This is a genomic window from Sphingopyxis sp. TUF1, assembly GCF_036687315.1.
GTDB classification, from domain to species: domain Bacteria; phylum Pseudomonadota; class Alphaproteobacteria; order Sphingomonadales; family Sphingomonadaceae; genus Sphingopyxis; species Sphingopyxis kveilinensis.
Map to the genome: position 1 here is coordinate 796,855 of NZ_CP144683.1, position 55,553 is coordinate 852,407.

A 55,553-nucleotide genomic window follows, 5' to 3' on the forward strand; every position below is an offset into this window, starting at 1 on the left:
CTCGCCTGCGCATCGACGTCGCCCGATCCCGCGATCGAAACGTCGAGCGTTTTGGCCGCGAGCCCGCCCGCGTCAATGCTGCCCGATCCTGTGACGTCATAATCGCCCGCGCCGATCGTGCCGCCGCCGATCTCCAGGTCGCCCGATCCCGTGATCCTGAGCTTCGCGCGGGTGCCGTTCAGCGCCGCGACCTTCAGGTCACCCGACCCGGTCACCACGGCCTCGACCGCATCGCCCTCGACCGCATCGGCATCGATTGCGCCCGATCCCGTCAGGCGCACGGCGCGGAGCGTCGGCATGACAACCGTCACTTTGACCGCCTGGTCGCCGTTAAAACGGAAGTTCGAATCTTTCCGCCCGATCGACAGCATGTTGCCGTCGAGCTCGATCTCCAGCTCGTCGATCACCGCTTGCGGCCCGCGCGCGACGACCGAGAAATTTTTCCCGCGCTGGATCGTCACATCGTCGGGGCCCGTGACCTCGACGCCGGTAAATCCGGTCAGGTCGAACTCCTGCGACGCCGTCGGGCCCGCGTCGACCGTGCGCTCGGCATCCTTGCGGTCGTTCGTCACCTCGGCGCTGCACCCCGTCACCGTCATCGCGAGAGCCAGCGGCAGCGCCGCTATTGTCCAGTTTCGCATCGTGAATCTCCTTTGTGTGTTATACAAATAACACACACCTGTACCGCTGTCCAGTGCTGCCGCCATCTTGTCGCCACCTTCGTGCGCCACAGCCGCGCATCCTTCAGGAAAGTGACGATGAGCGTAGCCTTTCGCCGCGAGAGCGACGACGAACATAAAGAACCCGAATATGAGCTGCCGATCCCGGTCGGCGCGAACCTCGTGACCCCGCGCGGGCTGCGCCTGCTCGGCGAGGAGACCGCCCGAATCGAAGCGGCGATTTCCGGCGAAACCGACGCGGATGCACGCAAGAAATTGCAGCGGCGCCTGCGTTATGTTCACACCCGCCACGCCACCGCCGAGGTTCAGGCACCACCCGCCGATGGCGTCGTCGGCATCGGCAGCCGCGTGCGCTATAGGTTGAACGGCGACGAACGCACGGTAACGATCGTCGGGCACGATGAGGCCGATCCCGCCGCGGGTCACATCGCCTTCACCGCGCCGGTTGGCCGCGCGCTGATGGGCGCCGAGGCGGGCGAGAGCGTCGCGTTTCAGGGCCGCGAGGACGCGATCACCATCCTGTCCGCCGATCCTGATCCGGAGGTGATGGCATGAAGGACCGGTTCGAACGACACAAGCAGCCGTGGACGGCGGCCGAGATCGACAAGCTGCACACGCTCGCGAAAAAGGGCATGGCGCTGAAAGCGATCGCCAAGGCGCTGACGCGTAGCGAGGAATCGGTCAAGCAACGCGCCAAGGCCGACGGCCTGTCGATCGCGAAGCTGCACTGATACCCTCATGACCGCATCCGATTATGATGCCATCGTGCTGGGTGCCGGCGCGGCCGGGCTGATGTGCGCGGCGGTTGCGGGGCAGCGCGGGCGGCGCGTTCTGTTGCTCGACCATGCCGATCAGGTAGGCAAGAAAATCCTGATTTCGGGTGGCGGGCGCTGTAATTTCACCAACATCCATACCGCCCCCGACCGCTATATTTCCGCGAACCCGCATTTCGCGAAGTCGGCGCTCGCGCGCTATACCCCCGCCGATTTCATCGCGATGATCGATCGCTACGGCATCGCGCATCATGAAAAGACGCTGGGCCAGCTTTTCTGCGACGGATCGGCGAAGCAGGTCGTCGCAATGCTGCTCGACGAATGCGCAAAGGGCGGCGTCGACGTCCGCTGCGGCCAGCCGGTGCGCGAGGTAGCGCACGCCGATGGCCGGTTCACAGTCCGGTTCGGCGATCAAGATTTCGCGGCCCCCGCGTTGGTCATCGCGACCGGCGGCCCGTCGATCCCGAAGATGGGCGCGACCGGCTTTGCTTACGATCTCGCCCGCCAGTTCGGTCTCAAGGTCGTCGAGCCGCGGCCCGCGCTCGTCCCGTTGACGCTTGGCGGCGACGATGTGCTCTTCCGCGAGTTGTCGGGCGTTGCGACGCCGGTCGAGGCGCGCGCGGACAAAGCGGCGTTTCGCGAAGCCGCGCTTTTTACGCACAAGGGGCTTTCCGGCCCCGCGATCCTTCAGGTCAGTAGTTACTGGCGCCACGGCGAGCCGGTGACGATCGATTTCTTGCCCGATGCGCCGCGAGGCTGGCTGCTTGAAGCCAAGCGCGCGCGCCCGCGCGTCACTCTCCGCGCCGCGCTTGGCGCGCTGCTCCCCGACCGTCTTGCCGAAACGCTAGCCGACCGCCTCGCGCTGCTTGGCGAACTCGGCGCGCAGACCGATCGCAAGCTCGCCGAGGCCGAGTCGCGTCTTGCGAAGTGGATTTTTCGCCCGAATGGCACCGAAGGCTTTGCCAAAGCCGAGGTCACCGTGGGCGGAATTTCGACTGCGAACCTGTCTTCGCAAACAATGGTGGCCAAAACCGTTCCAAACCTCTATGCGGTCGGCGAGGCCGTAGATGTCACAGGGTGGTTAGGCGGCTATAATTTTCAATGGGCCTGGGCAAGCGGACACGCTGCCGGACAGGTGATTTAAGCCCATTGAGCCCCTTTCTGTCGGCCTGCCACCGCACCGGTGGCCGCCTATGCTATTGAGATAATAATGACTTTCGAAAATCTTTCCCCCGTCCTTTCGGACGCTCTCGTCGCGCGCGGCTATGAAGCGCTCACCCCCGTCCAGACGCAGGTCACCGAGGACGAGGCCAAGGGCCGCGACCTGCTGGTTTCGGCGCAGACCGGATCGGGCAAGACCGTCGCCTTCGGTCTTGCGATGGCCGACGAACTGCTTGAAGACGGTCGCCTTCCCTTCGCGACATCGCCGCTGGCCTTGATCATCGCCCCGACGCGCGAACTCGCGCTGCAGGTCAGCCGCGAACTTGCGTGGCTCTATGGCAAGGCCGGGGTGCGGATTGCAACCTGCGTGGGCGGCATGGACGCGAGCAAGGAACGCCGTGCGCTGAACCAGGGGGTACAGATCGTCGTGGGCACCCCCGGACGCCTGCGCGACCACCTCGAACGCGGCGCGCTCGATCTGACCGCATTGCGTGTCGCGGTGCTCGACGAGGCCGACGAAATGCTCGACATGGGCTTTCGCGACGATCTGGAGGAAATCCTCGATGGCACCCCCGAAACGCGCCGTACGCTGTTGTTTTCTGCCACGCTTCCCAAACCGATCGTCCAGCTCGCCAAGCGTTATCAGCGCGACGCGCTGCGCATCTCGACCGTCGGCGAAGACCGCGGGCATGGCGACATCGCATATCAGGTCGTGACCGTCGCCCCGGCCGATATCGAGGGCGCGGTGATCAACCTGCTGCGGCTGCACGAAGCCGAAACAGCGATGCTGTTCTGCGCGACGCGCGACAATGTCCGCCGCCTGCACGCCAGCCTTGTCGAGCGCGGGTTTGCCGCCGTCGCGCTGTCGGGCGAGCATAGCCAGAACGAGCGCAACCATGCGTTGCAGGCACTTCGCGACCGGCGCGCCCGTGTCTGCGTCGCCACCGACGTCGCCGCGCGCGGCATCGACCTGCCGACGCTCAGCCTTGTCATCCACGTCGAAATCCCCCGCGATGCCGAGGCGCTCCAGCACCGGTCGGGGCGCACCGGCCGCGCGGGCAAAAAGGGCACCGCGGTCATCATCGTCCCCTATCCGCGCCGCCGCCGCGTCGACGGGATGCTGCGCGGGGCGCGGATCAACGCCGAATGGATGGACGCGCCGACCGCCGCCGACGTCCGGCAAAAGGATCAGGAGCGGCTGATCGAAAAGCTGCTCGCCCCGGTCGAGCATGAACCCGAGGATATGGAACTCGCGCAGCGCCTGATGGCCGAACGCAGCGCCGAAGACATTGCCGCGAGCCTCGTCCGCGCGCACCGCGCGCTGATGCCGCCGCCCGAGGATCTGATCGACAACGGCCCACGCGGCCGCGACACCGCAGGCCGTCCCGAGCGCGGCGAGCGCTTCGAACGACCGGAGCGCGGCAGTGCCGATCGCCGCGAGGGGTTCGAGGACAGCGTCTGGTTCCGCCTTAACATCGGTCGCCACCAGAATGCCGATCCGCGCTGGATCCTGCCTTTGCTCTGTCGCCGCGGCCATGTGAGCAAGAATGAGATCGGCGCGATCCGCATCGGGCCGAAGGAAACGATGTTCAACATCCCGCGCGCCATCGCCGATCGTTTTGCCGAGGCGGTGGTGCGCACCGCGAATCAGGATGGCGAAGACGACAGCGGCGTGTCGATCACGCCGGCACCCGACGGCCCGACCTATCCCCCGCGCCGCGACAAGGGCTCGGGCGACCGGGCCCCGCGCAGCACGCTGGGCCGCGCGCCGGGCGGCGAGCGCTCCGGTCCGCGCGGGCCGCGTGGCCCGGCAAGACCGGGCGGCAATACCGAACGCTATAAACCCAAACCCTACGGCCAGCGCAGCCCACGCCGTCCGTCGAAGTAAGCGACGGACAACTTTCAAAACATCGTCATTGCGACCCCGCCGAAAGCCGGGGGAGCAATCCAGTGCGGTTTAAGCCTGCTCTGGATTGCCGCGTCGCCTTCGGCTCCTCGCAATGACGCATGAAGGGACCGCACCGCCCTTGCGCTCCTCCGTCCGGCCCACCAGATGGACCGGAAAGCAGGAGCAAGCCGATGCAAGCAATCCAGGCCTTTATCGAAAGCCAGGGCGGGCCCGAGGTCATCGACTGGCGCGAGGTGACGCTGGGCAAGCCCGGTCCCGGTCAGGTTTTGCTCCGCCAGACCGCGGTCGGGCTCAACTATATAGACATCTACCACCGCGATGGCACCTATCCGGTGCAACTGCCCGGCGGACTCGGCCTTGAATCGGCGGGCGAGGTGGTCGCCGTCGGCGAAGGCGTCCACGGGTTCAAGCCCGGCGACCGCGCCGCGACGTTCGGCCCCGAACGCGCCGCCTATGCCAGCGCGCGGTTGGTCAGCGCGGCCTCCCTCTTCAAGCTTCCCGCCACCATCGACGATGAAACCGCCGCGGCCGCGCTGCTCAAGGCCTGCACCGTCGAGGCGCTCGTCGAGCGCTGCGCCAAGGTCGAGGCCGGATGGCCGGTGCTCGTCCACGCCGCCGCGGGCGGGGTCGGGCTGATCCTCGTCCAATGGCTGAAAGCGATCGGCGCGACGGTCATCGGCACGGTCAGCACCGAGGCCAAGGCACATGTCGCGCGCGAAGCCGGCGCCGACCATGTCATCCGGTACAAGACCGACGATGTCGCGGCGCACGTCCGCGAGGTCACCGACGGTCAGGGCGTGCCCGTTACCTTCGACGGCATCGGCATGGCGACATGGGACGTGTCGCTGAAGGCCACCGCGCGCCGAGGACTGATCGTCAGCTATGGCAATGCGGGCGGCCCGGTCACCGGCGTCAACCTGGGCGTCCTGGCGCAGCACGGATCGCAGTTCGTCACGCGGCCGACCTTGTTCGATTATTACCACATCCCCGGCGAGCGCGCTGCAGGCGCCGCGCGCGTGTTCGAGATGATCGAAAGCGGCGCGGTGGCGGTCACGGTGGGGCAGCGATATTCGTTGCAGGACGCGGCGCGGGCGCACGCCGATTTGGAGGCTGGGAGAACGACGGGATCGAGTTTGCTGATTCCCTGAAAGCCCCCCTCCCGCAGGCGGGAGGGGCAGCGAGACTAACGAGCTTTGCTCGTTAGTCGCAGCGGGGTGGGCACCTGCATCGGCGCTTGCCCACCCCCAACCCCTCCCGCAAGCGGGAGGGGAGCAATCACACCTTCAACCGCTCGGCATGCCACGCGACATGCTCGGCCAGGAAGGTCGAGATGAAATAATAGCTGTGGTCATATCCCGGCTGCATCCGGATTTCGGCCTTCTGTCCGTTGCGCTGGCACGCCTTGACCAGCAATTCGGTCTTGAGCTGTTCGATCAGGAAATTGTCGGCTTCGCCTTGATCGACGAGCAGGTCGGGAACGCGAAGCCCGTCGTCGAGCAGCGCGCACGCATCATAAGCGCGCCATTCTTCGCGGTCGTCGCCGAGATAATGGCCGAGCGCCTTTTCACCCCACGGACAGCGAATCGGCGACACGATCGGCGAAAAGGCCGAGACCGAGCGGAAACGATCCTGATTGCGCAGGCCAATGGTGAGCGCGCCATGCCCGCCCATCGAATGTCCCGTGATCGCCTGCCGCGTCAGGTCGGCGCCCGCGAAATTGCGCAGGATCAGCGAGGGCAGCTCATCCTCGATGTACGACCGCATCCGGTAATGTTTCGCCCACGGATCCGCAGTCGCATCGACGTAGAAGCCCGCGCCCAGCCCGAAATCCCACGCGCCTTCGGGATCGTCGGGCACATCGTCGCCGCGCGGCGACGTGTCGGGCGCGATGAAAATGACGCCATGCTCGGCGCAGGCAGCGCGATATTCGCCCTTTTCCATCACATTGGCGTGGGTGCACGTCAGCCCCGACAGATACCAGAGGACGGGCAGCTTGGTGCCAGGGGCATGATCGGGCACGAAGGCGGCGAAGGTCATGTCGGTGCCGGTGGTCGTGCTGGCGTGTTTATACACGCCCTGCGTGCCGCCGTGGCTGCGGGTGGTGGAGAGGGTTTCGAGGGTCATGTGATGTCCTGAACCGGAATGGGAGCGATCACCGCATCATGCCCCCAATGACGCAGCAGGTCGAGGATCGATCCGCCCGAAAGTCCCAGCGTCGCGGTGTTGCGGAGCGGATGGACGTTGACGATCGCCGCTGCCGCAAGCCCTTCGTCGAGCACCACGGTGACGCTTGTCGGCGCGGCGTTGATCGCCGCCAGCGGCGTTACCGACCCCGGCGCGATGCCGAGCAAGCGCTGCATGTCGTCGGCCTTGCCGAAGCTCACGCGCTTGCTGCCGATCGCCGCGGGCAAGGCTTTCAGGTCGACGCGCGCCTCCGCCGGCACGGTGACGAGCCAGAAGGCGCCGTCCTTGTCTTTCAGGAATAGGTTCTTCGTATGCGCGCCGGGAATAGCGGCGTTGACCGCGTCGCTTTCGGCAACGGTGAACACCGCGACATGTTCATGCGCGGCGAAGGGGATGGAAAGCCTGTCGAGGTCCGCCAGCAATCCCGCTTCGCCGCGCACGAACGATCCTTAAACGACGCGGTGAAGCGCGCAGAGCTTGTTGCCCGACGGATCGCGCAGATAGGCAAGATAGAGCTGACCGAACGCGCCTTCGCGGACGCCCGGCGGATCTTCGATCGCGGTGCCGCCATTTTCAAGCCCCGCCTTGTGCCAGGCATCGGCCTGTTCGGGACCGTCCATCGCAAAGCCGATCGTGCAGCCGTTGCCGACCGTTGCCGGCTCGCCGTCGATCGGTGCGCCGACGAGGAACAGACCGTCCTTGTGGACATAGATCAGGCGTCCCTTGTCATCGACGATCGCAGGCTTTCCGCCGATCGCCTGAAATGTCGCGTCGTAGAATTTCTTCGATGCCTCAAGGTCGTTCGATCCGACCATATTATGACTGTACATCGCGGTGCATCCTCCTGATTCGTTGCAATTGGGGACTTATCCTGTCGGTGCGACCGGGGTCCATATGCAATTACCGCGGCGGTAATGAAAAGCTGGGCCTAGCGAAACACCACCGTCTTGCACCCGTCGATCAGTACGCGCTGTTCGGCGACCCAACGCACCGCGCGGGCCAGCACCTGCGCCTCGACATCGCGGCCGATACGGATCAGGTCATCGACGCTGTCGCGGTGATCGACGCGCTCGACCGCTTGCTCGATGATCGGCCCCTCATCAAGGTCGCTGGTGACGAAATGCGCGGTCGCGCCGATCAGCTTGACCCCGCGCTCGTGCGCGCGGTGATAGGGCCGCGCACCCTTGAAGCCCGGCAGAAAGCTGTGGTGGATGTTGATGCAGCGCCCCGCGAGCTTTGTCGACAAATCCTGCGACAATATCTGCATGTAGCGCGCGAGCACGAGATATTCGGCGCCGCCGCGCGCCATGACGTCGAGGATCGCGGCCTCCTGTTCGGCACGGTTGGCGTCGCCGACCGGCAGGTAGTGGAAGGGCACGCCGTGCCATTCCGACAGCCGCCGCTGCGCCTCATGGTTCGACACCACGCCAACGATGTCGATCGCGAGATTGCCCGTCGACCAGCGGTGGAGCAGGTCGTTGAGACAGTGACTGCCCTGCGACACGGCGATGACGAAGCGCGGCTTGGCGGCGCTGTCGCTGATCCGCGCGTCCATTGCAAAGCGGGCCACGATCGGTGCGAACGCCTCCTGCACTCCCGCCAATCCTTCGGGAAAGCGCGGCCCCGCGCCGCGGAACTCGACGCGCATGAAGAAGCGCCCCGAATCGAGGTCGGCATATTGCTGGCTGTCGAGGATGAAGCCGTCGCGGTCCGCGAGCAGCCCCGTAACCGCCGCGACGATGCCGACCGCATCGACGCAGCTGAAGGTCAATACATAGGCGGGCCCATTCCCCCCGGCCATGCGTCAGCCCGAAATCTTGTGCGTGGCGCAGAGCTTGTTGCCGTCGGGATCGCGCAGATAGGCAAGATAAAGGACGCGCCCTCCTGTCGCATGGCGAATACCCGGCGGGTCTTCCGCCGTCGTCCCGCCATTCGCCAGGCCCGCGGCATGCCACGCGTCGACCACATCGGGCGACCCCGCGAGCAGCCCCAGCGTATGGCCGTTGCCAGAGGCCGCCGCTTCGCCGTTGACCGGCTTCGTGATGAGCAGCCGCCCGCCATCGTGCGCGTAGATGAGCCGCCCGCGCTCATCGACCCACCCCTCGGGAGCGCCGAGCGTTCCGAGCACCGCGTCGTAGAACCTCTTGGTCGCGGCGATGTCGTTCGCCCCCAGTGTCACATGGCTGAACATTTTGCTGCCTCCGCTCAGTAAACCACGACGCTGCGGATGCTCTCGCCCGCGTGCATCAGATCGAACCCCTTGTTGATGTCTTCCAGCCCCATGACGTGGGTGATCATCGGGTCGATCTCGATCTTGCCGGTCATATACATGTCGACGATCTTCGGCACGTCGGTGCGCCCCTTGGCGCCGCCGAATGCGGTGCCGCGCCAGTTGCGCCCGGTGACGAGCTGGAAGGGTCGCGTCGCGATTTCCTTGCCCGCCTCGGCAACGCCGATGATGATCGAGGTGCCCCAGCCGCGGTGGCAGGCTTCGAGCGCGATGCGCATCACCTCCGTATTGCCCGTCGCGTCGAACGTATAGTCGGCGCCGCCGTCGGTCATCGCGACAATCGCGGCGACGACATCCTCGCGGCTCATGCCCTTCGAGTTGAGGAAGTCGGTCATGCCGAACTTGCGGCCCCACTCCTCGCGGTCGGGATTGATGTCGACGCCGATGATCTGGTTCGCGCCCGCAAGCCGCGCGCCCTGGATCACGTTGAGCCCGATGCCGCCGAGCCCGAAGACGACGACATTGTCACCGACCTGCACCTTCGCGGTGTTGATGACCGCGCCAACCCCGGTGGTGACGCCGCAGCCGATGTAGCAGCTCGACTGGAAGGGCGCATCCTCGCGGATTTTCGCGACCGCGATCTCGGGCAGCACGGTGAAGTTGGAGAAGGTCGAGCAGCCCATATAGTGAAAGATCGGCTGGCCCTTGTACGAAAAGCGCGTCGTGCCGTCGGGCATCAGCCCCTTGCCCTGCGTCGCGCGGATCGCGGTGCAAAGGTTGGTCTTGCCGCTCAGGCAGCTTTTGCACTGGCGGCATTCGGGGGTGTAGAGCGGGATCACATGGTCGCCGGGAACGACGCTGGTGACGCCCGCGCCGACCTCGCGCACGATCCCTGCGCCCTCATGCCCCAGCACGCTCGGGAAGATGCCCTCGCTGTCGAAGCCGTCGAGCGTATAGGCGTCGGTGTGGCAGATGCCCGTCGCCATGATCTCGACCAGCACCTCGCCCGCCTTCGGGCCTTCGAGATCGAGTTCGACGATTTCGAGCGGCTTCTTCGCTTCGAACGCAACGGCGGCGCGGGTCTTCATGGGCGGTCTCCTTCTCGGCCGCTCCAATCAGGCAAAGCGCGCGGCAATGCAAGATGCTCCCGATCCTCCCTGTGGCGAAGCCATGGGGAGGGGGACCGTTCGCGAAGCGAATGGTGGAGGGGCCGCGACGGTCGTGCCATTGCCCCTCCGTCAAGGGCTACGCCGCTGCCACCTCCCCATGGCTTCGCCACAGGAAGGAATGGGTCGGCGTTTTCGGTCTTAAAGCGACAAAATATACGCATGTGCGACGCAAAACTGTCTCCTTTGTCGCTTTAAGAACGGGCGCAAACTTCGTTGAGATCAATGAGCCGGATAACAGGCTGGCACAGCGAAACGATGTAGGAAAGCGTCATCTTCGTGCCTCTCCCTCGTTATCCCGGACTTGATCGGGGCTCATGACTTCGGCGCTGCCGTGGATCCCGGATCAAGTCCGGGATGACGACGGGAGAAACGTAGCTCTCAACACTCCACCACGCTAACCGCCAGCCCGCCCTTCGACGTTTCCTTATATTTGTCGCGCATGTCGCGGCCCGTTTGCAGCATCGTCGCGATCACCGTGTCGAGGCTGACGACATGCGTGCCGTCGCCAATCATCGCGATGCGGCTCGCGTCGATCGCCTTGATCGCGCCCATCGCGTTGCGCTCGATGCAGGGGATCTGCACCAGCCCACCAATGGGATCACAAGTGAGGCCGAGGTTATGCTCCATGCCGATCTCGGCGGCGTTCTCCACCTGCGCGTTGGTGCCGCCGAGCGCCGCGGTCAGCCCCGCCGCCGCCATCGAACAGGCGACGCCGACCTCGCCCTGGCAGCCGACCTCGGCGCCCGAGATGCTGGCGTTACGCTTGTAGAGCGCGCCGACCGCACCCGCGGCGAGCAGGAAGGTGCGCACGCCCTTTGCATCGCCGCGATAGCTGCGCTTGTAATAGCGGATCACCGCAGGGATGATCCCCGCCGCACCGTTGGTCGGCGCGGTGACGACCTTGCCGCCCGCGGCATTTTCTTCGTTCACCGCCATCGCCCACAGGTTGATCCAGTCCATCATCGCCATCGGATCGGACAGGTTCGCCTCGTGCCGTTCGCGAATGTCGGCGGCGATCTGCGGCGCGCGGCGCTTGACCTTGAGCCCGCCGGGGAGCGTACCGGTGCTGCAGCATCCGGCGTCGATCGAGGCGTCCATCGCGGCGGCAATTTCGTCGAGCCCCGCCTCGACCTGCTCAACGCTGCGGTGAACAAGTTCGTTTTCGAGCATCATTTCGGCAAAACTCTTGCCCGACGCAGCGCCCATGGCGAGCAGGTCGGCGCCTGAGGTGAAGGCGAAAGGAAGCTCGGCCTCATCCTCCGCGCCGCGGCTGTTGCGCCCCGCCTCATCCTCATCGACGACAAAGCCGCCGCCGATCGAAAAATACATACGTTTCGCGAGGATTTCGCCATCGGCGTCGCGCGCGGTGAAACTGACGGCGTTGCTGTGGAACGGCTGGCGCTGCTTCATCTGGAAATGCAGGTCGCGTTGCGGTTGAAAGCGGACGCGCTGGCGGCCGAGCAGGTAGAGGAAACCTTCGCTCTCCGCCCGGTCCCAATGCGCCCTGATCGCGGCCAGACTGGTGCTCGCGGGAATCTCGCCCGAGAGCCCCGCAACGATCGCAGTGTCGGCGGCATGGCCCTTGCCCGTCAGTGCGAGCGAGCCGTAGAGATCGGCCTCGACATGCGCGGTGCTGGTGAGCAGCGCCTGCTCATCGAGCCAGACGGCGAAGCGCCGCGCCGCGACCATCGGCCCGACGGTGTGCGAGCTGGAAGGACCGACACCGATTTTGAAGAGTTCGAACAGGCTGATCGTCATGGCGGCGCGTATAGGCGGATCGCGATCGTCGGGATAGGGGCGCCTATATATGACCCGACAGCGCCATTCCTCGTCATTGCGAGGAGCGAAGCGACGCGGCAATCGCCAGCTTTCGGCCTTACAGAAGGTTTCGAGCGGGAGATTGCTTCGCGTCGCTCGCAATGACTATAGTTACGCCGGATAGGTCCAGCTGCCCTCGCGCGCGAAATTCTCGGCCGCGAAATCCCAGTTCAGCAGCTCGTCGACCACCGCGTCGACATAGGCCGGGCGCAGGTTCTTGCGGTCGATGTAGTAAGCATGTTCCCACACGTCGATCACGAGCAGCGGCTTGATGCCCGCGACAAGTTCGGTGCCGGCGTCGTGCGTGTCGGTGACCGACAGCGTGCCGTCGCGCGAAACGAGCCAGGCCCAGCCCGACGCGAAATGGTTGACCGCGGTTTCCTTGAGCTTCTTCTTCAGCTCGTCGAGCGAGCCGAAATCGCGGTCGATCGCGGCGGCGAGGTCACCCGCGGGCGCGGTCTTCGCGGGGCTCAGGCTGTTCCAGTAAAAAGCGTGGTTCCACGACTGCGCGGCATTGTTGAACAGGCCCTTGTTGCCCGATCCTTCGGCGTGGTGGATGATTTCCTCAAGGCTCTTGTCGGCCAGTTCGGTGCCTTCGATTGCGGCGTTGGTCTTGTCGACATAGGCCTTGTGATGCTTGCCATGGTGGGTCGCCAGCGTGTCGGCCGAAATATGCGGCGCGAGCGCGTCCTGAGCATAAGGCAGGGGAGGATGGGCGATCGTCATGGCAGTCTCCATTTTGTTTTTGAGGGGTTTGCGAGCCTTAACTCGGTATCGCGGCGGCGGGTTGCAACCCTGTGACAGGGAAAATTTCCGCAAGTCCCGTCATTGCGAGGAGCGAAGCGACGAACGCGGCTAGGTCACCATCGCCCGCAAGGTCGCGATCCGGTCCGCCTCCTCCGCCGGCTTGTCGCGGCGGATGCGCGAAATGCGGGGGAAGCGCATCGCGAGGCCCGACTTGTGGCGCTTGCTGTCATGGATCGAATCGAACGCGACTTCGAGCACGAGCGACTTTTCGACCTCGCGCACCGGGCCGAAGCGGTTCAGCGTGTTGTCGCGCACGAACTTGTCGAGCCACTTCAGCTCCTCGTCGGTGAAGCCCGAATAGGCCTTGCCCACCGGCAACAGCTCACCGTCGTCGCTCCAGCAGCCGAAAGTATAATCCGAATAGAAGCTCGCCCGCCGCCCGTTGCCGCGCTGCGCATACATCATCACGCAATCGGCGGTGAGCGGATCGCGTTTCCATTTGTACCAGAGCCCGGCGCGGCGACCCGCGACATAAAGCGCATCGCGGCGCTTGAGCATCACCCCCTCGATCGCGGCATCGCGCGCGCCGGCGCGGCGCTCGGCGAGGTCGTCGAAGTCGCGCGCTTCGATGACTTGCGACAGGTCGAAATGACTGTCGGCGAGCCGCGGCACAAAACTTTCGAGCTGGCGCCGCCGTTCGATCCACGGCAGAGCGCGCAGATCGTTGCCGTCGACCGCGAGAAGGTCGTAAACGCGGACGAACGCCGGGTAATCGGCGAGCATCTTCTTCGAGACGACCTTGCGCCCGAGTCTTTGCTGGAGCGCATTGAAGCTCGCGGCTTCGCCGCCCTGCGCATCGCCGCGCACAAGCAGTTCGCCGTCGATCACTGCGTCCTGATCGAACGCCGCGACCAGTTCGGGGAAGGCGGCGCTGATCTCCTCGCCGCCGCGGCTGTAAATGCGCGTCTCGCTCCCTCCGCGCACAATCTGGACGCGGATGCCGTCCCATTTCCATTCGGCGGCATAGTCGGCGAGATCGACGCTCTCCTCCTCCAGCGGATGCGCGAGCATGAAGGGGCGGAAAAAGGCGACGTCGGCGAGGTCGGGCCGCTCGGCCCTGCCCTCGCCCCATGCAAAGAGCGGCGCATAGGGCGGCGGGATCGCGTGCCACAGCTCCTCGACATCGTCGACCGGCACATCGAACGCCTGCGCAAACGCCTGTTTCGCGAGCCGCGCCGACACCCCGACACGCATCCCGCCGAGCGCGAGCTTGAGCAGCGCGTAGCGGCCGTCGGCGTCGAGCCGGTCGAGCAAGGACGCGAGGATCGCGGGGGCGTCGCTGCGGGTGGCAGCGGAAAGCGCATCGACGGCCTGGGACACGCTCAAGCCCCTCCCCTTCAGGGGAGGGGTATGGGGTGGGGGCTCGATACCTTGTGCAAGGCCGATGGCCCCCACCCCCGGCCCCTCCCCTGAAGGGGAGGGGTGAAAAGGCTCCGGCCAGAGCAGCGCCGCCGTCTCCGCTGTATCGCCAACGAAATGCCGCGACAGCCGGAACAATTCTTCGTCGACGCGGGTCGCGAGCAAGGCGCGTACCATCCCTGCCTTCACCGCGGGAAAGTCGAGGCTTTCGGTCAGCGCCGCGATTGCCCAGCCGCGATCGGGGTCGGGGGTGTGGCGGAGGTAATCGACGATCAGCGCGAGCTTGGAATTACGTGAGCGCGTGTAGATCAGACGGTCGATCAGGGCGGCAAAGCGCTTCACGCCTCCTCTTCCTCCAGATCGCGGCCGACGAGGTGGAGCGCGCGCGCCTTGCGCTGGGTGAGTTCGCACCAGCGGAGCAAGCCGTCCTCGCTCCCGTGGGTAATCCATGTTTCGCTGGGGTTCACCTCGGCAATCGTGGCGGTCAGCTCGTCCCAGTCGGCATGGTCCGAAATCACCAGCGGCAGTTCGACCATCCGCTGCCGCGCGCGCTGGCGAACGCGCATCCAGCCCGACGCCATCGCGGTCACCGGATCGGGCAGGCGCCGCGACCAGCGATCATTGAGCGCCGACGGCGGTGCAAGGACAATCTGCCCGGCGATCTCGGCCTTGTCGGCTTCGCTCACGAGCCTGAGTTCGCCCAGATCGACGCCGTGGATTGCATATAGCTTGCACATACGTTCGAGCGCGCCGTGGATATATATGGGCGCATCCCACCCCGCCCCACGCAGTTCGGCAATGACACGCTGCGCCTTGCCGAGCGCATAAGCGCCGACGAGAACCGAACGCTCGGGCTCGGCGCGCACCGCACCGATGAGCTTGGCGATCTCCTGCCCCGTCGGCGGATGGCGGAACACCGGCAGGCCGAAGGTCGCCTCGGTGACGAAGATGTCGCACGGCACCACCTCGAAGCCCGCACAGGTCGGGTCGGCGCGGCGTTTATAGTCGCCGGTGACGACGATCCGCTCGCCTGCATACTCCATCAATATCTGCGCGCTGCCGAGCACGTGCCCCGCAGGGTGAAAGGAAAAGCGCACCCCGCCGCGCTCGAACCCATCGCCATATTCAAACGCCCGATTATGGCTCGCCTCGACATCGACGCCATAGCGCAGCGCCATGATCGCGAGCGTTTCGGGCGTCGCGAACACCGCGCCATGGCCGCTGCGCGCATGGTCGGCATGGCCATGCGTCACCGCAGCGCGTTCGACCGGGCGCGAGGGGTCGATCCACAGGTCGGCGGGTTTCACATAGATGCCGCCGGGATGCGGCTCGATCCAGGTCTTGGTTTTCGCCATCAGGCGGCGAGCTTCCGCGCGCGCGCAAGATCGGCGACGAACATCGCCCGCTCCTCGGCGGCGCGTTCGCGGTCGGGAAGGCGCAGAAGAAAGGATGGATGGATCGTCGCGATCAGTTTCGTGCCCCCCGCAAGTTCGTGGACCGCGCCGCGCATCGATTTGATGCTCGCACTCTTGCCCGTCACCCCGCGCAGCGCACTCGCGCCCAATGTGACGATCAGTTCGGGCTGAACAAATGCGCGTTCCTTGTCGAGCCACCATCGGCAGATGTCGATTTCGGCGCTGGTCGGATTCTGGTGCAATCGCCGCTTACCGCGCGGCTCGAACTTGAAATGCTTGACCGCGTTGGTGAGGAACAGGCGCCGCCGATCCAGTCCCGCCTCGGCAAGCGCGGCGTCCAGCACCTGCCCCGCCGGGCCGACGAAGGGCCGCCCCTGAAGATCCTCCTGATCGCCCGGTTGTTCGCCCACAAGCATGATACGCGCCGCGTCCGGCCCCTCGCCCGCGACTCCCTGCGTCGCGTCGCAATAAAGCGGACAGCGCGTGCAGCGATCGACCGTCCGTGCAACATCGGCCAGCGTTTTCACATCGTCATCAAGGGCCAAGTCATCGGGCACGCGCGTCCGCCATTTTTCGGTACGAGAGTTCGCAGCCGAAACGGCCATTTCGCGCATCCGTTCCACCCGGGCCGCAGCACCGGCGAGCAGCGGCGCGATGTCCTGCGCTTCGGGCAGGTTCTTCCAGTATTTCTTCGGCATCTCGGCGCGCATCGCATCGATCTTTACCCGCGCGGGGTTGAAGATCGCGCCATAATAGGTGCGCCACTGATCCTCGACGACGTCGCTGTCCGGCACCTCGTTCTTCGTTCCGCCGGGGCCGAAGGTCAGCGTTTCGTCCCGCCAGATCGCCCGCGCGTCGGGGGTCACAATTGCCCAATCCATGCCGTAAAAGCGGCGCTGGAAAAAGGGCGCAGTCAGCCGCAATATCCGGTGTGACGGTTCGAACCACGCGGCGAAGCTTTCGCGCCCATTCGCCTCGCCCAAGCGCCGAAAGCGCACGAAGGCGTGCATCTTGTGAACATCGCGGCGGATCGCCTTGTCCGCCCCCCGCAGCCAGTCGACATCGGCATCGGTCGTGCGCGCGAGCAACTGCCGGTCGCGGAGCGCGCGCCAGGCGATCCGGTAAAGCCGCGCGGGCACCTCTGCACTGCGATGACAAATGACGCGGTCGGCGATTTCGACGAATTCGCGCGGCAAGCTGAGCCGTGCCGTCGGCGCCGCAGCAACCGCGTCGCCGAACAGCGATGCACCCTCGTCACTGCCGCGCCAGCTTACCGCCTCGGGCGCAACACCGCCCGCAAGCAGACCGCGCGCTGCGCTTCGCCATTCGGCAAAATCGCCCGGCACTGTCAGCACGACCTCCTTCACAGCGCGAGCGCCAGTTGCTCCGCCGGCGGCGCGAAGCGCGCGCGCAGATCGGCGCTGTCGGTGAGCGCGCCCGGCCGCCAGTCGGGCGTGACGATGAAGGGCAAAAGTTTCTTCACCGAGGCCGTCAGCTTTGCGAGATCGCTTAGCCGCAGCCTGCCCAGCCGCCGCGCCGCGACGATGCGGTCGACCGCGCGTGTGCCCAGTCCCGGAACACGAAGCAGAAGCTCGCGCGGTGCGCGGTTGATGTCGACGGGAAAGGCTTCGCGCCGCATCAGCGCCCAGGCGAGCTTGGGATCGATCGCGAGGTCGAGCATCCCCTCCTTCGCCCCGGCCATGATCTCGGCGCGCTCGAAGCCGTAGAAACGCAGCAGCCAGTCGGCCTGATACAGCCGATGCTCGCGCATCAGCGGCGGCCGCACCGGCGGCAGGTCGCGGCTGGCGTCGGGGATCGGGCTGTAGGCTGAATAATAGACGCGGCGTAGCCGGTATCCCGAATATAGATTCGTCGCGGCTTTCAATATGTCGTCGTCGCGCGCCGCATCGGCGCCGACGATCATCTGCGTCGACTGGCCCGCGGGCGCAAAGCGCGGCGGCATCGCCTTGCCGATCAGCCGGCTTTTTGCCGCCTCGATCGCGTCGTCGGCGCCGACGCGCACGGACGCCATCGTCTTGCGGATCGTCTCGGGCTTTTTTTCGGGCGCAAAGCTCGCCAGCCCCGCCTCGGTCGGCAGTTCGACGTTGGTCGAGAGCCGGTCGGCATAAAGCCCGGCCAGCGCGACCAGCCCCGGATCGGCACCCGCAATCGTCTTCAGATGGATATAGCCCTGGAAATGATGCTCTTCGCGCAGGATGCGCGCCACCTCGACAAGCTGCTCCATGGTATAATCCTCGGACCGGATAATGCCCGACGACAGGAACAGGCCTTCGATATAATTGCGCTTGTAAAAATCGAGCGTCAGCGTGACGACGTCTTGCGGACTGAATCGTGCGCGTTCAACATTGCTCGAGGCGCGGTTGATGCAGAAGCGGCAGTCGTAGATGCAAAAATTGGTCAGCAGGATTTTCAGCAGTGAAATACAGCGGCCGTCGGGGGCGTAGCTGTGGCAGATGCCCATGCCTTCGGTCGATCCGATGCCCTTGGTGGCCGTCGAATCGCGCTTTACCGTGCCTGAAGAAGCACAGGACGCGTCATATTTCGCCGCATCGGCGAGCACGGCCAGCTTTTCCAGAATCGCTTTTGCGGACATGCCCCATGATTAGCATGAGAACATAGTTAGAACAAATAACGCAGGTTAAGTTGACTCAGGCCTCGCGCCATCGCGCGGGCAGCGTGATGTCGACGATCAGCCCGCCGGGCTCCCACCGCCGCGCGATCGTGCCGCCAAGGTTGTTTTTGACGCTGCGTTCCATCAGCAAGGTTCCGAAGCTCGTCCGTTCGGGAGCGGCGATTTCGCGCTCGGCGCCGCTTTCGGCCCAGGTGAGGCGAAAGCGGCGGTCCTCGGCACCCTCGTCGTCCTGCGTCCAGCTGACATTGACCTCGCCCCGTTCACCCGACAGGGCGCCGTGCTTGGCGGCATTGGTTGCCAGCTCGTTGAACAGCAGCGCCATGGCCACCAGCGCATTTTCGGGGAGCAGCAGGTCGGGCCCCGACCAACGGATGCGCGGAAAACTCGCCTCCACCTCGCGCAGCAGCGCGTGCATCGACCCGGTCATGAAATTGGCGCCGAGCAGCACATTTTGCGCGCGGTTCAGCGCTTCGAGGCGGCTGCTGATCCGCTCGACATAATCGTCGACATCGCGCGCCGCGTGCCGGGTGAGCGAGATGATCGCGCCGACGGTCGCGAATAGGTTACGCATCCGGTGATGCAGCTCGCGCATCAACAAATTGGCGTTTTCCTGACGGCTTTTCTGTTCGGTGATGTCCATGCTCACGCCGGTCAGGATCGCATCGTCGGTCTTGACATCCCAGTCGGCGCGGACCGCGATCCACCGCACGCCGCGTTCGGGATGCTGGATGCGATATTCGGTTGAATAATGCACGCCATTCGCGACCGAATCGCCAAGCACGCCGCGAACGACCTCACGATCTTCGGGGTGCAGGCGGTCGTAGAAGCCGTCGATATGCGCCAGCGCCGTCGCATAATCGGCGCCCCACAGCTCGGCGACGGCGCCGCTCCAGCTGATTGCGCCGGTGCGCGCGTCGAAGCGCCAGGTTGCGATCCCCGAAAAATCGAGCGCGCGTTCCAGCATCCGCCGCGCTTCGTCGCGTTCGGCGACGATCCGGCGCAGGTCGGCCTCCGCCATCACCAGAGCAGCGAAATCCTGAAGCCGCTCGAGCTCGCGAAAGCTGAGCGCCGGGCGCGGCTTCCGGTCGATGAAGCACAGCGTTCCAAGGACGTCGCCATTATAGGCGGCCAGCGGAACGCCAGCGTAAAAGCGAATATGCGGTTCGCCCGTGACGAGCGGATTTTCGCGGAACCGCGGATCGGCAAGCGTGTCGTGAATGATGAGCGGCTGTTCATCCTCGACGACATATTTGCAGAAACTGACGTCGCGCGGCGTTTCCGCAACGTCGAGGCCGTGCGCGGATTTGAACCATTGGCGGCAGTCATCGACCAGCGAGATCAGCGCGATCGGCGCGTCGAAAAGATCGGCGACCAGCTTGGTCACACGGTCGAACGCGGGCTCTGCACCGGTGTCGAGGAGGCGATATTCGCGCAGCGTTTCGAGCCGTCGGCGTTCGCGCGCGCTCCGTTCGTCGGTCGCTTGGCCCAAATCCCGTTCCCCACCAGCTTGCGATGCGGTCGGCGCCGCATTGCTCATGTCCCGTGGGGGCCGCTCTGCCATGAACTTGGTCCCTGTAAAATAGTTTTGCTTAACGGAGGCTCAAATCGGTGCGATTTCACCGACTTGCTCCCGGCGGCAGCGCGTCCCGGCCGACTCTACGCTTCAGCGACCGACGGGTTGCACGCGTGCCGACGGAACCCGACGCGTGGAGAAGGCGTATGACGTGTCTCAACTGGGAGGCCATAAATGACATTCGGTGACGAAATCCGCGGGCACCTGCCCTATCTGCGCCGCTATGCGCGCGCGCTGACGGGCAGCCAGCAGCATGGCGACAATTATGTCCATGTCCTGCTGGAGGTGATCGTCACGGCGCCGGAAGAATTCCGCAGCGGCGCCGGGACGCGCATCGACCTTTATCGCGGGTTTCACCGCATCTGGGAAAGCGCCTATATCGACGACGGCGAAGGGAGCGACGATGGCGAAGACCCGCTGGTCCGCGCCGCACACCAGCGCCTGACTCAAATCACCCCGCTGGGCCGCCAGATCCTGCTCCTAACCGCGCTCGAAGGGTTTTCGGTTGAGGAAGCCGGCGCGATCACCGGCACCGACGCGCCGACCGTCGAAACGCTGCTGGCCGATGCCGTTGCCGACCTCGACCGCGAATCGCGCACCTCGGTCCTGATTATCGAGGATGAGCCGCTGATCGCGATGGAGCTCGAACAGATTGTCCGCGGTCTGGGGCATGAGGTCGCCGGGATCGCGACGACGCACGAGGATGCCGTCGCCGCATTCGAGAATACCGATGCCGGGCTTGTCCTGGCCGACATCCAGCTTGCCGACGGATCGTCGGGGATCGACGCGGTGCAGGACATATTGGCACGCGCGCCGGTGCCTGCCATCTTCATTACCGCCTTTCCCGAACGGCTGCTGACCGGCGGGCGGGTCGAACCCACCTTCCTGATCTCCAAGCCGTTTCGCGAAAATACCGTGCGCGCGGCGATCAGCCAGAGCCTGCTTTTCACCCCGCAACTCGCGGCGTAGATCCATATGGTTTACGGCGAAAGCCGGATAAAAAGCTCAATCGGGCGTCGGCACGCCGCGTGTCAGGTCGTCGACATCGTCCATGATCGCGCGGAACGCGTCGCTCGCGGGCAGCATGTCCTCGCTCCGCAGTGGCATGTCGCCGCTATCGAGTATCGCCTGGAGCGCCGCGCGCGCGCGCGACACGCGGCTTTTCATGGTACCGACCGCGCATCCACAGATCGCGGCGCCTTCCTCATAGGATAATTGCCCCGCGCCGATCAGGACCAGCGCCTCGCGCTGGTCCACGGGCAGCATCAACAACGCGCGCTGAACGTCGGCGAGATGCAGGCTGTCGCCCTGATCATCGGGTGCGACGAGCAACCGCTCGGCGGCCTGCTCGTCATATTCGGCGGTGAATTTCTTGCGCCGCATCTGCGACAGGAAGCAGTTGCGCAGGATGACGAAGGCCCAGCTTTTCATGCTCGCCGGGCCCGGCACATATTGCTCGCGCGCCTTCCACGCCTTCAGCATCGTTTCCTGAACCAGATCGTCGGCCAGATCTGCATTGCCGCACAGGCTGCGGCCAAAGGCGCGCAGATGCGGCAGCATCGCCGCCAGTTCGCGCTTGAAGCTGGCGTCGTCGAGCGGTTGAGATATTTCGCTGCTGATAATCAGGCCCTTGTCTGACGGCCCGATTGTTGCGGGCACAAATCCGGCTTAGCGCGACAATGCGTCATTGCAAGGGTGCCGGCCCGCCGGGCGTCGCTCCGCGGCGACCGAGCGCGACGAAATTGCCAATCATCCGCTCGAATTCGGGATCGATCCGGCCGTTCGCCGCGAGCCGCGCGAACTCCGCCTCATGCCCATGAAAAGCGGGTTCGTACAGCATCGTCCAGTCGGCAAATTCGCGCTCTTCGATCGCCCGGCGCCGGATTTCGACCATGCCGCTGTGGCGCACATCCTCGCGGATCGCGGCGAGACAGGCATCGACCCGATCGGCGGCGCCTTCGAGCAATTGCATGAAATTATGGCCATTATAGATGAGCGCACCGGTTAACGCGTCACGCGCATTGTTGCGGCGCGCGGTCACCAATATCGCGTCGATGTCGGCGGACGAAAGCAGCGGATCAGCGACGCTGACGTAGATTACGGAAAGCAAGTAGGCACGCTCCAGTCGCGCGGTCGCAAAAACCGCCAAGGTGTGACCCCTCACAACCACCTGATTAGGGCCGGTGTGTCATCTTGGCAACGCATTCGTCGCAAAAAACAAGTTTTGCGGGAACCCGACCCGCTTTTCCTCGTTGCTCTCGCATGGCTACGCAAGGCAACAACGGAATGAATGGCAAGGGACCCCCGCCGCCCGCGGACGCCGATGCTCCGCGCCGGGCGCAGGGAAGCTTCCCCGGCACGCAAGGCGACGAGTGGCATCGCACGCTGACCGGACGTCAGGCACCCGAGCCGGTGAGCGCCAAGCTGCGCATGATTTACGGCAATATCGTGTCGGAACAATTGCCCGACCGGATGCTCGACCTGCTTTCGCAGCTCGATCAGAAAAGCCCGAAATCATAATGCCCGCGCCTATCGCCGCTGCCTCGCAGCCGCCGGCCGAGACGCTTTCGGACAGCGAATTCAAGGCATTGCTTGCCGGTGTTATCCCGCATCTGCGCGCCTATGGCCGCAGCCTGTCGGGCAATCCCGACCTTGCCGACGATCTGACGCAGGACACCATGGTCAAAGCGTGGGCCTCGCGCGACCGGTTCGAGCGCGGGACTTCGATCAAGGCATGGACCTTCGTCATCCTGCGCAACACTTTTCTGTCGCAAATGCGCCGTAACAAATTTGTCGGCGAATATGACGAGACCGCGGTCGAACGCACCATGTCGACCCCTGCGAGCCAGGAAGACAGCGGCGAGATGGCCGACCTGCAACGCGGGCTGATGGAATTGCCGCAGGATCAACGCGAGGCGCTGATCCTCGTCGGCGCGGGCGGCATGTCATATGAGGAAGCCGCAAGCATTTGCGACTGCGCGCTCGGCACGATGAAAAGCCGCGTGTCGCGCGCACGGACCGCGCTCGAGGAGATCATGATGCGCGGACAGTTCATGCAGAAGCGCGCGGACGCGCCGCCGGCGAGCGAAGCGGTCGATGCGATCATGGACAGCGTCGAGGAAATCACCGCCCGCCGCGAGGCTGCGAACCGGTAATGGCCCGTCGCCCCCGCGAAGGCGGGGGCCGTCGGCGGTATACGCGACGCCGCCGAGCAAGCCCTCCAGCGGCCCCCGCCTCCGCGGGGGCGACGATGGTTTCACGCCCCTCGACAACAGCAAGCCGCTGCGTCAAAACAACATATCTTCCCCAGCCAAGCGAGATTTTCCGATGAAAAATCTTCCTCCCTTTGCCCTTGTCGCCGCGCTCGCCGTCGCCGCCTGCTCGACCCCCGCACCGACCGAAGCCGCCCCTGCCGACTCTCGCGCACTCGACGTATCGGGCGCGCACCCCGCCGCCCCGCTCGGCGAAGCGCCCTTTACCGTTCAGGAGATCGCCGGGTTCGATGAACCCTGGGCGATGACCTTCGTCCCCGGCGTGCGCGCGGCACTGGTGACCGAAAAATCGGGCAAGCTTAAACTCTGGCAGGAAAGCGGGCCGACGCTCGACGTCGCAGGCGTTCCCGCAGTGGCTTATGGTGGCCAGGGCGGCCTCGGCGATGTCTTGGTTGCGCCCGATTTCGCCACCACGGGCACAATCTATCTGAGCTGGGTCGAAGCGGGCAACGGCGACACCTTTGGCGCCGTCGTCGGCCGTGCCAAGCTCGTCCAGGGCGCCGCCCCCCGCCTCGAAGGGCTCGAGGTAATCTGGAAACAGGATCCCAAAGTTGCGGGCCGCGGCCATTATTCGCACCGCCTCGCCTTTTCGCCCGACGGACGATATCTCTTCATCGGTTCGGGCGAGCGGCAGAAATTCGACCCGGCACAGGACATGACGGGCAATCTCGGCAAGATCTTGCGCCTGAACCCCGACGGCAGCGTGCCCGCCGACAATCCCTTTGCCGACGCTTCAAAACCGGATGGGGGCGGCGTTACGGCGCAGATCTGGTCGCTCGGCCACCGCAACATCCTGGGCCTCGCCTTCGACGCCACCGGGAAGCTGTGGAATCAGGAGATGGGGCCAAAAGGCGGCGATGAGGTCAACCTCGTCGCGGCGAAGGCCAACTACGGCTACCCGATCGTGTCGAACGGCGATCATTATGACGGCCGCGACATCCCCGATCACCCGACGCGCCCCGAATTTGCGGCGCCCAAACTGTGGTGGAACCCCTCGGTCTCGCCCGCCGGCCTCGCCTATTATGGCGGCGATCTTTATCCGGGCTGGAAAAACAGCCTGCTGATGGGCGCGCTGTCGGGCGAGGGGCTGGTCCGCATGAGCATCGACGGCGAGACGCTACACAAAGCCGACCGATGGGATTTCGGCACGCGTATCCGCGAGGTTGAGGTGCGCGACGACGGCACGGTCTGGCTGCTGACCGACGGGAAGGACGGCAAGCTGGTGAAGCTGGCACCGAAAGGATAAGATAACCGCATGATCCGCGGGTTCCTCACCCGGCGCGCCGAATGGCCCGCGCATATCCCCGATCCCGACGCGCCGCCGCCGCTGAAGCTGCTGTGGCGCGAGGTCGGAGCGCTGGCGCGCGCGGTCGGCGGGCGCCTCCGCCCGCTGCCGCCCGAACCCAATCCCGACAGCGACCATCCGCCGGTGATGGTGCTGCCGGGGTTCCTGTCGGGCGACTGGGCGACCAAAGCGCTGCGCGCCGACCTGCGCCGCGCGGGGTTTCGCTGCTATGCCTGGGGCCTTGGCTTCAATCGCGGCGCGACCCCCGACATCATCGAGCGGATCGACACGCGCGTGCGATGGATCATCGACCGCACCGGCTATGCCCCCGCGCTTGTCGGCTGGAGCCTCGGTGGCATCTACGCACGCGAATATGCCAAGCATCATCCGGACAAAGTCGCGCGCGTCGTCACGCTGGGATCGCCATTTTCGGGCAGCCGCCGCGCCAACCGCGCCTGGCGGCTCTATCACCTTATCGCGCGCCACCCTGTCGAAAATCCGCCGATCGACTTTCACCCCGCGCCGCGTCCCGAAATGCCGACCTTTGCGCTCTGGTCGAAACATGACGGCGTCGTCGCAGTGAACAGCGCGCGCGGCCTGCCGCACGAAAGCGACCGCGCGGTCGAGGTCGATTGCAGCCATATGGGATTTGCCTATGCGCCCACCTCGGTTGCGGCGATCGTCAAGGCGCTGACCGAAGAGGTTGGCGCCGAATAATCCTCCCTGTCGCGTAGCGATGGGGAGGGGGACCGCGCCCGAAGGGCGTGGTGGAGGGGCCGCGACGTGGGCGTCATTGCCCCTCCGTCAGCGCCCCGCGCTGCCACCTCCCCATGGCTGCGCCACAGGGAGGATTGGCGGACAGATCAGCACACGTCGATCCGATAAGCCGGCGCCGCGCGCCACGCCATCAGCGTCCGCCCCGGCCGCTTGCCCGGCCGCCCCGTCGATATGAAACCGACGCGGCGCAGCAGCGCGCGTGAGCGGTCGTTGTCGGGGTGGCATTCGGCGACGATCGAACAATTGGGCTGCGCCGCCGCGAGCGCCGCGACGACCGCACGGACTGCTTCGGTCGCGATGCCCTTGCCGCGCACCCGCGCCGCAAACCAGTACCCGATTTCATATTCCTGACCGGCGCGGCGATGTACCCCGACAACGCCGTAGAGTTCAGTCCCGCGCGGATCACGCACGGCATGGAACACGTCGCCGACGCCCGACCGCGCGATCAGCGCGCGGGCATCGGTCTCGGTAAAGGGCGCGGGCAGGAAATGGACGCGCGACGTCACCGTCTCGTCGGTGATCGCGCTCAGCGCGCGCGCATCGTCGGCGGTCAGCGGCGCTATACGGCATTGGTCGGTCGACAGGGAAAGCAGGGTATCGGTCATGTCGCGTCTTCTTCTCAAAAGCGCGCGCCGTAACCGGGGGGTCAGTGGTCTGGTGATGTGAGGATAACCATTCGCCTTCCGGTCACGGCGGCGATGGTCACAGGTGATGCCATGCCGCTCCTATGTAAAGGAGCGCCAATACGCCTTGAATCGATTGGATCGGTCGTTGGTCATCGCGGCCGTGGCTAACCGCTCCGCCGCTACCGGTCAATCCCGTGTCTTGACGATCGCTTTTCACGCACTATTTAACGTTACATGAAACGCGACAGCCGACTCTCGGGGGTGCTCCACGTCCTCCTTCACATGGCCGAGCAAGGTGAGCCAATGACCTCTGACCAGCTCGCCAAGGCGATGCAAACGCACCCCGTTGTCATCCGCCGTATTCTGGGCGGGCTGCGCAATGCGGGTTTCGTCCATAGCGAAAAGGGTCATGGCGGCGGCTGGACGATCGCTCGCGATCTCACCGACATCACCATGCGCGACGTTTACGACGCGATCGGCCGACCCGGGCTGATGGCGATGGGGAACCGCACCGAAGCGCCGGGCTGCCTCGTCGAACAAGCGGTTAACGCCGCGCTCGATTCCGGCTTTCGCGAAGCCGAGGCGCTGCTGCTTGGCCGCTTCGGCGAGGTGACACTCGCGGCGCTCGCGTCCGATTTCCACGCGCGCCTGGCCGCGCGCTCGCTTTCCCCGACGACGCAGGAGTATATCCATGGCTGAAGGCGCCCGGCATTTCCTCGACAGCTACAGGGATCCCGAAGCGGTCGCGCGCTACATAGAGGGGCCGCGCCGCTTTGTCCCCGGCCTCAATGGCCTTCACCGCATGACCGGGCTCCTCCTTGCCGAGCGCGTGCCCGAGGCCGGACATATCCTCGTCCTCGGCGCGGGCGGCGGCAGTGAGTTGAAGGCGATGACCGAGGCGCATCCCGGCTGGCGCTTCACCGGCGTCGATCCCGCACGACCGATGCTCGACCTCGCAGCGAAGATACTCGGACCCGATGCGCACCGCGCCGACCTCGTCGAAGGTTATATCGACGACGCGCCGATGGGCCCGTTCGACGGCGCGACATGCCTGCTCACGCTCCATTTTCTCGAAACCGAAGAGCGCATCCGCACCGCTGCCGAAATCCGCCGCCGCCTTAAGCCTGGAGCGCCTTTTGTTGCTGCGCATGGCAGCTTTCCGCAAGGTGCCGGCGAACGCGACCGCTGGCTCGACCGCTATGCGTCCTATGCGATAGCCTCGGGCGGCGATCCCGAACAAGTTGCCAGGGGCCGCGAGGCCGTCGCGACCCATGTCGCGATGCTGAGCCCCGAAGCCGACGAAGCGGTGCTGCGCGCCGCGGGTTTCACCGGCATCGAGCAATTTTACGCCGCGTTCACCTGGCGCGGCTGGGTGGGATATGCGTGACGCCGCCCGCCGCTAAATCGTCCGAAACATCACCAGCGCGTCGACGAAACCCTCGGCAGGATGCGCGAACGCCCCCGGCAATCGCCCCACGATCTCAAACCCCAGCGACTGCCACAACCGCACCGCGCGCGTGTTGGTGGCGACGACGAAATTGAACTGCATCGCGCGAAAGCCGCGCCTCCGCGCTTCGCCCAGGCTATGCTCGGCCATCGCGCGCGCCACACCGCGGCCGGTCGCCGATGCCGCGGTCATATAGCCGCAATTGGCGACATGCGCGCCGCCGCCCGCCTGATTGGCGCGGAGATAATAGGTGCCCAGGATCGCGCCATCGGCTTCGGCGACGAACACCGCCTTGTCGGGCCCGAACCAGTAAGCGAGCGCCTCCGCTTCGGTCATGTCGCGATCGAGCGTATAGGTTTCGCCCGCACGGATCGTGGGACCGATGATCGCCCAGATCGCGGCGGCATCCGCGGGCTTTGCGGGGCGGATCATCATGTCAGAAACGGTGCGGCGATTTCGTCGCTGATCCGCACGGGGCGCCCGCTCGCCTTGTCGAGCATCGCCCACACCGTCCGCGCGCGGACATGCACCTTGCCGTCCTCGCCGGTAAACTCGACGAAGCGGTCGAATTTCGCCCCGTGCGGCTTGTCGGCGACCCATGTCCGCCCGGTCACCGTCTCACCGGGGCCGAGCGCGCGAAGATAATCGATTTCGTGCCGCACGATCACCCAGATATAGGCGTCCTTGTGCACCTGCGGCGCCGCGGCGGCCCAATGGGCCGTCGCGACCTGCTGGATCCACTGGACCCAGACGGCATTGTTGACATGCCCCAGCTCGTCGATGGCGTCGGGCGTGGCGGTGAGGGAGAGAGAAAAGTCTTTCATGCCGGTGGCATAGCTCCAACTAGACCGCAACAAAAGACATCGTCATTGCGAGCGGAGCGAAGCAATCTCCAGCCATCGCGATCGCGCTGGCCCGATGACTGTGGATTGCCGCGTCGCTTCGCTCCTCGCAATGACGGCCGAACGGAGGCTAAGCCAGTTCGACCGTCGTCACCATATAGCCCGCGTCGCGAAGCGCGGCGACCAGGCTGTCGAGATGCTCGCGGTCGCGCGCTTCGCATTCGATGTCGGTGATCAGGCCCTTGGCGGGCAAGGTCGTGAAGATGCGCTGGTGATAGATTTCGATGATGTTGACCTGCTTCTCGTCGAACAGCTTCATCACCTTGAACAGCGCGCCGGGCCGATCCTGCAAGCGAACGCGCAGCCGCGCGATGCGGCCCGAGCGCGCAAGGTCGCGCAGCAGCACGTTCGCAAGCAGACGCGTGTCGATATTGCCGCCGGTGAGCACGAGGCCGACCTTGCGCCCCGCAAATTCTTCGGGATGCGCGAGCATCGCCGCGAGTCCCGCCGCGCCAGCCCCCTCGACCACCGTCTTTTCGATCTGGAGCAACAGGCTGACTGCGCGTTCCAGATGGCGTTCGGCGACCAGCACGATGTCGTCGTTCAGCTCGGCGACGAGCCTCCGCGTGTAGCCGCCAGGCTCCTTCACCGCGATACCCTCGGCCAGCGTGTCGCCTTCGCACGCCATGTCGACGCCGTTCAGCTCGGCGTACATCGACGGGTAAAGCTCGGCCTGCACGCCGACAAGGCGCATGTCGTTCTTGATCCCGCGCGCCGCGGTGCCCATGCCCGCGAGCAGCCCGCCGCCGCCGATCGGAACAATGAGGGTATCGAGCTCGGGCACATCCTCGAGCATTTCGAGCGCCACCGTCCCCTGCCCCGCCGCGACATGCGGATGATCGAAGGGATGCACGAAAGTCAGCCCGCGCTCCTTCTCCAGCTCGCGCGCATGGGCATAGGCGTCGTCGAATTTCTCGCCATGCAGGACGATCGTCGCGCCGTGGCTTGCGGTCTGCGACACTTTCACCTGCGGCGTCGTGCTCGGCATCACGATGGTGACGGGCACACCCAACCTTTTGCCATGATAGGCGAGCCCCTGCGCATGATTGCCCGCCGACGCCGCGATCACGCCGCGCGCCTTCGCTTCGTCGTCGAGCAGGAGCAGCGCGTTCAGGGCGCCGCGTTCCTTGTACGCCGCGGTGAATTGCAGATTCTCGAACTTGAGCCACACCTCGGCGCCGACCAGCTCGGACAGCGTTTGTGAATGCAAGGTCGGCGTGCGGACGACCGCGCCGTTAATTCGCCCCGCCGCCGCGCGCACATCGTCGATCGTGATCGCCGGCAAATCGGCGGCGGAGGTCAGGGTCAGGTGATCGGTCATAGCGGCAAGCGCCCTAGCCCATCTGGCGCGCGAAGCAAACAATGCTATGGACCCAGCATGAGCGAACAGAAATTGCGCATCAGTTTCATCGGCACCGGCGTCATGGGCGGACCGATGGCGGGCCACCTCGTCCGGGCGGGGCATCACCTCACCGTCTATAACCGCACGCGCGCCAAGGCCGATACGTGGGTGGCGCAGCACGGCGGCACAGCGGCCGCCACCCCCGCCGACGCCGCGCAGGACGCCGATGTCGTGCTGACCTGCGTTGGCAATGACGACGATCTCGCGCAGGTCACGCTCGGCCGCGATGGCGCTTTCCGGGCAATGCGCAAGGGGGCGCTGTTCGTCGACCACACGACCGTCTCCGCCCGAATCGCGCGCCAGCTGTCGGTCGAGGCCGAAAGCCTTGGCCTGCTCTGCCTCGACGCGCCGGTCTCGGGCGGCGAAGCCGGGGCGCAGAACGGCACGCTCTCGATCATGTGCGGCGGCACGCAAGCGGCCTTCGCTGCGGCCGAGCCCGTGATGCAGGCCTATGCCGCGCGCATGGTCCACATCGGCGGTCCCGGCGCGGGGCAGACGACCAAGATGGTCAACCAGATCGCGATCGCGGGCGTCCTGCAGGGTCTGTCCGAGGCGCTGCGCTTCGCGCAGGCGTCGAAGCTCGACGCCGACAAGGTGTTCGAGGCGGTGTCGGGCGGCGCAGCGGCAAGCTGGCAGATGCTCAACCGCTGGGGCACGATGGCAAAGGACGAGTTCGACTTCGGCTTCGCGGTCGACTGGATGCGCAAGGATCTGGGCCTTGCGATCGACGAAGCGCGCGTCAACGGCGCGACCCTGCCGGTCGCCAGCCTCGTCGATCAATTCTACGCCGACGTGCAAAAGGCGGGCGGCGGGCGCAAGGACACGAGCTCGCTCGTGACGAGGCTCCCGAAATGAAGCGCCTGATCCTGAGCGCGCTGGCGCTGACCCTCGCCGCCCCCGCACACGCCGACACGCTGGTCGACAATGTCAACGGCATCACGCTCGACAAGGACGGCAAGCTCGTCCGCTTCACCGGCCTCGTGATCGACCGCGAAGGCAAGGTGAAACAGCTGCTCGATCGCAAGGACAAGCGCCCCGAACGCCCCGATTTCAAACAGGACGGCCAGGGCAAGACCCTGATCCCCGGCCTGATCGACGCGCACGGGCATGTCATGGGCCTCGGCTTCCAGCTGATGCTGCTCGACCTCAGCGAAACGAACAGCCTTACCGAAGCGCAAGCGGCGATCCGCAAATATGCCGCCGAAAACCCCGAAATGCCGTGGATCATCGGGCGCGGCTGGAATCAGGAGAAATGGGGGCTTGGCCGTTTCCCCACCGCCGCCGACCTCGACGCCGCGGTGCCGAACCGTCCCGTCTGGCTCGAGCGCGTCGACGGCCATGCCGGCTGGGCGAACAGCGCGGCGATGGTGGCGGCCAAGGTCACCGCGGCGAGCAAAGCGCCCGAGGGCGGCCGCATCGAAATGGAGGGCGGCAAACCGTCGGGCGTCTTCATCGACGCCGCGATGAGCCTGATCGACAGCGCCAAGCCCAAACCGCTCGCGCGCGACCTTGATCGTGCCTTGCTGCTCGCACAGCAGAAATTGCTCGAACAGGGGATCACCGCGATCGCCGACATGGGCACGAGCATTCAGGACTGGCAGGCGTATCGCCGCGCGGGCGACAAGAAACAGCTCGCGGTCCGCATCCTCAGTTACGGCGGCGACATCGACAATATGGCGATCATCGCCGGTTCCGAACCGACACCGTGGCTCTACGACGACCGCCTGCGCATGGTCGGGGTGAAGCTCTATCTCGACGGCGCGCTCGGATCGCGCGGCGCGTGGCTGAAGGCGCCCTATGCCGACGCGCCGGGGCAGAAAGGCCTGCCCCTGCTCACCCCCGCGCAGCTGCGCAACAAGATGGTGCGCGCGTCGATGGACAAGTTCCAGGTCGCGATCCACGCGATCGGCGACGCCGCCAATGCCGAAGCCCTCGCTGCCATCGCCGACCTGACCGCCGATTTGCCGGGCGAGCGCCGCTGGCGCATCGAACATGCGCAGGTGATCGACCCCGCCGACATGGCGCGCTTCGCGAGCCTCAAGGTCATTGCCTCGATGCAGCCGGTGCATCAGACGAGCGACCGACTGATGGCCGAAGCCCGGCTGGGCCCTGATCGGCTCGCAGGCGCTTATGCGTGGCGCAGCCTCGAAAAGGCGGGCGTGCGCCTTGCCTTCGGATCGGACGTGCCCGTCGAGAGCGCCAACCCGTTCGCAGGCCTCGCCGCCGCCATCTCGCGCACCGATGCGAAGGGCGAACCCTTTGGCGGCTGGCGTCCGCAGGAAGCGGTCGGCCGCGAAACCGCGCTCGACGGCTTCACCCGAAACGCCGCTTATGCCGGCTTCGCCGAGGACCGGATCGGCACGCTGATGCCGGGAATGCGCGCCGATTTCCTGATCGTCGATGCCGACCCGCTGCTCGCCAGCCCCGACGAGATCCGCCGCATGACCCCGCTCGAAACCTGGATCGGCGGCTCGCGCTATTACAAAAAAGTGGCATCCGGTGGCGGCCGATAGCAGCCCCAGCCGCCGCGCACTGCTGACCGGGCTCGCCGCGCTGCCAGTCGCGGCGACCGCGGCGGCGGCCGAGCGCCGCTCCAAAAGGCGCAAACCCGCAAAACCGAAGGTCCAGCATGTCGACGTCGCGATCATCGGCGCGGGTGTTTTCGGCGCGTGGACGGCGTGGCACCTTGTCCGCGCAGGAAAGAGCGTGCGCCTGTTCGACGCTTACGGCGCCGGGCATGTTCGATCGTCGTCGGGCGGCGAAAGCCGCGTGATCCGCATGGGCTATGGCGCCGACACCATCTATTCCGAAATGGCGCGCGAATCGCTGCCCTATTGGAAGGCGCTGTCCGACAGCGCCAGCGCGCCGATCTTTCACAACACCGGCGTGCTGTGGTTCGGGCCCGCGGGCGACGCCTATACCGCACAGTCGCTGGCATGGTTGCAGGCCAATCGCGTCGGGCATGAGCATGGCGACGTCAGCTGGCTGCAGAACAAATATCGCCAGATCCAATTCTACCAAGGCGAAACCGGCATCCTCGAAACCGAATGCGGTGCGCTGATCGCGGGGCGCGGCGTGCAGGAAGTGATCGCCGACGCCCAGATCGCGGTCGAGCGCGTCGTCATGCCCGCGCCGCTGCTGTCGAAACGGATCAAGCGCCACAGCCTGCCCGACGGCGGCACCGCCGACCATCTCGTCTACGCGGCCGGGCCGTGGCTGGCCGAACTCTTCCCGCAGCAGTTGATGGGACGGATCGTCGCGACGCGGCAGGAGGTCTATCATTTCGGCGCACCGCAGGGGGACACGCGCTTTGCGCCGCCCGAGCTGCCGGTGTGGGCCGACAACAGCAACAACGGTATTTTCTATGGCATCCCCGATCTGGAGGGCGCGGGGTTCAAGATCGCGATCGACCGCCACGGCCCGGCGATCGACCCCGACACGATGGAGCGCAGCCTGACCCCGGCGGGCATCGCCGAGGCACGCGCCTATATCGCGCGCCGCTTTCCCGCGCTGGCGTCCGCGCCGCTGATTGGCGGGCGCGTCTGCCAATACGAAAACAGCTCGAACGGTGACTATCTGATCGACCGCTTCCCGGGGCAGGAGCGCGTCTGGCTCGTCGGCGGCGGATCGGGGCACGGGTTCAAGAATGGCCCCGCCGTGGGCAAGCGCGTGGCAGCGCATATCCTGGACGCGAAGCTCGCCATCGAACCGCGCTTCAGCTTCGCGACCAAGGGGACGGTGCCGGCGCGGACGGTGTTTTGATGCCGGGCGCGAACCTATATTCCCGTTCGTGTCGAGCGAAGTCGAGACACGCTGCGTTAATGCAAGGCTTCACGTGTCTCGACTTCGCTCGACACGAACGGAACCTTAAAAAGTGAAACTCACCGACCGCCACTACCCGTCATCCCGGCGAAGGCCGGGATCTCGCCGGTGCGGTACAACGATAGGGTGAGATCCCGGCCTTCGCCGGGATGACGATTTGAGGGGAAATGTAGCGTGCGCCTGACCGACTGCCACAATATCGACGATTTCCGCGCGCTGGCAAAACGTCGCCTGCCGTGGCCGGTGTTCGATTATATCGACGGCGCCGCTGACGACGAGGTCACCCGGCGCCGCAACCGCGCAGCCTTCGACAGCTGCGACCTCATCCCGCGCGTGCTCGCCGGCGTTGAAAACGTCGATATGCGCACCACACTGTTCGGGCGCGAAATTGCAATGCCGCTCTTCCTCTCGCCCACCGCGCTGCAACGCCTGTTCCACTGGCAGGGCGAGCGCGCGGTGCTGCGCGCCGCGGCAAAAGCGGGGACGGTCGCGGGTATCTCCAGCCTTGCGACCGTCAGCCTGGCAGAAGCCGGCGCGCTCACCGATGGCCCCAAGCTGTTCCAGCTTTATGTCCACAAGGACGACGGGCTCAACCGCGCAATGCTCGCCGCCGCGCGCGACGCGAAGTTCGACGCCGTCGCGCTTACGGTCGATACGATCGTCGGCGGCAACCGCGAACGCTGCCTGCGCTCGGGTTTCACCTCGCCGCCGCGCTTCACGGCGGGCAATATGCTGAGCTACGCCGCCAAGCCCGGCTGGGGCCTCAACTATCTGCTCCGCGAAAAATTCAGCCTGCCCAATCTCGCGACGCATGTGTCCGAGGGGTCGAGCGTCCCCAAATCGGTCGCCGACTATTTCACCTCGATGCTCGACCAGAGCCTCGACTGGAACCGCGCCGAAGCGATCCGGAAGCAATGGAACGGCCCCTTCTGCCTGAAGGGCATCGTCGCGGTCGAGGATGCGCGGCGCGCGGCCGACATCGGCGCGACCGCGATCATGGTGTCGAACCATGGCGGGCGCCAGCTCGACGGCAGCGTTTCGCCCTTCGACGCGCTTGCCGAGATCGTCGATGCGGTGAGCGACAAGGTGGAGGTGATCTGCGACGGCGGCATCATGCGCGGCACGCATGTGCTCAAAGCGCTGTCGGTCGGCGCCAGGGCTTGCTCGGGCGGGCGCCTCTATCTCTATGCGCTCGCGGCCGCGGGCGAGGAGGGCGTAAGCCGTGCGGTGGCGCTGCTTCGCGCCGAGATCGAGCGCGGCATGAAATTGATGGGCGCGAAATCGCTCGCCGACCTGTCACGCGAAAATCTGCGCTGGCGCTAGACCAGCGAGCCTTAAGCAAGAACCGTTTGCCCTGAGCTTGTCGAAGGGCCGTTCTTTCTTTTAGAGCCGCAGGAGGAAGAACGGTGCTTCGACAAGCTCAGCACGAACGGACTTAGGAGCGGTACGGATTAACGCACGGTTGCGACCATCCCGCGAAAAAAGAAAAGGGGCGACCTCCCCCGAGACCGCCCCGGCCCGGCGTCAGAATGCGGCGCCGAGCGAAAAGACGACCGCGCCGTCGGCACCGACGCTTTCCTTGTACCCGCCGAACTTCGGCGCATCGGTGTTCACATAGGCAACGCCGAGCGTCAGCACCTTCCAGCTGAAATCGACGCCGACCGAATAGTCGAGCACGTCGCCGTCAAGGCCGCCGAGGAAGCTGTCGCTTTTGGCATAGCCCAGATGGGCCTTCAGCTTGATCGGCGTGTCGGGAATGCCGACGCCGAGATCGGTATAGAGATAGATACCGCTTTCGTCGCCGAGCGCGTCCTGGCCGCCGGGCGCCCAGGCGATGCCGCCCTTGACCGTCGCCGGGCCGATCGCGCCGGTCAGCGACGCATAGGGCTCGATCACCGTCGAATCGTCGGTACCGGGATAAAGATAGGCCGTCACGCCGATGTCGGCGGTAAGGCCGGGGGCCACTTCGGTCGCAAAACCGCCATACACGTCGATTTCGGTGCCGTTGGCGAAGCCGATGCTCGACCCCCAGGTGCCAAGATAGAAGCCGCTGTCATGCGCGATGGTGAAGGTGCCCTGGATCGCGGCCTCTTCGTTCGACTGGCTGAAGCCGCGAAAGCGATAGTCGCTGACGACCGTCGCGCCGCCGGTGATGGTGATGCTGCTCTCCTCTTCTTCCTGCGCGTAGGCCGTTGCCGGGAGCGCGGAAAGAGCGAGGGCCATGCCGAGGCATGTGCGGGAGAGATATTTCATGGACGGATCCCCTACTGATTGTTGGATCGTCCCTGCCTGCCGCCGGGCAGCCAGCCTCTTTTTGGGCTGGTCAGCTCCCGCGTGCGCTCGCTATTCCCGATAATGCTGCGGCGCACAAACAAAAAAACGCACCCCGCCGCATTATAAGCGCGCGATTGCGGCATTTATGCAACAGTTGATTGCGAGCATATGGTATCTGACGAAACAATATTGTTCGCGCGGTGCAAATTTCCCGATGCACACGAAAAAGGGGGGCGGCCTCCCCCGAAGCCGCCCCCCTTCACGCGTGGTCGCTGACCCGCCAAGCGCTCAGAAAGAGAGGCCCAGCGTAAAGACCACGGTTGGATCATACAGTGTATCGACGGCACCGATGCCCGTCTTTTTAATGTCGGTATCGATATATTGCACCGACAGCGTCGCGGGGCCCATGGCGTAGGAGGCGCCGACCGACCAGTCGAGATAATTGCCGTCGGCCGATGCCGCACCCAGCGACCCGTCGGTATAGCCGAGCCCGGCGCTCAGCGAGACCGGCGTGTTGGGAATGCCATAACCAAGGCCCAGGTTCAGATAGACATTGTCGTCGCTGCCCAGCGATTTCTGGTCGGGCGCATAGGCCACCATGCCTGTCGCCGAGACCGGGCCGATGTCATGCGACAGCTTGCCGACGATTTCGACATAATCGCTGGGACCGGCAAAATCCTGGTTGCCCGGATAGGCATAATAGATCGCGCCGATGTCGATCGAGGTGCCGGGCGCAATTTCGGTCGCATAGCCGGCATAGAGGTCGAGTTCATATTTGCCGTAAAGCGGGCTGTCGGGAAGGGTCGATCCCCAGACGCCGGCGTAAAGGCCGCTTTCGTGGCTGACGGTCAGCGTCGATTGCAGCGCGACTTTCTCGTTCGACAGCGAAATGCCGCGGAACCGGTAATCGGTCGTGACCGAAATGCCGCCCGAAAGCGAGAAGGGGCCGCTGGCTTCTTCTTCCTGGGCAAAGGCGGGCGTCGACATCGCCGATGCCGCAAGCAGCATGCCGAAACATGCTTTGGCGAGAAACTTCATGGGTGATCCCCCCTTATAATCCACGGACCGTCCCAGCCTGCGTGCACGTCCACGCCTCTTTATCCGGGCCTGTGACGAGGAACGCGATGAAATTGCCGATTACGCTGCAATGCACAAACGAAAATTACGCGAAATGGCGAATCTGCGTCAGAGTGTGACTTTCGGGCAACATCGCGCCCTGCCAACGCTTGTCTTTGCCAAGCCGGCGCCGGGCCGCTAAAGAGCCCCCGTCTCCCTCAAACCGAGCCTGCAAACCGATGAGCGATCATAACCCCGGCCTCCGCCCCTGGCGCGACATCGCGCGGCGCCAATGCCGTCAGATCATGGTCGGCAATGTCCCCGTCGGCGGCGGCGCACCGATCACCGTGCAGACGATGACCAACACGCTGACCAGCGACGCGGTCGCGACGATCGACCAGATCCGCCGCTGCGAAGAGGCCGGCGCCGACCTGATCCGCGTCTCCTGCCCCGACACCGATTCGACCGCTGCGCTCGGCAAGATCGTGCGCGCGGCGCGCGTCCCCCTGATCGCCGACATTCATTTCCACTATAAACGCGCATTGGAGGCCGCCGACGCCGGCGCCGCCTGCCTGCGCATCAATCCAGGCAACATCGGCTCGTCGGAGCGTGTCGGCGAGGTCGTGCGTGCCGCCAAGGCCAACGGCTGCGCGATCCGGATCGGCGTTAACGCGGGGTCGCTCGAAAAGGATCTGCTCGAAAAATATGGCGAGCCCTGCCCCGAGGCGCTCGTCGAAAGCGCGCTCGACCATATCAAGCTGCTCCAGGATCACGACTTTCACGACTATAAGGTCGCGGTGAAGGCGAGCGACGTCTTCCTCGCGGTCGCCGCCTATGCGCAGCTCGCCGATGCCGTCGACTGCCCGCTCCACCTCGGCATTACCGAAGCCGGCGGGCTGATCGGCGGCACCGTCAAGTCGGCGCTCGGCATCGGCAACCTCCTCTGGGCCGGGATCGGCGACACGATCCGCGTCAGCCTGTCGGCCGAACCTGAAGAAGAGGTCCGCGTCGGTTATGAAATCCTCAAATCCTTGGGCCTTCGCACCCGAGGCGTCCGCGTCGTTTCCTGTCCCAGCTGCGCGCGACAGGGCTTCGACGTCATCCGCACCGTCCAGGCGCTCGAAGAGGCGCTCGGCCACATCAAGACGCCGATGTCGCTCTCGGTCCTCGGCTGCGTCGTCAACGGCCCCGGCGAAGCGCGCGAGACCGATATCGGCATCACCGGCGGCGGCAACGGCAAGCATATGGTGTATCTCTCGGGCGTCACCGACCACCATGTCGCCGACGCCGATATGATCGACCACATTGTGAAACTGGTCGAGGCCAAGGCGGCCGAGATCGACGCCGGCAGTTCGGTGAGCATGGACGTGGCGCACGGCAAGGCGGCTTAAGGCGGTCGGGCGTTGGACGTCGGAGTCGTCGGGTGGCGACATTGGGGGGCGTCCCCTCTTTCCGTTCGTGTCGAGCGAAGTCGAGACACCCATCGGCGCTAAGCCTGGCCCGAGGGGCATCTCGACTTCGCTCGATGCGAACGGGTTAGGGAAGGGCGGCAACGGCAACTATTCGATCGAAAGTTGACAGCAAGCACTTGCCGACCCAGATCGCCGACATGACCCTCGCCATCCGCCCCGCCGCGCCCGCCGACCTGCCCTTGATCGCGCGGTTCATCCGCGACCTCGCCGATTATGAAAAACTGGCGCACGAAGTCCGCTTCGATGAGGCGAAGCTCGCCGCCAGCCTGTTCGGCCCCCGCCCCTATGCCGAAGTGATCATCGGCGAGATTGACGGCGCGGCGCAGGGTTTTGCGCTCTTCTTCCACAATTTCTCGACCTTCGAAGGGCGCCCCGGCATCTACCTCGAAGACCTGTTCGTCCGCCCCGAAGCGCGGGGATCGGGGTTCGGCAAGGCGCTGCTTGCCCATCTCGCCAAACTCTGCGTCGAACGCGATTGCGCGCGCCTCGAATGGTGGGTACTCGACTGGAACGAACCGAGCATCGGCTTTTACAAGAGCCTCGGCGCCAAGCTGATGGACGAGTGGACGGTGATGCGCGTCGACGGCGACGCGCTGACAAGACTGGCCGCCTCCTAATTATCCGTCATCCCGGCGAACCCGGGGACACCTTTGTTATAAGTCGGGTTTCGCGGGGTTGGGTGCTGTCGTTGACGAAGTCGAGAATGCCCATAAGCGAGCCGTGGAGCGTGGCATGAACCTCGCCGCGCTTCGCGCCGGGATGCAGGACAATCTTGCCGACAAGCGAACGGATGTCGCTTGATGCATCGAGCTGCGTTTCAGGGTCATTGAGCGTGTCGGTCAGCGCCGCGACCTTGCGCTTGTAGATTTCGGCGATGCCGGGATGGACGTCGGGAATATCGACGGGCGCCTCGGCAAGCCGCGCTGTGATTTCGGCCTTCTCGCGGTCAAGCTCGGCCATGCGCACCTTCATGGCGGGCTGATACAGCCCGTCCTCGATTGCCGCCATGATCCCGGCGACCGCCTTGTCGATCCGGGCCAGTCCGCGCCGGTCGGCATCGGCCTGGATGCGTCGCTCACGGTTCTCGCGGTTGATATGGACCGCGTATGCGGCGACCGCCGCTTCGATCTTGTCTGCCGACACCAGCCGGTCGGTGATACCCGCGAGCGCGCGACGTTCGAGGTCTCCACGACGGATCGTCCGGTTGTTCGTGCACGAGCCCCGGCGATGATGACCGACACAGCCGTAGCGGTCGCCGACCACGACGGCATAGGTGCCGCCACAAGTGCCGCATTCGAGCAGGCCCGAGAGCAAATAGGCCGGACGCCGCAATCCCTGCGCACTGCGGGACTGCGCCGCTTGCCTGGCCCCTGTATAGCGTTCGGCAAGCGCCTGCTGCTGGCACTTCGCTGCCTGCCATAGCGCATCGCCGACGATGCGAAGCTCCGGCACTTCGTTCCGGATCCATTCGGATTCGGGGTTGAGGCGCATGACCTCCTTGCCCGTGCGCGGGTCTTTGACGCTATGCTTGTGGTTCCACGAGCGCACACCGACATAAAGCTCGTTGTTGAGGATGCCGGTTCCCCGGCGCACGTCGCCCCTGATCGAAGTGTCACGCCAAGGCTTTCCAGCGGGGCCGGCAATGCCATCGGCATTGAGATCACGCGCGATAGCGAGCGGGCTCTTGCCGTCGGCGAACTCGCGGAAGATACGCTCGACGATCAGCGCCTGGGCCGGATCAATTTCGCGCTCGCCGCGCACCAGTTCGCCCTCGCTCGAAAGGCGGCGAACCATTCGATAGCCATAGCCGACCGAGCCCGCCGAAAAGCCCTTCTCGACCCGCCCGCGCAAGCCGCGATGCGTCTTCTTGGCGAGGTCCTTGAGGAACAGCGCGTTCATCGTGCCCTTGAGCCCGACGTGCAGCTCGGAGATTTCGCCTTCGGCGAGGGTAATGAGCGGCACCCTTGCAAACTGGAGATGCTTGTAAAAGGTCGCGACATCGGCCTGGTCGCGCGACACCCGGTCGAGCGCTTCCGTGAGCACGATGTCGAACTGCCCCGCCTGCGCGTCGGCGAGCAGCTTCTGGATGCCGGGCCGCAGGATCATGCTCGCGCCCGAGATGGCCGCATCCTCGTAGCTGCCGAGAAGCTGCCAACCCTCGCGCTCCGCGCGCTCGCGGCAGATGCGCTGCTGGTCGGCGATCGAGGCCGAACTTTGCTGATCGGAGGAATAGCGGGCGTAGAGCGCGGCGCGGATCATCATGTCTTCCTTTCGCGTGGCGGGAGAGAGCCCCGCACGACCGATAAGACAGTGTCGGCCCCTATTACCCTAGCGTCAATGCTTTGGCGGCTTTGGATTTTTCCCGCCCGGCTCATTGTCGTTGGCCGCTTTCCTCGCCTTGATATGCTCGCGTGCGATATGCCGCCCGAGTGCCTCGGCGATGCGCGTCAGCGCCGCATCGATGGCAACGGGATCGGACGCGACGTCATTGTCGTTTGCCGCGATGACGGGCCCCGAACCGGGCGCCTCGTCCTTCTTCATACCGGCCCCACAGGGGGTGCCGGGTTGTCATTGTCGGCACGGTAGCGAACGGGATCGGCGATCCAGCGATTGATCTCGGATTCATGCCATCCGGCACCGTGAACGCTTATCTTCAACTGGGCCGGGAATGTGCCCTCCGCGATTTTCCGGTAGAGTGTGGAGCGCGAGAGTCCGGTGCGGGCGAGGACGGTCTGGAGGCGGATGATCTTTTCGGGGACAGGCATGGGCAGGCTTCCATCGTCTGGTTAGTTGTGGCGCCCCTCGGATCAGAATTGGCGATTGGAAATAATCCTGCAAGAGTGCTGAAAACAGTGCCGGTACGGCAATGTTTCCTGTTTATTTCCGTTTATTCCCATAGCTTCCTGTTGTTGTACGACGCGCCGAAAGAAATTTTCCCAGGCCGTCCCACGGGACGCCCGTCTGACTGGCCTGCCCGCCGTGCGTCACTGTGCATCGCCTCCTCCGGCTCGTGCAAGGGGGGAGGCATTGTGATGCCGATCAGGCTCATTCTGGCGCAGCGACATCACAATTGGCGCCGCACGTCCGAGTCCGGCTGCTAGACCGCGCACTGCGCGGCTTGATCGACCAGCCTTCGGGGCTCGACAAAAACCCCGCCGATCCGAAAGGATCGACGGGGTCGGGATGCCCTCTGGGTCGCGTGAGAGCCATGACCGATTAGCGCGGGGTCGTGAAAAATCGGTTTCCGTCGCCATCCGGAAAAGCGGTTAGCGTCCCGCCTGCGGCGACCGCGCTCTATGTCGCTTCGCTCCACCGAGCCGCCGCTACGCGCCGTCTCGTCGGCTGATGCCGTAACGATCGCCTGACACGAAAGGCCGGAGCATGGCTCCGGCCCGAAAGTCACCGCGCGTGCCGTGCGATGGCGATGGCCTCCGGCCGTGCGGTGGGAGCGTCGCTCTCCTATGAGCCCCGCCCGGCAGGGCGCAATCCCTTCGGGGTCTTTCACTTCGTTACAGCCCTTCGGGTGCGCCCTGCCTTGGTGGCGGGCCTCTCCGGTCGCTCTCGCCGCTCCCCCCGCTCAGCCGGGGCTGCGGTGGTATTAGAGCAAGGAGAGAGATCATGGATTTCCAGCATATCGAACTATCGCGTCTTTCCGTGTCGTCCGCCAACATGCGCGGGATCGCCAAGAAACCCGACCTCACCAACATCCTGCCGTCGGTGCGGGCACGTGGTATCCTCGTACCGCTGATCGTCAGGCCCGGAGCGGAAGACGGCCACTACGAGGTCGTCGCGGGCAAGCGGCGCTATTATTGTGCGCTGGCAGTTGCCGAGGAACAGGACGGCATCGACCCGCTGCCTTGCGCGGTAATGAAGGCCGGGGATGACGCGGCGGCGCTCGAAGCCTCGCTGATCGAGAATATCGCCCGTCTCGACCCCGACGAGGTGAACCGCTGCGAAGCCTTCACGCGGCTTGTCCGCGAGGGGCGGAGCATCGAGGATATCGGCCTGACCTTCGGGCTGACCGGCTTGCAGGTGAAGCGGACGCTTGCCATCGGCAATCTCTTGCCCCGCATCCGCACCATGTATCGCGCCGAGACAATCGATGTCGTCACCATGCGGCACCTGACCCTTGCCACCAAGGCGCAGCAGCGCGACTGGCTGGCGCTGGTCGATTGCCCCGAGAAGCACGCGCCGACCGGAAGCCAGCTCAAGGCATGGCTGTTCGGCGGTAGCGCGGTCGCCACCAAGGTCGCGATGTTCGACCTTGCCAGCTATACCGGCGAGATCGTTTCCGACCTGTTCGGCGAGGACAGCTATTTTACCCACGTCGATGCCTTCTGGACCGCGCAGATGGCCGAGGTCGAGAAGCAGGCGGATTTCTATCGCGATAGCGGCTGGAGTGATGTCGTCGTCATGGGACGCGGAGTCTATTTCGATAGCTGGGAGCACGAACGCTGCCCCAAGAAGAAAGGCGGCAAGGTCTTTGTGACCATCAGCCATCGCGGCCAGGTCGCATACCATGAGGGCTATATCACCACCAAGGAAGCGCGGCAGCGCGCCAAGGGTGCGGCGGGAACCGATGCACCCAAGCCTACTCGTCCCGAGGTTAGCGCGGCGCTCGGCAACTATATCGACTTGCACCGTCATGCCGCCGTGCGGGCATCCTTGCTGTCCGATGCCGGCGTTGCCCTTCGCATGATGGTTGCCCATGCCATCGTCGGATCGCCGCTGTGGCGGGTCGACATCGAGAAGCAGCGCGCGGCCAGCGATGCCATCGCCGAGAGTGTCGAGGTGTCGGCAAGCGAAGCGGCCTTCGATGCGAAACGCCGCGAGGTGCTGGCATTGCTTGGTTTCGATCCCGAAACCCCGACCGTGACCGGCGGCTATGATGGCGAGCATGGGGTTGCAGGCCTGTTCACCCGTCTGCTCCCGCTGTCCGACGAAGCGATCATGAGCATCCTTCCCGTTGTCATGGGCGAGACGCTGGCGGTCGGCAGTGCCGAGGTCGATATGCTGGGCCAGCTTCTCGGCACCGACATGCGGACCTGTTGGGATGATACCGCCGTGCTGCCCGAGCTGATCCGCGACAAGCCATTGCTGACCACCATCATCGCCGAGGTTGCGGGAACCGATGTTGCCGAAGCCAATGCCGATGCGACCGCCAAGGTGCAGCGCGGCATCCTCGTCGATGGCCTCGCCGGCAGCAACGGCCGCGCGAAGATAGAGGGCTGGCTTCCCCGCTGGTTCACCTTTCCGCCGTCGGGTTACACGGATCGCGGCGGCATCGGCTGTGTCGAGCGGAGCGAGCGTATCGGGCCGCTTCTCGTCGCGGCGAAAGCGGAGGCTGAGCCGGAGATGCGTCAGGCAGCTTGATCTTTCCCGATCATCCGCCCATCGAAACCGGGGGAGTAGTGGACGCTCCCCCGGTTTCCGATTGTCCGGCGCAAAGCGCCGGACAATCGGAGCTTGCCAAGTGACAGGGATTGATCGAAGATTCTGGGTCCATGCGAACCGACGTCGATCATCTTCCGCCTGTGAAGCAGCGCGAGCTTGAGCGCATCGTCGAGATTCTCTTCGACGAGTTCGGGCAGGCAACCGAAAATGCGACCGGGCGCCGCAAGGGCGCCCGCATTCTCAAGATCGTCCTGTTCGGCAGCTACGCGAGGGGAGATTGGGTCGACGCACCGGCATCTGCCAATCAATATAAATCCGACTACGACATTCTCGTCATCGTCAGCCAGAAGGAGCTGACCGACCGCGCCGCCTATTGGGCGAAGGCCGAGGAACGCCTGATCCGCGCCTACACCATCGAGAAGACTCTACGGACGCCGGTCAATTTCATCGTCCACTCGCTCCATGAGGTGAATGACGGGCTCGCGCATGGCCGCGTCTTCTTCATGGAGGTTGCGAAGGACGGGATCGCGCTTTACGATGCCGATGATCGGGAACTGGCGACGCCCAAGCCCAAAACGCCGGAGCAGGCGCTTATCGCAGCGAAGGAATATTTCGAGGAGTATCACCCGAGCGCAATGCGTGCCTACGTCAATTTCGGCGATGATCTACATCGAGGCTGGAACAAGGACGCGGCCTTCATTCTTCATCAGGCAGCGGAAAGACTCTACAACTGTGTGCTGTTAACGCTGACCTTCTATACCCCGTATAACCATAACATAGCCTTCCTGCGTTCGCTGGCCGAAGGGCTCGATCGGCGCCTTTACGGTATCTGGCCCGAGACCAATCGCCGCGAACGCGCGATGTTCCAGAAGCTGAAGGAAGCCTACACCAAGGCCCGCTACTCGAAACACTATAAGATCAGCGAGGGAGAACTGACCTGGCTCGGAGAACGCGTCGAGGAACTCGGTCGCGTTGTCCATCAGGTCTGCTGCGACAAGATCGCCGAACTCGAAAAGGTGGCGCGTCAATAAGAGCCGCGGAGCACAACCCGCGCAGTGTCATAAATCGGCATCTAGTTTCGAGATGATATGCCCAAAAATCCGGATGGCAGCTTGGGTTGGGCAGGCGGTTGCCATTAGAGCTATTTCAAACTATCTCCGGCAAAAGCGGGGGTATTATGAACTTCAATCAATTGAAAAAAATCGTCTTGTCGGTCTCCATTACGGCGATGGTTGCCGGTTGCGGCGGTGGCGGAAATTCCGGCGGGGGGAATGTCGTCACCGTACCGCCAACGCCGACTCCGACGCCCACGCCCACGCCCACGCCGACACCCACGGGGTCGGTCTTTTCAATCGGCTTTGGGGGGCCAGTCATCGGGACGGTCACATTCGACACAAACAACAGCGGTATATTCGACGATATCGTTCCGTCAGGCGGACAAGCTGTTCACGACATCCGTGTCGATGCGAGTCCGGCTGGTCAGTTCGGTCCAACAGCAATTGATCGCTTTGACGATAGTCAGATCACCGTGCTCCCAAACGCAACAATGCAAGGGGGCGGTATCGATACGCGCAGTGGTTATGTCTATCTGGGGATGCGCGCACCAGCGGGAGCGACGACCTTGTCGCCCGCAACTTCCTTGCTGCGATCGATCGACGACGATCTGGTCGCAGGAAATATGGGTCTTGGGATGAGCGCGCGCGAACTTGCCACATTCGCCGCTGTGCCCGCCATGTCGGGCACCGATGCTACCAAGGCGACGCTCGGCCGCCGCGTCACTGCCTTCAATCTGAAACTCGCTGCCTATGCCGCGATCGGAAGCCCCGCCAATCAAGCTGTGCTACCCGATTTTCCGATCGTCTTTGATCAACAACTCGCTGCGGTTCTGGAGCGGCTCAAGGAGGGCCGGGTTGACCTGAACGACGAGGCGGTCATCCGAGCAATACTTGAACGGACGCCCCAAGCATCCGGCGCGTCTTCGTCGGACGCGGGGCGGGCGGCGGCTGCGACCTTGCTTGCCCGATACTCCACGGCAATCGACACGTATTTGACCGAACCTGGGCGTGCTGCAGACATCGAACACGGGCTTCGGCTTATCGTTCTACCGGCCATCATCGATCTGTTCAGGAGCAGTGCTCCCGATACTTCCGACGCAAAGGCTATCACCGTCGATTCTCTGCTCGCGGCGTTTCGCGAGTTTTCTGAAATTCCTCCACCGACAATCTCTCCGCAAGGAATTATTAGAACGACGATCATCAGCAGCCTGATTGCCGTTACGGACTTTCGTTCGATTGATCGCACCGCAGCCAACGACACACTGACGCTTCGGGCCGGCTGCGACTTGGGCGGAGGTAATAATGCGTCGCCGATCTGCAACGACAGCGCGATTAGTGGTTTCGTGGGCGTCGAACACCGGACGCTCACCCTTACTGCGATCCGCGTTCCAGACAGATTCTCCACACGGTTTAGCGCGAACATCGCGGCGAATGGCGAAATCGTCTTGCGGCGATTGAATGGAGCAACCGGCCTCGTTTGGTTCGAGTATGATGAGCGCGAACCGGGAGGCTTAAGGGCAACTGGCCGTGTTTATGTGCGATTAGGCGGCATTTTCTGAGCGCACCAAATTGGTGGCCAACAAAGACAACGCTATCGGGGGACACTGCAGAGTAAAGTGGCAAGAGCGCCGCTGATAGTTTCGCCAATTTCTCGGTGATCAATGCGGCACACTCGGGCTGGCTACGTTGAGGCTGACAGTTGGCCGCGCAGCCGCTCTTGTCGCGTCTCTCGGATTCTGGCACAGTCCCGTCTACGGGATGGAATGACTGGCGGCCATCTCCGAGGAACATCCTGCCAGCATCATGCAGGTCCGGCCCTAAGGTCGGGCAGTTGCTGTAGCCCGCGCTAGCGGCACGCAGCGAACACCGCTTGCACATTCGCGCATCGACGCGCGGACCGCCGTCGTGCGAGCTGAAAATGAAAACCCCCTCCGACGTTTACGCGCGCGAAGTCGTGATGGCGCGCGTCGGTCATCTCATCCGCCGCAAGCAGCAGGAGGTCGAGCGGATTACGCGCATCCTGCGCGCCTGCTTCGACCCCGATGCCGTGCAGGCGCCCGAGCCGGGCGAGATCAGGCGCATTATCCTGATCGGTCCCTATGCGCGGAAGAATTGGTACGAGGACGAGGATACGATCAATTTTTCCGATTACGAGTTCTGGATCGTCGTCAATCATCCGCTGTTCAAGGAACCGGAATGCTGGAGCGGTGCCCGCGATGTCATCGACAGCGAACTCGGTAATCGCTGCGCCGTTGCCCTCGAACTCTATTCCAGAGCCGACATCCGCGTCGCCAAAGCCGAACGCGACACCTTTATCCTCGACCGGATCGAGGCGGGCATCACCCTCTATCGCGCCTCGCGCGATGCCCCGCTGAATGAACGCGATCGCGAGGGGGCGCGGCCATGAGCGCGCGCCGGGAGATCGCGACATTCGAGGATGTCTATCGCACCGAATATCCGCGCCTGTTGCGCAGGCTAAGGCGGCGGATGGGACCAGACGAAGCGCGCGACGTTGCGCAGGAAGCCTTCGCCCGGCTCCACTACAGCGGAAAGCTGCCGGTGCTGGACCAGCCCGGCGCCTATCTCAACCGGATCGCGCGCAATATGCTGATCGATCGAAAGCGCCGGCAGCGGCGAACGGGCGCGATCATCTATCCGCTGGACGAAGCGCGGGATGCACCGACGCGCTCCGAACAGACATGGCGGATCGAGGAAAGGGATTTGCAGCGCTTCTACCGGCGCACCGTGCGCGCGATGCCGCCCAAGACCCGCCGCGTGTTCGTGATGCACCGGATTCACCGTCTGACCTATAAGGAGATCGCCGCCGAGCTTGGCGTCTGTGTCGAGACCGTCGAATATCATATGATGCGTGCGCTCCGGCACTGCCGCGCGGCGGTCGCGGCAGAGGTGGCATCATGACCGGCCTCGATGACCGTCGTCGCAGCGCCGCGATCGACCGATTGCCCGCGCTGCCGCGCGAGCTGTTCCTGCTCCACAACTTCTACGGCGTCGACATCGATGCGATGGCCGACGCGCTTGGCGCGGATCGCGCGCGCATTGCCGCCTGCCTCGCCGATGCCCGCGCGATCGTCCGGGCGCATGTCTGCTGTACGGAGCCAGTCCCCAGCGTCAGATCGGCGACCGGCGCTTTGCAGGCGCATTTGCAGCAGGAGTATCGGCAAGCGCTCGCGGCCGTCTTCGCCGAGAGCGGCTATCCCAGCGAGGTGGCGTGGCCCGAGCCGATGGATAGTGTAGTGGCCGATCAGGAAGCGGCGGCGGCGTTCGTCGTGGCGCAATTGTCAGAAGCGCTACGCAAGGCCGTCTCGCGATCGCGCCGGGCCGGGGTCGCGACGGTCGATCAATGGCGTTTTGTCGCACCGTGGCGCCGGGTTCGGCGGCGACACCTGCTACGCGTCAACGACGCGCTCCATTGCGCAGGTTGTCAGCCGTTCGACGAATGGCTGGCCGAGCGCCTCGTCCCCGACGGGCGCTATCCGCAGGGCTATGTGGTCCATCGACGGCGGCGAAGGCCGTTCCCGGAGGAGCGACCACCGACCGAGGCCGAACAAAATGGCGCGGAGATTGCCGACATTGTGCAGATACCGGAGCGGCTGGCCGAACAGCCGGACCTGATGCGGCACGTCTGGATATTCTTTCATCTATATGGCCGCCCCTATGACGAGATTGCGCGGCGGCTCGGTATCAGCCGCCGACGTGTCAAATGCCTTCGGGAGCGGGCCGAGTATGCGATCCTCGGCAAGCCTTATCCGTCGCTCGCTTTTCGCATCCGCTTCGCGCTGATGCGGAAGCGCCTGTCGTTCGCGTGGCGCTGGGACATCATCCGGTCCGCCTTTTATGGATAGGTGCCGGGCAACAGCTCATCGTAAAGCGGCCCCGAAATCCATATTTGGTTATCTATTGCAGCGGACGATGACGCAATCGCAATAGCGGTGCCATCCCGCCTTTCACCCTCACAGATGGCGGCACCGCGAAGGACGGCGCGACGAGTTGGTCCCTGGTCGCGCCGTCCATGTCGCATCGGCTTCCGTGCATCAGGAATTGAGGGGCCTGCCCCCTGACAGGCCCCTTCGGCCTCGCTCCAAAGTGGGGGTATGAAGCGAGACCATGTCGTTCCTGCTCGTACGCCTCATAAAACAACCCCGCCAAAAGGCGGGGCGAGTTTGTACGCGGGCAGAATGATCATTCCGCCATACGCGCCGTTGCGATTCCGGTTCCCCGGCATAGGCCAAAATTCCGGTATAGTTACCGTTCTTGAAGCTACGGCCCGATCGGTGCATGTCGCGTGCCAAAATGGGTGCTGCGAAGGAGATATGCCATGGAAGATCAGGAAACGCTGGTAACGCTGACAGCCGACATTGTTGCCGCGCATGTCGGCAACAATAGTGTCGCGATCTCCGACTTACCGTTGCTGATCCAGACCGTGCATGGCGCACTCGCCGGACTTGGCGATGCCGCCGAACCCGAAGTGAAGCAGGAACCGGCAGTATCGATCCGCGCGTCGGTGAAGCCCGATTACATCGTGTGCCTCGAAGACGGCAAGAAGATGAAGATGATGCGCCGTCACCTGATGACGCATTACAATATGACGCCCGACGACTATCGCGCCAAATGGAACCTTCCGAAAGACTATCCAATGGTTGCCCCGAACTATGCCGAGAAGCGCCGCGTCCTCGCCAAAGAAATCGGCCTCGGCACGAAAGGCCGCGGCGGTGGCCGCAAGAAGGCATCAGCCCGCCGCACGAAATAATTATCAGACGTCCGCATCGGCTTGGCTGTCGAGCGCGGCGGCGATCATCGCCGCAAGCACTTCTTCGGCGCGAGCGCGGTCTTTCGGATCTTTCGCGTTGAGGTCGTGTCGCACCCATTGCGGGGCGCGCTCAAGCGCTTGATGGATGATGTCCGTGAGCGTCCCCGTCATGATGCGCCTATGACAGTCTGATCATCATCGGGCAACGCTTCTGCCTCGAACGCGCGCTTGCCCTTGCGCTGCCAGCGGACAAGCGCGGTGTCGCGGTTTTCTCCACGCAGCTTGTCCGCGACCGCGAGGAACGCGCCGTAGAGTGTCGCGCGATCGTCGTCGGTCAGATCGATGAGCCCGGCCTTCGCGACGAGGCCGCCCAGTTCGATCAATTGCCGCGTTCGCTCGCGGCGCTTCACAACCCATTCGCGCATGTCGGTTCGCGCCTTTCGTGCATCAGCGCGATGCCGCGCCGCCGCCGAGCGGTAGAGTGCCCTCCGGCTGCCCATCAGATCGCGGCGCAGGCTTTCGTGCCGTGCGCTGAAAGAAGGCCGCGCCCGCCTTGCGCCAGTCCTCCTTCGCATTTGCGTCTTTCGTCGTCACCGCGTCGAGCAATGCTCCGGCGAGCAAGTCGGCGTCGAGCGCATCGGCTCTCGTCGCAATGACGAGTTCGCCGAGCTGGCGAACGCGGCGTTCCTTGAGCAGCTTCGCCTTGTCGGCGAGCGCTTGCAGTTCCGAATCAAAATCCTGTGGCTTGCGCATCTGAAGTCTCCATTGAGTGACGATGCGGCTATGCTAGAAGAAAGCCAGCACTGGCGCAGTAGAGTCGCCGGGACAGGGTAACACAACCTAGTCCCTGCTCGGATTTTATTCGAGGAGGGCGCGCTTATACGTCGTGCCGACGTGGCTTTTGAAGTGTAGATGGATGGCCGCAATGGCAATCTTCCATCTCTCGGTCAAAGTCATCAGCCGCGCGAACGGCCGAAGCGCTGTCGCGGCGGCGGCCTATCGCTCGGCCGATCGGCTCCACGACGAGCGGCTCGACCGCGCGCATGACTTCACCAACAAGTCGGGCGTCGTGCACAGCGAGGTGTTGCTTCCCGAGAGTGCGCCCGACGAATGGCATGACCGCGAACGGCTGTGGAACGAGGTCGAGGCCTTCGAGAAGCGCAAGGATGCACAGCTTTCGCGCGAGGTCGAGTTCGCGATCCCGCGCGAGATGAACCAGCAGCAGGGCATCGAGCTTGCCCGCGATTTTGTGCAACGCGAGTTTGTCGATCAGGGCATGGTCGCCGACCTCAATGTCCATTGGGACATCGGCGCCGACGGCATGTCGAAGCCGCACGCCCATGTCATGCTGACGATGCGCGAGATCATCGTCGGCGAGGATGGCGAAGCCGCGTTCGGCGCCAAGGTCCGCGAGTGGAATGCGACCTCGCTTGTCGAGCAGTGGCGCGAACGCTGGGCCGATCATGTCAATGAGCGCCTCGCCGAACTCGACATCGACGCGCGCATTGATCACCGTAGCCTCGCGACGCAGGGCATCGACCTCGAACCGCAGGACAAGATCGGCCCCGCGGCATCGCGCATGGGCGATCGCGGGCTTGAAGCCGAACGGCTTGCCGAACATCGCGAGATCGCGCAGCGCAACGGCGAGCGGATCATCGCCAACCCGCACCTCGCATTGGACGCGATCACCCATAGCCAAGCGACGTTTACCAACCGCGACCTCGCGATATTCGCGCACCGCCACAGCGACGGGCGCGAACAATATAATGCCGTCATCGGCGCGGTACGTGCATCGCCCAACCTGGTCACGCTCGGCAAGGACGGACGCGGCGAGGACCGGTTCACCTCGCGCGCCATGATCGATGCCGAACAGCGGTTGCACAATGCTGCCGAAACAATGGCGATGCGTGAGCGACATCGTGTCGGCGAGGCTGACCGGAAAAGAGCATTGGCGGAAGCGGAGAGGCGCGGCCTGACGCTGAGCGGCGAGCAGCGCGCCGCATTCGAACATGTGACCGACAAGCGCGGTCTGAGCATCGTCGTCGGCTATGCCGGGACCGGCAAGAGCGCGATGCTCGACGTCGCGCGCGAGGCTTGGGAAAGCGCCGGACTCAATGTTCGCGGCGCGACGCTGTCGGGCATCGCCGCCGAAGGGCTGGAGCATGGTTCGGGCATCGCGTCGCGCACCATCGCGAGCCTCGAACATGGCTGGTCGCAGGGACGCGACTTGCTCGGCCCACGCGATGTGCTCGTGATCGACGAAGCTGGCATGGTCGGTACGCGGCAGATGGAGCGGGTGCTGAGCCACGTCGCCGACGCGGGCGCAAAGGTCGTGCTCGTTGGCGATGCACAGCAGTTGCAGGCGATCGAGGCGGGCGCGGCGTTCCGTTCGCTCCACGAGCGACATGGCGGAGCGGAAATCAGCGATGTGCGCCGCCAGCATGAAGGCTGGCAGCAGGACGCCACCCGGCATCTTGCAACCGGACGGACCGGCGAAGCGATTGCCGCCTATGTCAAGCGCGACATGGTTCATGCCGCCGAGACGCGCGAGGCGGCGCACGGCGAGCTTATCGAACGCTGGGATCGCGATCGGCTGGCGAACCCAGACGCCAGCCGGATCATATTGACCCACACCAATGCCGAAGTGCGCGAACTCAATGCGGCGGCGCGCGATGCGATGCGCGCGTCGGGCGATCTTGGCGCCGACATGTCGATCAAGGTGGAGCGCGGCGACCGAGATTTTGCCGCGGGCGACCGCATCATGTTCCTGCGGAACGAACGCAGTCTGGGCGTGAAGAACGGCACACTCGGGACCATCGAGCGCGTCAGCGAAAGCGGCATGGCGGTGCGCACCGATGACGGGCGCCGCGTCGCGTTCGACGTCAAAGACTATCGCGACTTCGATTATGGCTATGCCGCGACGATCCACAAGGCGCAGGGGATGACGGTCGACCGAACGCATGTGCTTGCAACACCCGGCATGGATAGTCACGGCGCCTATGTCGCGATGTCGCGCCACCGCGAAGGGCTCGCGCTCCACTATGGACGTAATGACTTTGCCAATCAGGGCAAGCTTGTTCGCACGCTATCGCGCGAGCGCGCGAATGATATGGCCAGCGACTATGCGAAGGCCGATCCGGCGCGCTCTTTTGCCGAGTGGCGCGGCATCGCGGTGCGCGAACGTATCGTGGAGTTCGTCAAACAGGCGCCCGAGAAGGCGCGCAGCATCTTCGCAGGGTTCAAGCCGACCGTGAAGCGCGCGAGCATTGAGGTGCCGCAGGCCAACGACATGTCGCGTGCGGTCGAACGTTATGCCCGCGCGCAGGCTGACATCGACCGGATGGCGGCGAAAGGACTCCCTACGCTCGCGCATCAACAGAGCGCGCTCGACAAGGCGGGGAGCGAACTTGACACGATCCGCACCAATGCGCGAACCGATCTGGCGTCGGCGTTCGAGCGCCAGCCCGAACTGGTTGGAGCGGCAGCGCAGGGCCGCAGTCAGGCCGCGATCCGCGCGATGCGCCTCGAAGCGGAAATCCGCATCGATCCCGCCAAACGCGCCGAGCGGTTCGTCGGCGACTGGCAAAAGCTTCAACAACAACGCGACCGCATGATCGCGCGCGGCGAGCGCGGCAGTGCCGCAAAACTCTCAAGCCAAATGGGCGCGATGGCGAAGAGCCTCGAACGCGATGCGCAGGTCGAATCGCTTCTGAGCGCCCGCAAGTCGGCGCTCGGCATCGACATGCACGCGGCGCGCTCGGTCGGGCAGCAGCTTGCCGATATCGCGGACCTCGGGCGCGGCCGTTCGCGCGGCATCGGCATTGGCATGTAGGAGACGATATGATGGACGAAGAAGAGATCGATCCCGCAGCCGAAGCGTTCGCGCGGCTCGAAGGCGAGATCGCGATGATGCGCCGCGCTGTGCGAGATCTGGCGACCGAGAAGGCCGCGATCGAGATACCCGATTACAGCGCGACGCTCGGCGAGATCGCACAGCATCTGCAAGCCGCGACCGAAACACTCGACATGCTCGCCTCCAAACCAGCAATGGAACTGACGCCCGAGAACATGGCGCAGCGGCTCGACCGGGCCGCTCGGCAGGCACGGCAAACGGATCAGGAACTGATCCGCACGGCGGGAAGGCGCTACGATGATGCCATCGGGGAACTGCGCGGCATCGTGGCATCGGCGCGGCACGCCGCTGATCAGCGCGAATATCTAACTTGGGCCGCGAGCGGTGGGGTGATAGCTGGCTGTCTGCTGTGGGCCATCCTGCCGGGCCCTATCGCCCGTGCGCTTCCCGAGAGCTGGCATATGCCGGAAAAGATCGCGACGCGGGTGCTGCACGAACCGACGATATGGGAAGGCGGGGTGCGCTTGCTGCAGGTCGGAAGCCCGGCTGCGTGGCGCGCGATCTCGGACGCTGCAGAGATGAGGTACAACAATCGCGAGGCGATCGATCATTGCGAGCAGCGAGCCGCCAAATCGAAGCAACCCACGCGGTGCTTGGTTGAGATCATGCCTCGAAAACAGGTCGTCAAATAAGTGGCGTCCTTGCATGCTTCTCAAAAATCGAATCCAGCCTCCAGGTGCTTGGGATGCCGAGGAGGAGGGATCGCCAACCTCGGCATCCGTATCACCCAAAGTTAAGCGAATAGTTCAAACGGTCGCACATATTCACGTTGCCACGGCTGAAGATTCTCACCCGCCGATTGAGCGCCGAAAACACTCATATCCTGCACGATCATGGCCAATTGACGATCCAAGCTTGAAGCCGGCGAAGCAGCCGCCGGATTACGATCATCAACTGCCATGATCGAAGGACCCGACGCCATTTTCCGGTCCCAAAGTTGTGGTAGGTGTGGAGCCTGATCATGCGCATGTTGCCAGTCGATCTGCAATTCGTGACGCAACCGTCCGAGAAGGCCATCGCGGTCCAGTACGCCCATCTGGCGACGCGAGGCAGGCCTGACCTGCTGCCTGACAATATTAGAGAGACTGGCTTGAGATGCTCCCGAGAAATAGGTGAGGGCAGCATCAATGAAGCCCATCGCTTGTCCGTCGTTTCGGGTATAGGTGCTCGTATTCAGGATTGCGACGTCGCCGATGGCTGTCGTTCCGCTGACGGCCTGACCATGGAGGTTGAGCGAGGCGACACCTGCATCGCCGAGTGAGAGGATTTCGCCGTCCTGCACGGTCGCATCGCCATTGCGATCGCGCCAAATTCGGAAATCAGCGAACCGATCATCTGTGGAAGAGAGAATACCATCTTCGTTGCTGTCAAAGGCGCGGAGACCGACAAGATCAGATGCTGCGCCCTCGACGTCGTTGACGAAGCTGAATTCGCCTGCATTGGAAAGCGTGCCGTTTCCATCACGGTCGAGAAAGAGCATGCCCTCTCCACGTCCCATCCAGCTTGTCATATCTGCGATGCCGTCGCCGTCCATGTCGTAGCGGGCCTGGCCGACCTGCGCGGAGACGGTCGTTACCCCGCCCCCATCCAAGTCGAGGATGATCGGCGACGTGATACCGATTTCCTGACCGTTCGAGAAGCGCAGCTTCTCCATTCCCGTCAGGCTGTCCGTCCCATCATCGCCATGGACCGTAGGAGCGTTGTCGGTGACGCTCAGGCTGCCTCCTCCCGACACCATGGAGTAGGTCGCACTAAGGCCCATTAGCAAAGCCGTGTCCGTACCTGACCCGCCATTCAGCGTGTCGTTACCCTCGCCGCCGGCGAGCAGATCATTGCCGCCCGATCCAAAGATCGTATCATTGCCCGCGCCACCCGAGATGGTGTCAGCCGATGACGTCCCCCAATAGGTGTCGCCCGTCGACCGCGCGCCAAAAGCCCTCGTCATCAGCTCGCTGTGCGTCCAGACGGTGCTATCGGAGAACCGGACTTCCTCGATGCGGTAACCCGACGCCGTAACGGCATCATTGATCGTGATCTTGTCCGAGGTTCCATCGATCGAAAGGACAAGATCTTTACCGCTATCGGCTTGCGATACGATGATATCGGCAGGAAGAATGCCCGCGCCGAACTCGATCGCATCATAGCTCGTCGAGAGACTGCCGAAGTCACTGATATAGTCCTGCCCATCACCAAGGCTGAAAAAATAGGTGTCATTGCCATCACCGCCGGTGATGTTGTCGTTGCCGGTTCCTCCGGTAAGCAGGTCGTCGCCATCGCCTGCGATAATGGTGTCGTTACCAGCACCGCCGGAAATCGTGTCCGCAGCGAAGCTTCCATAAAGCGTGTCGTTGCCGGAC

At 64.5% G+C, this 55,553-nt stretch carries 56 protein-coding genes (2 of these 56 only partly in view); 27 read left to right on the top strand and 29 right to left on the bottom strand.

Going from position 1 to position 55,553, the window contains the following annotated elements; all coding sequences use genetic code 11:
* Positions 1-641, bottom strand: partial view of a head GIN domain-containing protein gene (locus VSX77_RS03800; protein WP_338426336.1) — the 5' portion only. Its footprint begins 106 nt before the window's first position; the window shows 641 of its 747 coding nt (coding positions 1-641); the start codon lies at positions 639-641; its stop codon lies off the left edge, out of view.
* 117 nt (positions 642-758) lie between these two features.
* On the opposite strand from VSX77_RS03800, the gene VSX77_RS03805 reads away from it, so the two are divergent.
* The 5 genes from VSX77_RS03805 (at position 759) to VSX77_RS03825 (ending at position 5,671) form a co-directional block, all read left to right on the top strand.
* A complete protein-coding gene (locus VSX77_RS03805) occupies positions 759-1,235 on the top strand; it encodes a GreA/GreB family elongation factor (RefSeq protein WP_338426337.1) in 477 nt (158 codons plus the stop codon).
* A complete protein-coding gene (locus VSX77_RS03810; protein ID WP_136173486.1) occupies positions 1,232-1,411 on the top strand; it encodes a hypothetical protein in 180 nt (59 codons plus the stop codon). Before VSX77_RS03805 ends, VSX77_RS03810 begins: the two co-directional genes overlap by 4 nt.
* A 7-nt stretch (positions 1,412-1,418) precedes the next feature.
* Positions 1,419-2,597, top strand: coding sequence for an NAD(P)/FAD-dependent oxidoreductase (locus VSX77_RS03815; protein WP_338426338.1), 1,179 nt, complete (start codon positions 1,419-1,421; stop codon positions 2,595-2,597).
* Between the two features lie 66 nt (positions 2,598-2,663).
* A complete protein-coding gene (locus tag VSX77_RS03820; RefSeq protein ID WP_338426339.1) occupies positions 2,664-4,502 on the top strand; it encodes a DEAD/DEAH box helicase in 1,839 nt (612 codons plus the stop codon).
* Between the two features lie 191 nt (positions 4,503-4,693).
* Complete coding sequence (locus tag VSX77_RS03825; RefSeq protein WP_338426340.1) at positions 4,694-5,671, top strand: quinone oxidoreductase family protein; 978 nt, start codon at positions 4,694-4,696, stop codon at positions 5,669-5,671.
* 127 nt (positions 5,672-5,798) lie between these two features.
* On the opposite strand, the gene fghA is transcribed toward VSX77_RS03825, so the two are convergent.
* The 13 genes from fghA to VSX77_RS03890 form a co-directional block, all read right to left on the bottom strand.
* Positions 5,799-6,647, bottom strand: coding sequence for an S-formylglutathione hydrolase (gene fghA / locus VSX77_RS03830; protein ID WP_338426341.1), 849 nt, complete (start codon positions 6,645-6,647; stop codon positions 5,799-5,801).
* Positions 6,644-7,147, bottom strand: coding sequence for a prolyl-tRNA synthetase associated domain-containing protein (locus VSX77_RS03835; RefSeq protein ID WP_338426342.1), 504 nt, complete (start codon positions 7,145-7,147; stop codon positions 6,644-6,646). Before VSX77_RS03835 ends, fghA begins: the two co-directional genes overlap by 4 nt.
* 9 nt (positions 7,148-7,156) lie before the next feature.
* Positions 7,157-7,537, bottom strand: a complete 381-nt coding sequence (locus VSX77_RS03840) for a VOC family protein (protein ID WP_338426343.1) — start codon at positions 7,535-7,537, stop codon at positions 7,157-7,159.
* Positions 7,538-7,635: 98 nt separating this feature from the next.
* Positions 7,636-8,508: a formyltetrahydrofolate deformylase gene (gene purU, locus VSX77_RS03845; protein WP_338426344.1), complete on the bottom strand. Its 873-nt coding sequence runs from the start codon at positions 8,506-8,508 to the stop codon at positions 7,636-7,638.
* 3 nt (positions 8,509-8,511) lie between these two features.
* A complete protein-coding gene (locus VSX77_RS03850; RefSeq protein ID WP_338426345.1) occupies positions 8,512-8,898 on the bottom strand; it encodes a VOC family protein in 387 nt (128 codons plus the stop codon).
* Positions 8,899-8,912: 14 nt separating this feature from the next.
* On the bottom strand, positions 8,913-10,025 hold the full coding sequence (locus VSX77_RS03855; protein ID WP_338426346.1) for an S-(hydroxymethyl)glutathione dehydrogenase/class III alcohol dehydrogenase: 1,113 nt from the start codon (positions 10,023-10,025) through the stop codon (positions 8,913-8,915).
* A 459-nt stretch (positions 10,026-10,484) separates the two neighbouring features.
* A complete protein-coding gene (locus VSX77_RS03860; RefSeq protein WP_338426347.1) occupies positions 10,485-11,864 on the bottom strand; it encodes an L-serine ammonia-lyase in 1,380 nt (459 codons plus the stop codon).
* A 171-nt stretch (positions 11,865-12,035) separates the two neighbouring features.
* Positions 12,036-12,650: a superoxide dismutase gene (locus VSX77_RS03865; protein WP_338426348.1), complete on the bottom strand. Its 615-nt coding sequence runs from the start codon at positions 12,648-12,650 to the stop codon at positions 12,036-12,038.
* 129 nt (positions 12,651-12,779) lie between these two features.
* Positions 12,780-14,432 carry a cisplatin damage response ATP-dependent DNA ligase gene (locus tag VSX77_RS03870; RefSeq protein ID WP_338426349.1) on the bottom strand — a complete coding sequence of 551 codons (1,653 nt, stop codon included), beginning with the start codon at positions 14,430-14,432 and terminating at the stop codon, positions 12,780-12,782.
* The gene (locus VSX77_RS03875; protein WP_338426350.1) at positions 14,429-15,445 is read right to left on the bottom strand and encodes a ligase-associated DNA damage response exonuclease; all 1,017 of its coding nucleotides are present in this window, start codon (positions 15,443-15,445) and stop codon (positions 14,429-14,431) included. Before VSX77_RS03875 ends, VSX77_RS03870 begins: the two co-directional genes overlap by 4 nt.
* Positions 15,445-16,860 (bottom strand): UdgX family uracil-DNA binding protein, encoded by a 1,416-nt coding sequence (locus tag VSX77_RS03880; protein WP_338426351.1) that lies wholly within the window; start codon positions 16,858-16,860, stop codon positions 15,445-15,447. Before VSX77_RS03880 ends, VSX77_RS03875 begins: the two co-directional genes overlap by 1 nt.
* An 8-nt stretch (positions 16,861-16,868) precedes the next feature.
* The gene (locus tag VSX77_RS03885; RefSeq protein WP_338426352.1) at positions 16,869-18,119 is read right to left on the bottom strand and encodes a putative DNA modification/repair radical SAM protein; all 1,251 of its coding nucleotides are present in this window, start codon (positions 18,117-18,119) and stop codon (positions 16,869-16,871) included.
* A gap of 55 nt (positions 18,120-18,174) precedes the next feature.
* Complete coding sequence (locus tag VSX77_RS03890; protein ID WP_338426353.1) at positions 18,175-19,647, bottom strand: sensor histidine kinase; 1,473 nt, start codon at positions 19,645-19,647, stop codon at positions 18,175-18,177.
* Between the two features lie 258 nt (positions 19,648-19,905).
* Here VSX77_RS03890 and VSX77_RS03895 point away from each other — a divergent pair, with 258 nt between their 5' ends.
* Positions 19,906-20,700, top strand: a complete 795-nt coding sequence (locus VSX77_RS03895; RefSeq protein ID WP_338426354.1) for a response regulator — start codon at positions 19,906-19,908, stop codon at positions 20,698-20,700.
* Positions 20,701-20,736: 36 nt separating this feature from the next.
* Here the strand turns inward: VSX77_RS03895 and VSX77_RS03900 are convergent, their stop codons facing one another.
* Both VSX77_RS03900 and VSX77_RS03905 read right to left on the bottom strand, forming a co-directional pair.
* A complete protein-coding gene (locus VSX77_RS03900) occupies positions 20,737-21,291 on the bottom strand; it encodes a sigma-70 family RNA polymerase sigma factor (RefSeq protein ID WP_338427209.1) in 555 nt (184 codons plus the stop codon).
* A gap of 124 nt (positions 21,292-21,415) precedes the next feature.
* Complete coding sequence (locus VSX77_RS03905) at positions 21,416-21,880, bottom strand: BLUF domain-containing protein (RefSeq protein ID WP_338426355.1); 465 nt, start codon at positions 21,878-21,880, stop codon at positions 21,416-21,418.
* 137 nt (positions 21,881-22,017) lie between these two features.
* Between VSX77_RS03905 and VSX77_RS03910 the strand changes: the two genes are divergently transcribed.
* The 4 genes from VSX77_RS03910 to VSX77_RS03925 all read left to right on the top strand — a co-directional run bounded on the left by VSX77_RS03910 (position 22,018) and on the right by VSX77_RS03925 (position 25,005).
* Positions 22,018-22,251: a NepR family anti-sigma factor gene (locus tag VSX77_RS03910; protein ID WP_338426356.1), complete on the top strand. Its 234-nt coding sequence runs from the start codon at positions 22,018-22,020 to the stop codon at positions 22,249-22,251.
* The gene (locus tag VSX77_RS03915) at positions 22,251-22,886 is read left to right on the top strand and encodes a sigma-70 family RNA polymerase sigma factor (RefSeq protein WP_338426357.1); all 636 of its coding nucleotides are present in this window, start codon (positions 22,251-22,253) and stop codon (positions 22,884-22,886) included. The genes VSX77_RS03910 and VSX77_RS03915 overlap by 1 nt, the downstream gene beginning before the upstream one ends.
* A 172-nt stretch (positions 22,887-23,058) precedes the next feature.
* Entirely contained in the window at positions 23,059-24,249 is a 1,191-nt protein-coding gene (locus VSX77_RS03920; RefSeq protein ID WP_338426358.1) for a PQQ-dependent sugar dehydrogenase, read from the top strand.
* Between the two features lie 9 nt (positions 24,250-24,258).
* Positions 24,259-25,005 carry an esterase/lipase family protein gene (locus tag VSX77_RS03925; RefSeq protein ID WP_338426359.1) on the top strand — a complete coding sequence of 249 codons (747 nt, stop codon included), beginning with the start codon at positions 24,259-24,261 and terminating at the stop codon, positions 25,003-25,005.
* 146 nt (positions 25,006-25,151) lie between these two features.
* On the opposite strand, the gene VSX77_RS03930 is transcribed toward VSX77_RS03925, so the two are convergent.
* A complete protein-coding gene (locus tag VSX77_RS03930; protein WP_338426360.1) occupies positions 25,152-25,670 on the bottom strand; it encodes a GNAT family N-acetyltransferase in 519 nt (172 codons plus the stop codon).
* A gap of 255 nt (positions 25,671-25,925) precedes the next feature.
* On the opposite strand from VSX77_RS03930, the gene VSX77_RS03935 reads away from it, so the two are divergent.
* Both VSX77_RS03935 and VSX77_RS03940 read left to right on the top strand, forming a co-directional pair.
* Positions 25,926-26,390, top strand: a complete 465-nt coding sequence (locus VSX77_RS03935; protein WP_338426361.1) for an RrF2 family transcriptional regulator — start codon at positions 25,926-25,928, stop codon at positions 26,388-26,390.
* Positions 26,383-27,078 carry a class I SAM-dependent methyltransferase gene (locus VSX77_RS03940; RefSeq protein WP_338426362.1) on the top strand — a complete coding sequence of 232 codons (696 nt, stop codon included), beginning with the start codon at positions 26,383-26,385 and terminating at the stop codon, positions 27,076-27,078. Before VSX77_RS03935 ends, VSX77_RS03940 begins: the two co-directional genes overlap by 8 nt.
* Positions 27,079-27,090: 12 nt before the next feature.
* Here the strand turns inward: VSX77_RS03940 and VSX77_RS03945 are convergent, their stop codons facing one another.
* From VSX77_RS03945 to VSX77_RS03955, 3 genes are all read right to left on the bottom strand, one after another.
* A complete protein-coding gene (locus VSX77_RS03945; protein WP_338426363.1) occupies positions 27,091-27,573 on the bottom strand; it encodes a GNAT family N-acetyltransferase in 483 nt (160 codons plus the stop codon).
* Positions 27,570-27,962: an acyl-CoA thioesterase gene (locus VSX77_RS03950; RefSeq protein ID WP_338426364.1), complete on the bottom strand. Its 393-nt coding sequence runs from the start codon at positions 27,960-27,962 to the stop codon at positions 27,570-27,572. The genes VSX77_RS03945 and VSX77_RS03950 overlap by 4 nt, the downstream gene beginning before the upstream one ends.
* A gap of 148 nt (positions 27,963-28,110) precedes the next feature.
* Entirely contained in the window at positions 28,111-29,361 is a 1,251-nt protein-coding gene (locus tag VSX77_RS03955; RefSeq protein ID WP_338426365.1) for a threonine ammonia-lyase, read from the bottom strand.
* A gap of 57 nt (positions 29,362-29,418) precedes the next feature.
* Here VSX77_RS03955 and VSX77_RS03960 point away from each other — a divergent pair, with 57 nt between their 5' ends.
* The 4 genes from VSX77_RS03960 (at position 29,419) to VSX77_RS03975 (ending at position 34,587) form a co-directional block, all read left to right on the top strand.
* Positions 29,419-30,297, top strand: coding sequence for an NAD(P)-dependent oxidoreductase (locus VSX77_RS03960; RefSeq protein ID WP_338426366.1), 879 nt, complete (start codon positions 29,419-29,421; stop codon positions 30,295-30,297).
* Complete coding sequence (locus tag VSX77_RS03965) at positions 30,294-31,955, top strand: amidohydrolase (protein WP_338426367.1); 1,662 nt, start codon at positions 30,294-30,296, stop codon at positions 31,953-31,955. The genes VSX77_RS03960 and VSX77_RS03965 overlap by 4 nt, the downstream gene beginning before the upstream one ends.
* Entirely contained in the window at positions 31,942-33,204 is a 1,263-nt protein-coding gene (locus tag VSX77_RS03970; RefSeq protein ID WP_338426368.1) for an FAD-dependent oxidoreductase, read from the top strand. The genes VSX77_RS03965 and VSX77_RS03970 overlap by 14 nt, the downstream gene beginning before the upstream one ends.
* Before the next feature lie 234 nt (positions 33,205-33,438).
* Positions 33,439-34,587: an alpha-hydroxy acid oxidase gene (locus VSX77_RS03975; RefSeq protein ID WP_338426369.1), complete on the top strand. Its 1,149-nt coding sequence runs from the start codon at positions 33,439-33,441 to the stop codon at positions 34,585-34,587.
* Between the two features lie 201 nt (positions 34,588-34,788).
* Here VSX77_RS03975 and VSX77_RS03980 read toward each other — a convergent pair whose 3' ends face one another.
* Together VSX77_RS03980 and VSX77_RS03985 are read right to left on the bottom strand one after the other, a co-directional pair.
* Positions 34,789-35,517: a TorF family putative porin gene (locus tag VSX77_RS03980; RefSeq protein ID WP_338426370.1), complete on the bottom strand. Its 729-nt coding sequence runs from the start codon at positions 35,515-35,517 to the stop codon at positions 34,789-34,791.
* 309 nt (positions 35,518-35,826) lie between these two features.
* Positions 35,827-36,576, bottom strand: coding sequence for a TorF family putative porin (locus VSX77_RS03985; RefSeq protein ID WP_338426371.1), 750 nt, complete (start codon positions 36,574-36,576; stop codon positions 35,827-35,829).
* Between the two features lie 257 nt (positions 36,577-36,833).
* Between VSX77_RS03985 and ispG the strand changes: the two genes are divergently transcribed.
* Both ispG and VSX77_RS03995 read left to right on the top strand, forming a co-directional pair.
* The gene (gene ispG, locus VSX77_RS03990; protein WP_338426372.1) at positions 36,834-37,985 is read left to right on the top strand and encodes a flavodoxin-dependent (E)-4-hydroxy-3-methylbut-2-enyl-diphosphate synthase; all 1,152 of its coding nucleotides are present in this window, start codon (positions 36,834-36,836) and stop codon (positions 37,983-37,985) included.
* Between the two features lie 218 nt (positions 37,986-38,203).
* Positions 38,204-38,683: a GNAT family N-acetyltransferase gene (locus tag VSX77_RS03995; RefSeq protein WP_338426373.1), complete on the top strand. Its 480-nt coding sequence runs from the start codon at positions 38,204-38,206 to the stop codon at positions 38,681-38,683.
* Positions 38,684-38,690: 7 nt separating this feature from the next.
* Here VSX77_RS03995 and VSX77_RS04000 read toward each other — a convergent pair whose 3' ends face one another.
* The 3 genes from VSX77_RS04000 to VSX77_RS04010 form a co-directional block, all read right to left on the bottom strand.
* Positions 38,691-40,325, bottom strand: a complete 1,635-nt coding sequence (locus tag VSX77_RS04000; RefSeq protein ID WP_338426374.1) for a recombinase family protein — start codon at positions 40,323-40,325, stop codon at positions 38,691-38,693.
* 75 nt (positions 40,326-40,400) lie between these two features.
* Complete coding sequence (locus tag VSX77_RS04005; RefSeq protein ID WP_338426375.1) at positions 40,401-40,607, bottom strand: hypothetical protein; 207 nt, start codon at positions 40,605-40,607, stop codon at positions 40,401-40,403.
* Complete coding sequence (locus VSX77_RS04010) at positions 40,604-40,831, bottom strand: helix-turn-helix transcriptional regulator (protein ID WP_338426376.1); 228 nt, start codon at positions 40,829-40,831, stop codon at positions 40,604-40,606. The genes VSX77_RS04005 and VSX77_RS04010 overlap by 4 nt, the downstream gene beginning before the upstream one ends.
* An 853-nt stretch (positions 40,832-41,684) precedes the next feature.
* On the opposite strand from VSX77_RS04010, the gene VSX77_RS04015 reads away from it, so the two are divergent.
* The 7 genes from VSX77_RS04015 to VSX77_RS04045 all read left to right on the top strand — a co-directional run bounded on the left by VSX77_RS04015 (position 41,685) and on the right by VSX77_RS04045 (position 49,283).
* Positions 41,685-43,439 (top strand): ParB/RepB/Spo0J family partition protein, encoded by a 1,755-nt coding sequence (locus tag VSX77_RS04015; protein WP_338426377.1) that lies wholly within the window; start codon positions 41,685-41,687, stop codon positions 43,437-43,439.
* A gap of 131 nt (positions 43,440-43,570) precedes the next feature.
* On the top strand, positions 43,571-44,491 hold the full coding sequence (locus VSX77_RS04020; protein ID WP_338426378.1) for a nucleotidyltransferase and HEPN domain-containing protein: 921 nt from the start codon (positions 43,571-43,573) through the stop codon (positions 44,489-44,491).
* Between the two features lie 146 nt (positions 44,492-44,637).
* Complete coding sequence (locus tag VSX77_RS04025) at positions 44,638-46,074, top strand: hypothetical protein (RefSeq protein ID WP_338426379.1); 1,437 nt, start codon at positions 44,638-44,640, stop codon at positions 46,072-46,074.
* A gap of 359 nt (positions 46,075-46,433) precedes the next feature.
* Entirely contained in the window at positions 46,434-46,922 is a 489-nt protein-coding gene (locus VSX77_RS04030; protein ID WP_338426380.1) for a hypothetical protein, read from the top strand.
* Complete coding sequence (locus VSX77_RS04035) at positions 46,919-47,434, top strand: sigma-70 family RNA polymerase sigma factor (RefSeq protein ID WP_338426381.1); 516 nt, start codon at positions 46,919-46,921, stop codon at positions 47,432-47,434. Before VSX77_RS04030 ends, VSX77_RS04035 begins: the two co-directional genes overlap by 4 nt.
* Positions 47,431-48,378, top strand: a complete 948-nt coding sequence (locus tag VSX77_RS04040) for a hypothetical protein (RefSeq protein ID WP_338426382.1) — start codon at positions 47,431-47,433, stop codon at positions 48,376-48,378. The genes VSX77_RS04035 and VSX77_RS04040 overlap by 4 nt, the downstream gene beginning before the upstream one ends.
* A 473-nt stretch (positions 48,379-48,851) precedes the next feature.
* Positions 48,852-49,283 carry a MucR family transcriptional regulator gene (locus VSX77_RS04045; protein WP_338426383.1) on the top strand — a complete coding sequence of 144 codons (432 nt, stop codon included), beginning with the start codon at positions 48,852-48,854 and terminating at the stop codon, positions 49,281-49,283.
* Between the two features lie 3 nt (positions 49,284-49,286).
* Here VSX77_RS04045 and VSX77_RS04050 read toward each other — a convergent pair whose 3' ends face one another.
* Genes VSX77_RS04050 through traD form a run of 3 tightly spaced genes read right to left on the bottom strand, consistent with a single transcriptional unit; the run spans position 49,287 to position 50,036 of the window.
* Positions 49,287-49,454, bottom strand: a complete 168-nt coding sequence (locus VSX77_RS04050; protein WP_338426384.1) for a DUF6771 family protein — start codon at positions 49,452-49,454, stop codon at positions 49,287-49,289.
* Positions 49,451-49,708: a conjugal transfer protein TraD gene (locus VSX77_RS04055; RefSeq protein WP_338426385.1), complete on the bottom strand. Its 258-nt coding sequence runs from the start codon at positions 49,706-49,708 to the stop codon at positions 49,451-49,453. Before VSX77_RS04055 ends, VSX77_RS04050 begins: the two co-directional genes overlap by 4 nt.
* A 22-nt stretch (positions 49,709-49,730) precedes the next feature.
* Entirely contained in the window at positions 49,731-50,036 is a 306-nt protein-coding gene (gene traD / locus VSX77_RS04060) for a conjugal transfer protein TraD (protein WP_338426386.1), read from the bottom strand.
* 172 nt (positions 50,037-50,208) lie between these two features.
* Here traD and traA point away from each other — a divergent pair, with 172 nt between their 5' ends.
* On the top strand, positions 50,209-53,115 hold the full coding sequence (gene traA, locus VSX77_RS04065; RefSeq protein ID WP_338426387.1) for a Ti-type conjugative transfer relaxase TraA: 2,907 nt from the start codon (positions 50,209-50,211) through the stop codon (positions 53,113-53,115).
* A gap of 8 nt (positions 53,116-53,123) precedes the next feature.
* Positions 53,124-53,828, top strand: coding sequence for a DUF6118 family protein (locus VSX77_RS04070; protein WP_338426388.1), 705 nt, complete (start codon positions 53,124-53,126; stop codon positions 53,826-53,828).
* Between the two features lie 101 nt (positions 53,829-53,929).
* Here the strand turns inward: VSX77_RS04070 and VSX77_RS04075 are convergent, their stop codons facing one another.
* Positions 53,930-55,553, bottom strand: partial view of a calcium-binding protein gene (locus tag VSX77_RS04075; RefSeq protein ID WP_338426389.1) — the 3' portion only. Its footprint extends 4,691 nt past the window's final position; only the last 1,624 of its 6,315 coding nucleotides appear in the window; the start codon falls outside the window, past its right edge — the gene reads right to left on this strand; its stop codon occupies positions 53,930-53,932.

What these genes read in the sequence shown, in the direction of transcription:
- VSX77_RS03805 (WP_338426337.1), top strand. Translation starts at nt 759, where the DNA reads ATGAGCGTAGCCTTTCGCCGCGAGAGCGACGACGAACATAAAGAACCC.
- VSX77_RS03810 (WP_136173486.1), top strand. Translation starts at nt 1,232, where the DNA reads ATGAAGGACCGGTTCGAACGACACAAGCAGCCGTGGACGGCGGCCGAG.
- VSX77_RS03815 (WP_338426338.1), top strand. Translation starts at nt 1,419, where the DNA reads ATGACCGCATCCGATTATGATGCCATCGTGCTGGGTGCCGGCGCGGCC.
- VSX77_RS03820 (WP_338426339.1), top strand. Translation starts at nt 2,664, where the DNA reads ATGACTTTCGAAAATCTTTCCCCCGTCCTTTCGGACGCTCTCGTCGCG.
- VSX77_RS03825 (WP_338426340.1), top strand. Translation starts at nt 4,694, where the DNA reads ATGCAAGCAATCCAGGCCTTTATCGAAAGCCAGGGCGGGCCCGAGGTC.
- fghA (WP_338426341.1), bottom strand. Translation starts at nt 6,647, where the DNA reads ATGACCCTCGAAACCCTCTCCACCACCCGCAGCCACGGCGGCACGCAG.
- VSX77_RS03840 (WP_338426343.1), bottom strand. Translation starts at nt 7,537, where the DNA reads ATGTACAGTCATAATATGGTCGGATCGAACGACCTTGAGGCATCGAAG.
- purU (WP_338426344.1), bottom strand. Translation starts at nt 8,508, where the DNA reads ATGGCCGGGGGGAATGGGCCCGCCTATGTATTGACCTTCAGCTGCGTC.
- VSX77_RS03850 (WP_338426345.1), bottom strand. Translation starts at nt 8,898, where the DNA reads ATGTTCAGCCATGTGACACTGGGGGCGAACGACATCGCCGCGACCAAG.
- VSX77_RS03855 (WP_338426346.1), bottom strand. Translation starts at nt 10,025, where the DNA reads ATGAAGACCCGCGCCGCCGTTGCGTTCGAAGCGAAGAAGCCGCTCGAA.
- VSX77_RS03860 (WP_338426347.1), bottom strand. Translation starts at nt 11,864, where the DNA reads ATGACGATCAGCCTGTTCGAACTCTTCAAAATCGGTGTCGGTCCTTCC.
- VSX77_RS03865 (WP_338426348.1), bottom strand. Translation starts at nt 12,650, where the DNA reads ATGACGATCGCCCATCCTCCCCTGCCTTATGCTCAGGACGCGCTCGCG.
- VSX77_RS03875 (WP_338426350.1), bottom strand. Translation starts at nt 15,445, where the DNA reads ATGGCGAAAACCAAGACCTGGATCGAGCCGCATCCCGGCGGCATCTAT.
- VSX77_RS03885 (WP_338426352.1), bottom strand. Translation starts at nt 18,119, where the DNA reads ATGTCCGCAAAAGCGATTCTGGAAAAGCTGGCCGTGCTCGCCGATGCG.
- VSX77_RS03895 (WP_338426354.1), top strand. Translation starts at nt 19,906, where the DNA reads ATGACATTCGGTGACGAAATCCGCGGGCACCTGCCCTATCTGCGCCGC.
- VSX77_RS03900 (WP_338427209.1), bottom strand. Translation starts at nt 21,291, where the DNA reads ATGCTGCCGCATCTGCGCGCCTTTGGCCGCAGCCTGTGCGGCAATGCA.
- VSX77_RS03910 (WP_338426356.1), top strand. Translation starts at nt 22,018, where the DNA reads ATGAATGGCAAGGGACCCCCGCCGCCCGCGGACGCCGATGCTCCGCGC.
- VSX77_RS03915 (WP_338426357.1), top strand. Translation starts at nt 22,251, where the DNA reads ATGCCCGCGCCTATCGCCGCTGCCTCGCAGCCGCCGGCCGAGACGCTT.
- VSX77_RS03920 (WP_338426358.1), top strand. Translation starts at nt 23,059, where the DNA reads ATGAAAAATCTTCCTCCCTTTGCCCTTGTCGCCGCGCTCGCCGTCGCC.
- VSX77_RS03925 (WP_338426359.1), top strand. Translation starts at nt 24,259, where the DNA reads ATGATCCGCGGGTTCCTCACCCGGCGCGCCGAATGGCCCGCGCATATC.
- VSX77_RS03930 (WP_338426360.1), bottom strand. Translation starts at nt 25,670, where the DNA reads ATGACCGATACCCTGCTTTCCCTGTCGACCGACCAATGCCGTATAGCG.
- VSX77_RS03935 (WP_338426361.1), top strand. Translation starts at nt 25,926, where the DNA reads ATGAAACGCGACAGCCGACTCTCGGGGGTGCTCCACGTCCTCCTTCAC.
- VSX77_RS03940 (WP_338426362.1), top strand. Translation starts at nt 26,383, where the DNA reads ATGGCTGAAGGCGCCCGGCATTTCCTCGACAGCTACAGGGATCCCGAA.
- VSX77_RS03945 (WP_338426363.1), bottom strand. Translation starts at nt 27,573, where the DNA reads ATGATGATCCGCCCCGCAAAGCCCGCGGATGCCGCCGCGATCTGGGCG.
- VSX77_RS03950 (WP_338426364.1), bottom strand. Translation starts at nt 27,962, where the DNA reads ATGAAAGACTTTTCTCTCTCCCTCACCGCCACGCCCGACGCCATCGAC.
- VSX77_RS03955 (WP_338426365.1), bottom strand. Translation starts at nt 29,361, where the DNA reads ATGACCGATCACCTGACCCTGACCTCCGCCGCCGATTTGCCGGCGATC.
- VSX77_RS03960 (WP_338426366.1), top strand. Translation starts at nt 29,419, where the DNA reads ATGAGCGAACAGAAATTGCGCATCAGTTTCATCGGCACCGGCGTCATG.
- VSX77_RS03965 (WP_338426367.1), top strand. Translation starts at nt 30,294, where the DNA reads ATGAAGCGCCTGATCCTGAGCGCGCTGGCGCTGACCCTCGCCGCCCCC.
- VSX77_RS03980 (WP_338426370.1), bottom strand. Translation starts at nt 35,517, where the DNA reads ATGAAATATCTCTCCCGCACATGCCTCGGCATGGCCCTCGCTCTTTCC.
- VSX77_RS03985 (WP_338426371.1), bottom strand. Translation starts at nt 36,576, where the DNA reads ATGAAGTTTCTCGCCAAAGCATGTTTCGGCATGCTGCTTGCGGCATCG.
- ispG (WP_338426372.1), top strand. Translation starts at nt 36,834, where the DNA reads ATGAGCGATCATAACCCCGGCCTCCGCCCCTGGCGCGACATCGCGCGG.
- VSX77_RS03995 (WP_338426373.1), top strand. Translation starts at nt 38,204, where the DNA reads ATGACCCTCGCCATCCGCCCCGCCGCGCCCGCCGACCTGCCCTTGATC.
- VSX77_RS04000 (WP_338426374.1), bottom strand. Translation starts at nt 40,325, where the DNA reads ATGATCCGCGCCGCGCTCTACGCCCGCTATTCCTCCGATCAGCAAAGT.
- VSX77_RS04005 (WP_338426375.1), bottom strand. Translation starts at nt 40,607, where the DNA reads ATGAAGAAGGACGAGGCGCCCGGTTCGGGGCCCGTCATCGCGGCAAAC.
- VSX77_RS04010 (WP_338426376.1), bottom strand. Translation starts at nt 40,831, where the DNA reads ATGCCTGTCCCCGAAAAGATCATCCGCCTCCAGACCGTCCTCGCCCGC.
- VSX77_RS04015 (WP_338426377.1), top strand. Translation starts at nt 41,685, where the DNA reads ATGGATTTCCAGCATATCGAACTATCGCGTCTTTCCGTGTCGTCCGCC.
- VSX77_RS04020 (WP_338426378.1), top strand. Translation starts at nt 43,571, where the DNA reads ATGCGAACCGACGTCGATCATCTTCCGCCTGTGAAGCAGCGCGAGCTT.
- VSX77_RS04025 (WP_338426379.1), top strand. Translation starts at nt 44,638, where the DNA reads ATGAACTTCAATCAATTGAAAAAAATCGTCTTGTCGGTCTCCATTACG.
- VSX77_RS04030 (WP_338426380.1), top strand. Translation starts at nt 46,434, where the DNA reads ATGAAAACCCCCTCCGACGTTTACGCGCGCGAAGTCGTGATGGCGCGC.
- VSX77_RS04035 (WP_338426381.1), top strand. Translation starts at nt 46,919, where the DNA reads ATGAGCGCGCGCCGGGAGATCGCGACATTCGAGGATGTCTATCGCACC.
- VSX77_RS04040 (WP_338426382.1), top strand. Translation starts at nt 47,431, where the DNA reads ATGACCGGCCTCGATGACCGTCGTCGCAGCGCCGCGATCGACCGATTG.
- VSX77_RS04045 (WP_338426383.1), top strand. Translation starts at nt 48,852, where the DNA reads ATGGAAGATCAGGAAACGCTGGTAACGCTGACAGCCGACATTGTTGCC.
- VSX77_RS04050 (WP_338426384.1), bottom strand. Translation starts at nt 49,454, where the DNA reads ATGACGGGGACGCTCACGGACATCATCCATCAAGCGCTTGAGCGCGCC.
- VSX77_RS04055 (WP_338426385.1), bottom strand. Translation starts at nt 49,708, where the DNA reads ATGCGCGAATGGGTTGTGAAGCGCCGCGAGCGAACGCGGCAATTGATC.
- traD (WP_338426386.1), bottom strand. Translation starts at nt 50,036, where the DNA reads ATGCGCAAGCCACAGGATTTTGATTCGGAACTGCAAGCGCTCGCCGAC.
- traA (WP_338426387.1), top strand. Translation starts at nt 50,209, where the DNA reads ATGGCAATCTTCCATCTCTCGGTCAAAGTCATCAGCCGCGCGAACGGC.
- VSX77_RS04070 (WP_338426388.1), top strand. Translation starts at nt 53,124, where the DNA reads ATGATGGACGAAGAAGAGATCGATCCCGCAGCCGAAGCGTTCGCGCGG.